Here is a 56876-nt window from a genome sequence, read left to right on the forward strand (position 1 = left end):
CACCACTGCATCGGCTTGCAACTGCCGTGCCCGTGCTTTCAGTTCCTCGGTTGCCTGCTCGCGGGCGAGGCGTAGTGCGCCCTCCAGCGTCTGTGAGCGGCCGCCGAAGAAGTCGCGAAAGCGTGCAAAGAAATCGCGCACGAAGTTGATGCCTTGCACCGATTCGGAGCTGACTACGCCAAGGTATTCAGCAATCGGCCGGCCTTCGAGCTGGCTGGTGGTGGATATGATCATCGCAGGCTCCGGTGGCGTGACAAAAGAGCCCGAGTCTAACAAAGCATCGGCCCTTCGGGTTTACCCGGGAGAGGGCCGAACGGCTCTACACAACCATTATTGAGCGCTCGCAGCCCGTAACCGCTGGCCAAGCTTGGGTCCGAACACATTGACCAGCAGCCCGAGCATCACCAACAGCGCCCCCCACCCCTGCACTGCCGTCAGCCGCTCACCCAGCAACCAGGCGGAAGAGCTCAAGCCAATCACCGGCACCAGCAACGAAAACGGCGCGACCTTACCCGCCGGGTGCCGCGACAGCAGCGTGCTCCACAAGCTGTAGCCGAGCATGGTGGCTACGAACGCCAGGTAGATCAGCGCCAGCACCGAGCTCCAGCTGATATTGGCCAGCGCATGGCCGATACGCTCGGGCCCTTCCAGCCACCAAGACAGGGCCAAAAACGGCAGCGGCGGGATCAGCCCGCCCCAGATCACCAGCGCCACCAGGTCGACCGAGCCAAACCGCCGTGTGATGATATTGCCCATGCCCCACATTGCGCCTGCGCACAAGGTCAGCAGTAGCGCCACCATCGGCACGTGGCCACTGTCCTCGCTGCCGATCAGCGCCAGCCCGCTGGCTGCAACCAGCAAACCCAGCAGGCTCGCCAGGCGCAAGCGCTCACCCAGAAACAGCGCAGCGAACCCGAGGGTGAAGAAAGCCTGGGATTGCAACACCAGTGACGCCAGGCCTGGCGGCATGCCGCTATACATGGCCTGGAACAGGAAGGCGAACTGCCCCAGGGAAATCGTGGCGCCATAGGCGATCAGCCAGCGCCACGGCAGTTTCGGCCGCTTGACCAGCAAGATCGCCGGGAACGCAACCAGCAAGAAGCGCAACGCCCCCAACAGCATCGGCGGCAGGCCATCGAGGCCCACCTTGATGACCACGAAATTGACTCCCCAGGCGACGATCACCACCAGGGCAATCAGCAGGTCCTTGAGCGGCATTGCAGCTTCCTTCTTCAGGCGTTCTAGACATATTTCGTTACAGCATAAAGCCATTTGCACATGCTGGACCGGCACAGTTAGGCTTCGGCCTTGCGCAACAGTACAGATATTCTGGAACGGGCTCGGGCGTTCACCCTGACTCAACCTCCCTGTAACGTTGCACAGCGCGACCAACTCATACCTTGGGGCGCCCGGTGACCCAATAGTCAAGCGCCACTTTTCGTTTCAATCAGGCCACACCATGACCGATATCGCAGGGCAACTCGACCCTCCCCTGTTACCCGTCGACCAGCCTCGGGTGGTGGTCTTCGTTGCCTACCCCGCCATGGGCCTGCTCGACCTCAGCGGCGCGCAGACCGTGTTCTGGGCAGCCACCAAGGCCATGGCCGAGCGCGGCCTGCCCGGCTACCGCCTGCATACTGCCAGCCTCGACGGTGGCCTGCAGCCAACCGCCGAAGGCCTGGTGGTGGCCACCGAGCGCCTGGATGATGCCATGGCCCAGGCCGTCGACACGTTGATCGTACCCGGCGCGCCGGACATCATCCGCAGCCTTCCCGAGCACGGTCCGCTGGTGGCCTGGCTGCGCCGCGCCAGCCAGCACGCCAGGCGCACGGCATCGGTCTGCAGCGGCACGTTCCTGCTGGCCAGTGCCGGCCTGCTCGACGGCCGTCGTGCTGCCACCCACTGGGCCATGTGCGAGGTGTTGCGCCGCGACTTCCCGGCCGTGCAGGTCGACCACGAATCGATCTTCGTTCAGCAAGGTACCCTGTGGACCTCGGCGGGTGTGAGTGCAGGGATCGACCTGGCACTGGCGCTGGTCGAGCTGGACTGCGGCCGCGACGTCGCGATGCAGGTGGCTCGCGAACTGGTGGTGTTTCTCAAGCGCCCGGGCGGCCAGGCGCAGTTCAGCGAACTGCTCAAGCTGCAAGGCCAGGACTGCGCGGAGTTCGAAGCCCTGCACCTGTGGCTCAATGAGAACCTGGGCGACCCACGCTTGAGCGTGGAGTGCCTGGCCGAACAGGCGCACATGAGCCTGCGCAATTTCACCCGGGTGTACAAACTGAAGACCGGCCGCACACCGGCCAAGGCGATCGAGGTGTTCCGCCTGGAGGCGGCCCGGCGCCAGCTGGAAAACACCGACAGCCACATCGAGCAGGTCGCCCGCCTGTGCGGCTTCGGTAGCGAAGAACGCATGCGCCTTGCCTTCCAGCGCCACCTGGCCGTCACCCCGCGCGACTACCGTGCGCGCTTCGCCCGCAGCGTGCCGCTGGCCGAAATTCAGGGTTCTTTGGCCTAGGGCCCGCGCTTCGTCGCCCGTAGCATCGTTGATCGCAAACAAGGGCTACCTTGTTCTATCCGGACCTTCCAGGAGCACAACGATGAAAAACATCCTGATCATTGGCGCAGGTTTCGCCGGCCTGTGGAGCGCCCTGAGCGCTGTCCGCCAACTGGACCTGCATGGCCGTACGGATATCGAGGTGACGCTGCTCGCGCCTCAGCCCGAATTGCATGTGCGCCCACGGTTCTACGAGCCCGACGTACACACCATGGCTGCACCGTTGCAGGCGTTGTTCGAGGCGGTGAGCGTGCGTTTCGTGCAGGGCACGGCGTTCCACATCGACGAAGCCGGCAAGCGTGTGAGCTACCGCACCCAAAGCGGCACCGAGTGCAGCCTGCCCTACGACCGCCTGATCATGGCCTGCGGCAGCGTTCTCAACCGCCCGGACATGGTCGGCATCGAACATGTCTTCGATGTCGACAAGATCGACAGTGCCGCACGCCTTGAGGCCCACCTCAAGTCCTTGGCCAACCTGCCCGACACCCCTGCACGCAATACCGTGGTAGTGGCGGGCGGCGGCTTCACCGGCATCGAGACCGCGACCGAGCTGCCATCGCGCTTGCGCAATATCCTTGGCGAGCAGGCACGGCTGCGCGTGGTGGTGGTCGACCGCGGCGTGAAAATCGGTGCAGCTTTGGGCGACGGCATTCGCCCCTCTATCGAGCAGGCCTGCGAGTCACTGGGTATCGAATGGATCTGCGCGGCCAGCGTGGCCTCGGTCGACCCCGAAGGCGTACTGCTTGACAACGGCCAGCGCATCGAGGCCGGTACAGTGATCTGGACCGTGGGCTTCAAGGCCAACCCGTTGACCGAGCAGATCAGCGGCGAACGCGACCGCCAAGGCCGCCTGCACGTGGATGGCAACCTCAAGGTCAAGGGCAATGATGCGGTGTATGCCGCCGGTGACGTGGCCTACGCAGCCTGCGATGAGGCGGGCAACTACGCGGTGATGTCCTGCCAGCATGCCATCCCGCTCGGGCGTTACGCGGGCAACAACGCTGTGGCCGAACTCATTGGCGTGGCGCCCATGCCCTACAGCCAGCCCAAGTATGTGACCTGCCTCGACCTGGGTGCCTGGGGCGCGGTATACACCGAAGGCTGGGAACGCACGGTTTCCCCGCCCACGGACAAGGCCGAAGCGAAGGTGCTGAAGTCGCAGATCAACTCGATCTGGATTTATCCGCCGGCGGCCACGGACCGTCAGGCAGCATTGGCGGCGGCTGACCCGACCATACCAGTGGCCTGACCCAGCATCCATGGCCCACGCTTGGCAGCGCGGCAACACCTGCGCCGCGCAAGCAGTTCAATCCCGCTCGAAGAAGCTCGGGCCCTTTTCCTTCAGCAGCGCTACCAGCGCCCCGGCTGCCGGCGACAGGTAGCCGTCGGTGCGCACGGACACCGCCACGGTCCGGCGCATGGTGGTTTGCTGCAGAGGCACCTCGCGCAACCACGTCATCCCCAACCCGTGTTCCAGCGTTTCCCGTGCGACAAAGCTGAGCAGTCGCGTTCGGGCGATCAGCCGTGGCAACAGTGAAATCGCGTTGGTTTCCACCTGCACTTGCGGCGCCGGCAACTGGTGGCTGATGAATACATTGTCGATCCAGCGCCGCGCTGTAACGGTCGGCCCTGCCAGCACCCAGCGGTACTGGCAGAGGTCCTTTAGCTCGATGGGCCCGCAGAACACCGGATGCTCGGCGCTGGCCACCACGATCGCCTCATCTTCAAGGATGGCATGCGTGGTGAACTGCGGGTCATCGGCAAGCTGCGGCGAAATGATCACATCCAGGCGCCCCGCCCGTAGCGACTCCTTGAGTACATCGTCCTGCGCGATAGACAGCTTCAGGGTTACCTCAGGCGCCCGTTCGAGCAAGGCGGCGGTCAGGTGGGGCAGCAAGTGGTCGGCCATGCTCGCCGCGCAGCCCAGGCGAATGTTACCCACCAGCCCATTGGCAAAATCGCGCACCTCACGCTCGGTTTCGGCGATGTTCAGTTGCAGTTGCCTGCCCCGTGCCAGCAACAGCTTGCCGACATCGGTGAGTTTGATGCGGCGGCCGTCGCGCTGAAACAACCGGGTGCCCAGCGACTCTTCAAGCCGTTGAATGCTCTTGGTCAGTGCCGGCTGGCTGCGGTTGAGCTTTTCTGCGGCTCGGCCCAGATGGCCGAGTTCGGCGATGGTTTCGAAGTAGGTGAGATCGCGCAGGTCCATGATTCATGAATTTCAGTTATGGATTCATCAAAAGTAGAAAATAGACTTGATCGATTACGCAGTCGATAATTTTCTGCGCTGGCGTTGCCAGCCCGCGTTGTCGCTACGCAAGGAGTATCCCCGTTGCAGACTGCCCTCCCAGGCTCTTCCAGAACCCCCACCCTGTGGTTAGCCCTGCTGACCTGCGCCGGTGCCTGCGGCCAGCTGCTGCATGCCATGGCCGTACCGGCCGGCTTGTTCCTCGGCCCCATGCTGGTAGCCATTGCGTTTGGCGTATCCGGAGCACGCTTGAGCATGCACCGCCAGGTGTTCCGCTTCGGCCAAGGCTGTGTTGGCCTGCTGGTCGCACACTCGGTGACCTGGGCTGTGCTGGTCTGCATGGCGCACTCCTGGCACATGATGCTGGTGGCCACCTTCATCACCGTTGCCCTGAGCGCTCTGGTCGGGCTCGGTACCGTGCGTTTCGGTGGCATACCTGGCAGCACGGCTGCGTGGGGAACCGCGCCCGGTGCGGCCTCGGCCATGGTATCGATGGCCGAAGAAAACGGCGCCGACGCCCGGGTGGTGGCGACCATGCAATATGTGCGGGTGGTGTGCGTGGTGATGATCGGTGCGCTGGTCAGCCACCTGCTGGGTGCTACGCCGGGCAACGGCGCCGCGGCCAGTTCACCGGCGGTGATGCAAAGCCTGAACCTGTTCGACACGGTACTCAGCGTTGGCGTAGTGCTGTTCGGTATGCTGGTGGGTAGCCGCATGCCGGCCGGCGCCCTGCTGATGCCGCTGTTGCTCGGCGGTGCGCTGCAACTGGGCGGCGTGCTGACGATCACACTGCCCGCACCGCTGCTGGCCTTCGCCTATGGCGCCATCGGTTGCTACATAGGCCTGCGCTTTGACCGGCAGACCGTGCGCTATGTGTGGAAGCGCTTGCCGACGATGATTGCCGGCGCCATGGCCTTGATCATCCTGTGTGCCGCCTGTGCCTGGGTACTGGCAATGGCCATGGATACCGACTTTCTGTCGATGTACCTGGCCACCAGCCCCGGGGGGCTGGATGCCATGGCGATCATCGCGGTCGAGACGCATGCCGACGTCGGGTTGGTGCTGGCGATGCAGACCTTGCGCTTGTTTGGCGTGATTCTTACCGGGGCCTTCTGTGCTCGGCAGATCATTCGAATGACACAGGCATGACCTGATCGCGCCTTGCGCTGACGGTCAGCCGCGCAACGCCGCCTCGATTGCGGCCACATCGATCTTGCCCATGTCCAGCATCGCCTCGAACGCCCGCTTTGCCGCCGCCCGGTCCGGGTTGCCGATGGCTTCGATCAGGATCCTTGGGCAGATCTGCCAGGATATTCCCCACTTGTCCTTGCACCAGCCGCAGACGCTTTCTTGTCCGCCATTGCTGACGATGGCGTGCCACAGTCGGTCGGTCTCGGCCTGGTCCTCAGTGCTGACCTGAAACGAAAATGCCTCGCAGTGGCTGAACGCCTTGCCGCCATTGAGCCCCACGCAAGGGATGCCCATGACGGTGAATTCGACCGTGATCACATCACCCGCCTTGCCTGAGGGGTAATCACTCGGTGCCTGATGCACCGCGATTACCTTGCTGTCGGGGAAAGTGCTGGCGTAGAAGTTCGCAGCGTCTTGCGCGTCGTGGTCGAACCACAGGCAAATCGTGTTCTTGGCAGTCATGGCAAGGCTCCAGGGATAGGCCGGGACCTTTCAGTCTAGCCCCTGGGCACGGCACGGCGATGGGCGGGGCGCACGCTTGATCGGAGTGCGTCAAGCGCAGTGATTGCCGATGCCTGGCCAAATCAGAAAATCCCTACACGCAGCGGAGAATTATCGAGTCTTCGCACGCTTCACTTATCCATCCGGCAAGCACGATCATCTCCAAAGCGGCCTATAACCGACTTTTTTCAGGGAGATTCAGGTTTGTCGGACTTCCAAGCAAAGCTGCAGCACCTTACCGCTGAACAGGTCGAGGCGCTGTACAGCGAATACATCAGCGGTGAAAAGATTGCACACCTGCTCGAGCGCTACGCCATTGACGTGGCACCCAGCAGCCTGATCAAGGCGTTCCCGCCCCTGCCCTGCGCCGACCTGTGTTGCCCCTACTGCAAAACCAGCCTGTATGAACGGCGTAAAAGCCGCACAGCTTCGAGCTGCCACGAAAACATGGCCTTCTGCAAAACCTGCGAGCATCGCCATTACTTCCCCGGGCGTACCCAGTGGCGCCGCGATTGCGCGTGCCAACCGTGCCTGGCGGCGCGCCAACAGGCCAGGCTGGAGCTGCAAGCACAACAGCGCCAACGCATAAGGGAGCACTGGTCACTGGCCAGACGCCGGCCGATACCTCTGCGCAGCCTTTCGATAACCCGCAAGCTGCAACTGCTGGCCCTGCTCGAGGTGCGAATGGACAAACAGCTTGACCGCCTGCTCCCGGCAGAGCATCCCACTGGCGATGAATGTCTCAGCCCGTCCAAGACCATGGATGCAAACCTGCTGCAGGCTTTGCAAGAAGACCTGATCCTGCTGGTCGACCCTGATTCGCCGCCGGTATGTTTCAGCAATGACCCAACGCCCAAGGCATGGCGTGACAAAGTGTACTGGGTGGTCAATGTAAGCCTGCACGGGCACCAACGTGCCCGCCTGACGCCGCTGCATCGCGCGCTGCTTGAGCTGCTGGGCGCAGGCCCCCGGCCCGAGTGGCGCGAAGAGCTCAGCGAGGCAATCACAACCTTGGCGATTGAAGAGGTGTTTGCCTGCATTGCTTCGCGCTGCGCTGCGCATGGCCTGCCGTTCGAAGCTAGCGCAAAGGCCGAGCGGGTTGTCGCGCAACTGCTCGGTATGCTGCCAGTAGCGTCTGCCTGGTCGCTTGTCGACGGCGCGGTGCACGGCGCGCTTGCCTACAGGGCGCGCAGCCATGTCACGCCGCTTCATGCCAGCAGCACCATTCCCGCCAACATTCTGGCGGCGGCTGAACGGGCCGTGAGGGAGCAGTGGCAGTTCAGCCCGTGCAGCTACGCCAGCAACGCAGTGCTCAACCACTACAGCCGTGTGCTGTTCGATGTACTCCTGCGACAGGCGGATCACGGCCTGCGGCGCAGGATTGCCGAGTACATCGAGCAGCTTCCCTGTCGTGGCGCATAACGGCAGTCACTTCAGGGTTTTTTCCAGGCCCTTGACGATCCCGCGAACAGGCCGCTTCCGACACGCGAAGCAGCCTGTTCGCCGAGGCGCTCTAGCCCGCCCTTTGCAACATCCTGCAGACAATTCCTACCCCCAGCAGTGAACCTGCTTGCAAAAATGCGGTCTTTCGCTGACGGTCAATCCACCGACCGGTTCGCCGGCCCAGCCAACGTTCCAGCGTCACCGGGCCTATTTTTCCTGATGCAGCGAAGACCCAACATGCCTGAATCCCGCCCAGCCTCCCTCGCCCTCCCTGCCCTGCGCGGCACCCTGATCGCCGCTCTGGTGGCTCTCGCCGCCCCCGTGCATGCCCAAGAGCCGGCCAGCGATGCGCGCTGGGTCAGTGACAGCCTGAGCACCTATGTACGCAGCGGCCCTACCGACGGCCATCGCATCGTCGGCACACTCAAATCCGGACAGAAGCTGACCCTCATCGGCAGTCAGGGCAACTACAGCCAGGTGCGCGGGCAGAACGGTGACCTGGTGTGGATCCTCTCCAGCGACCTGCAATCGGTCCCGGGCCAGGGTGAGCGCTTGCCTGAACTTGACGCACAGGTAGCGCAGTTGTCCGGGCAGCTGAAAACCATCGACGACAGCTGGAAGAACCGCGTGCAGGGCATGCAGGAAACCCTCGACTCGCGCAAAAAGCTGGTCGACGAACTGCAAGCACGCAACCAGGCATTGAACGAACAGCTTGATCAGACCCAGTCGAACCTGCGCGACGCTCAGGCGCGCCTGGGCGATGAGAACAAACAAGTAATGATGCGTTACATGGTCTACGGCGGCAGCATTGCCGGCGCGGGCCTGCTGGCGGGGCTGATCCTGCCGGCGCTGACCCGTGGTCGCAAGAAGAACGACCGCTGGTTCTGAGGCTTGTCCGGCCAGGCAACGGGTTGCCAGTACCGGCCTGATCGCCGGCGAGCCGGCTCCATAAGCCCCAGAACGAGGTTCCTGAGCGGCGGGCTTGCCCGCGCCATTTACTGCCGCAACCGCTCCAGCGCCTGCAGTACGAACATCGTCGCCCGTTCGGTCTCGCCTTCCCGGCAGGCAATCCCCAGTTGCCGCCACAAGCCAGGGCGCAGCGGCCGGCGCGCAATGCGCCGGTCCAGTTCGGCCATCTCGCCTTCCTGGGGCAGCAAGGTAGCGCCATAACCGGCACCCACCAGGCTCTTGATCGCGTCGTTGTAGTTCAACTCGATCCGCGGCTCAGGATACAACCCGGCGGCAGCGAACCACTCTGCGGTCACCCGCGACAGTTGGGTGCTGCTGTCATTGAGAATCAGCGCTCGCTGCCCCAGCCAGGCCGGTGTAACCCTGGCCGGCGGCTGCCAGTCGGCCGGCACGTAGGCCAGGATCGGGTCGCGCCGCCAGGCGGTGACCTTGATGCCCTTGCCCGCCACCTGCGGCAAAGCCACCAGGCCGATATCCAGGGCGCCTTCGCGCAGCCGCAGCAGGGAAGCCTGGGAGGTCAGCACCTGCACCTGCACATCGATGCCTGGATGTGCCACCCGCAAGTGCTCCAATGCCTGGGGCAACAGGTGGGCAATGGCGCCGGTCGAGGCGCCCAGGCGCACCCGACCGGTCAGGCCTTCGACCTGGCGCCGCACTTCATCCAAGGCAAGGTCGGCATCGGCCAACAGCCGGCGGGCACGTACCAGCAGGGTTTCGCCGATGGCGGTGGGGCGCACCTGGTTGCGGTTGCGGGTCAACAGCGGCGCACCGACCCTCGCCTCGAGCTCGGCCACGTGCAGGCTGATGGTAGGCGGCGCCAGGTTGAGCTGGCGCGCAGCCTCGGCGAATGACCCCAGGTCGGTAATGACCACAAGGGTGCGGAGGCGATCGAGGCTGATTTCACGCATGGGGGTGGGCCGGTTCAGGGTACATTTCGTTCAGAAAATATGAACGTCTGCATCATGATATTCAAATTTTATTTACCAAGACGACAGGCGAGCATAGGCCATCTTCCTTTTGAACGGACCCGACCATGCGCACCCCTATTGTCTTCATCGACGGCGACCAAGGCACCACCGGCCTGCAGATCCATGCCCGCCTGCAAGGGCGCACCGATTTGCAACTGCTGACCCTGCCCGAGGCCGAACGCAAGGACCCGCAACGGCGCAGCGACGCTATCAACAGCGCTGACATCGCCCTGCTCTGCCTGCCCGACGCCGCCGCGCGCGAGGCCGTGGCGGCCATCCGCAACCCGGCGGTGCGGGTGATCGATGCGAGCTCCGCGCATCGCACCACCCCCGGCTGGGTCTACGGCCTGCCTGAACTGGACCCGCGGCAGGCCGAGCGCATTGCTTTGGCCAAGCGGGTCAGCAACCCCGGCTGCTACCCCACTGGCGCCATCGCCCTGCTGCGCCCGCTGGTGCAGGCTGGCCTGTTGCCCGCCGACTACCCGCTGAGCATCCATGCCATCTCCGGCTATTCCGGCGGTGGCCGTGCGGCGGTCGAGCGCCATGAGCAGCCCGGGGCGCAGCGGGCGCCCACCCTGCAGATGTACGGCCTGGAGCTGGCGCACAAGCATGTACCGGAAATCCAGCTGCATGCCGGCCTGGCAGCCCGGCCGATGTTCCTGCCTGGTTATGCGGCCTATCGTCAGGGCATCGTCCTGAGCATCCCGCTGCAATTGCGCCTGCTGCCAGGCCAGATCCGCGCCGAGCAATTGCAGGCATGCCTTGAACGGCACTACCAGGGCGCACGCCACGTGATGGTGTCCCCACTGCACCAGCAGGGGGCGGCCTCGCCGCTGGATCCTGAGGCATTGAACGACAGCAACGACCTGCGCCTGGCCCTGTACGCCAACCCCGAACACGGCCAGGTACTGCTCACGGCAGTATTCGACAACCTGGGCAAGGGCGCTTCGGGCGCGGCGGTGCAAAACCTCGAGCTGATGGTCGCAGCACCGCAGGCACACGGCTGACAGGTAAAAAGGGGTAGACTGTGCGCCCCGCATCAACCGGTGCGGGGCGATACAACAGCCGCCGGAGCCCGTCCACCGATGTTCATTCTGAGCCGCCTCGACAGCGTGCCGCCCGAATCCTTCCAGAACCAGATCCGTGAACTGGTGATCCACCATGTCGGCGAACTGAGCAGCGTCGCCATTCGTGCCGACAACCCGTTGTACCCTCTGTACCAATACGGCGTCGGCATGGAGGTGCATCAGTACCTGCAGGCCATGGACGGTACTCGCGGCCTTGCCGTGGAGCTGACCCTGGCACTGGACGCCGAAGCGCCGGACCAGATGCTCGGTTTCGCCCTTACATTACCGGCCCAGGACAATGCGCAGGCCTGTGCACTGGCCTTTCTCGCCGTGGTGCCCGGGCATCGCCGTCAAGGTATCGGCCGCGCCTTGCTGGCCGATGTGCAGGCACGCTTTGCCAGCGTCGAACTGAACGCCTTTGCCAACCAGGTGCCATGGTTCGAAGCGAGGGGCATGCAGGTGGTGGCCGCCAGTGGGCCGCAAGTGTTGATGAGCAGCACCGGCCAAGCCAGCGGCGCGCTGATCGGCCGCCTGGATATCGCGCCGATTTACCAGGCCACTGAAGTGCACCAGATTCATACCTACCTGCTCAATCAGCAGGGTGAAGATGCGATGATCGAAGCCGAGCAGCAGCGCGATGAGTGGCTGGATGAGCTGACGGAGCAGGCCCGCGCCTGTGTGAGGCAACGCAAGACGGTGCATTGACCGTGGGGGCCTGATCGCGGGCGCCCCCGCGATCAGGCCTGAACAAGCACTTGAGCTAGACCTGACTCACCGGAATATCTCCCCCACCCTTGCCATCGCGCCGCTCCCCAATCCAGTCACTGACCTGCTGGCCGAACTGCGCCGGTGCCTTGCGCCCGAAGCGCCGTGCCAGGTCGAGGATAGTCTGCTGCGCCAGGGCCTCTTCCATCCGCTTTTGCGCCCCCAGCATTACTGCATGGATCGCACAGGTGCCCTCGGTGGCCCAACCGGGCGGTGAGCCTTCGAACAGCGTGCAACGCTCGCGGATCTCGCGGCAGTCGAAGATCTTCTTCGGCCCGTCAATGGCATTGACGATGTCCAGCACGGTGATCTCGTCCGACGGCCGGGCCAGTCGAAAGCCCCCCCGCACGCCTTCGGTCGCTGCCACCAGTTTGGCCCGGGCCAATTTGGTGAATACCTTGGCCAGGTATTCCTGCGGCACCCCCTGCAACTGCGCCAGGTCGCGAACACTCGACTCGCGGGTGTCACCGCGCTCGTCCACCAGGTACAGCAGGCAATGGATGCCGTATTCAACGCCAGCACTGTAGAGCGACATATAAATCTCCGACCAAACTTGTCGCCAATATTACGCTTACCGGCGTGCAATGGCAAAGCCATGAAATGCCATTGGTCGCTAGTCGTGCTCCCTGAGAATACCTATCCAACCCTTTATTCATAAGTCTTTCAGCGCTCAGGGCGACTTCTCGGCCAAGGCTCGGCTGGGAAAAAGAGTTGCACGATAGAACTACGATCAATACAGTCGTAGTTGTTTCGCACAGACACACACCCGTCGAAGCCCCCCTTACCCACGGAGCATCCTCATGAAATCTAACGTTTTGATCATCGGTGCCGGCTTTGCCGGTGTATGGAGCGCTTTGAGCGCCGCCCGCCTGCTCGACCAGGCCCGGCGCGACGACCTGAGCATCAGCGTGCTGGCGCCCCAGCCTGAACTGCGTATCCGGCCACGCTTCTACGAAGCCGACGTGCATGGCATGAAGGCGCCAGTGGGTGAGCTGTTCGAAGCCGTGGGCGTGCAGTTCCTCGCAGGCCATGTGCAGACCATCGACGCCCAAGGACGCAGCGTGAGCTACACCGACGCAAGCGGCCTGCCCCAGCAGATCGCCTATGACCGCCTGATCCTGGCAGCCGGCAGCCAGGTGGCACGCCCGGCGATAGCAGGGGTGGCCGAACACACCTTTGACGTCGACCAGATGGAGTCGGCCGTGCGTCTCGAGCAGCACCTGGCGGGCCTGGCCGCCCTGCCCGCCTCACCGGCACGCAACACCGTGGTGGTTTGCGGCGGTGGTTTCACGGGCATCGAGACCGCTACTGAAATGCCTGCCCGCCTGCGTGCCGAACTCGGTGACGCTGCGGTGCGCGTGCTGGTGGTCGATCGAGGTGCCCAGGTTGGCGCCGCGCTGGGTAAGGGCATCACGCCGTCGATTGTCGCGGCTTGCGAACAGGCGGGCGTCGAGTGGTTGGCCGGCACCTCGGTGGTTGCCGTCGATGCCGGTGGCGTCACCTTGGACAACGGCGAGTATATCGCCAGCAAGACCATAATCTGGACCGTGGGCGTCAAGGCAAGCCCGCTGACCACCCAGGTAGCGGGCGAGCGCGACACCTTCGGCCGTCTGAAAGTAGACGACCACCTCAAGGTGGTTGGCCAGGCACACATCTACGCCACGGGTGACACCGCCTGGGCAGCCGTCGACGAACTGGGCAACCATGCGCTGATGACCTGCCAGCACGCCATCCCCATGGGCCGCTACGCAGGCAACAATGCCATGGCCGACCTGCTCGGCGAACAGCCGGTGGTGTATCGCCAACCCAAGTACGTCACCTGCCTGGACTTGGGCGGCTGGGGCGCGGCGTTCAGTGAAGGCTGGGAGCGCGAACTTAAATTGCAGGGCCAGGAAGGCAAGGCCCTCAAGCGCCAGATCAACAGCGTATGGATCTACCCGCCAGCCGCTGACCGTGCCTTGGCCCTGGCGGCCGCCGACCCATTGATTCCGATCGTTTGACGTAACTTCCTGACAGATCCGTCAATAAATGACGGATTTGTCAGCAGATGACGCTGCATTGAATGTCTGGTCAATAATGATGGCAATATGGCACTATTCTGAAAAACAATAATCAGAGGTGAGGCACATAACTATATTGCAGCACATTGAGCGCTTGGCATCGCCCCGGTGAACCGGGTGTGTGCCCATTTGCTTGATTGCGCACCACCGTCAAGGAACATTCCATGCAGTTACGGAATATGAAGATCGGCATTCGCGCTGCCAGCGTATTTGCCCTGTTGGGCGCCCTGGTTTTGGTCATGGGCCTTATCGCACTCTATGAAACCCGGCAGATGGACAAGGCCACGGACGAAATCCGGGTCACCTGGATGCCCGCCGTGGTCGCCCTCGGTGACATCAGTACCAACCTCGGCCGCGCCCGCGCCATCACCCTGCGCGCCGCGCTGGATGACAGCCCCACCGAGCGCATGCGCAACATCGAGTTGTTCAAAGGCATCAATGAACAACTCAACAACGGCCTGAAGGACTATGAAGCCACCATCATCGCCGCCGATGACCGTGCCCTGTTCAACACATTGATCGCCGCCCATCGACAGTACTTCGGCCTGCAGTCACAGGTACTCAAAGACATTGCCGCCGGCCGCATGGCCGAGGCCAAGCAGCAGATCAGCGGCCCGCTCACCCAGTACGCCGATACCATGATGAAAGCCCTGTCGGCCTTGATCACCTACAACAGCAAGGGGGCCGAACAAGCCTCGCAGCGCAGCAGTGACGTGGCCGACGAAGCCTTCGCAGCCATTATCGGCTCACTGCTGGTGATCATGATCGCCCTGGTGGCCATTGCCACCGTGCTTACCCGCAGCATCGTCGTGCCATTGGCAGATGCCGTGGCCGTGGCCGAACGTGTCGCCACCGGCGACCTGACCCAGGACATCACGGTTACCGGCCGCGATGAGCCGGCTTTGCTGCTGCGTGCCCTGAGCCGCATGCAGGCAAGCCTGCGCGATACCATTCGCAAAATTGCGGCCTCATCCGACCAGCTGGCCTCGGCTTCGGAAGAGCTGCACACGGTTACCGAAGATACCAGCCGTGGCCTGCACCAGCAGAGCGCGGAGATCGACCAGGCGGCCACGGCCGTCAACCAGATGACCGCCGCCGTAGAAGAAGTGGCGAACAACGCGGTGAGCACCGCCGATGCGTCCCAGGGCGCCGACCGCACCACACGCGATGGCCGCGAGCAAGTCAACCAGGCGCTGGCCTCGATCCAGCACCTGGTCGATGACGTTACCGGCACCTCTGCCGAAATCGAGCAGTTGGCCAGCAATGCCAACGAGATCAGCCGCGTGCTCGATGTGATTGGCGCGATTGCCGGCCAGACCAACCTGCTGGCCCTCAACGCCGCCATCGAAGCCGCACGTGCTGGTGAAGCGGGCCGCGGTTTTGCCGTGGTCGCCGATGAAGTGCGTGCCCTTGCCCACCGCACCCAACAGTCCACGGCAGAGATCGAACAGATGATTGCCGGGATTCAGAACGGTACCGAGCGGGCAGTGACGGCCATGCACAGCAGCCAGGGGCGTGCCACCGGTACGCTGGAAGTGGCACAGGGTGCCGGGCAGGCGCTGGAAGTGATTGCCGAGGCGATCGCTTCGATCAACCAGCGCAACCTGGTGATCGCCAGTGCATCGGAAGAACAGGCACAAGTGGCGCGGGAGGTGGACCGCAACCTGGTCAACATCCGCGACCTGGCGATGCAGACCTCGGCGGGCGCCAACCAGACCAGTGCGGCGGCGCAGGATTTGTCGCGCCTGGCGGTTGATTTGAACGGCATGGTCGCGCAGTTCAAAGTCTGATCTGAAACTGCTGGGGCCGCTTTGCGGCCCTTTCGCGACACAAGGCCGCTCCTACGCAAATGTTTGAGCTTTTGTGTCGCGAAAGGGCTGCAACGCAGCCCCCGGGCAACTACCCCTTGGCGCTGACAGCCCGCACAACCTTCTCGGCCTTGCCCCGCGTAGCCAGGCAGTAATACAACGGCACCGTCACGATCAAGCCGAACAGCCAGGACAAGTCCGCGCCCTCGACAATGTTCGAATAGGGCCCTACATAAAGCGACGTGTTGGCAAACGGCAACTGCACCAGAATCCCGCACGCATAGGCAATGATCGCGTGGGGGTTGAAGCGCCCGTAAATTCCGCCGTCAGCGCGGAAGATCGAAGCAATGTCGTATTCACCCTTCTTGATCAGGTAAAAGTCGATCAGGTTGATCGAAGCCCACGGCACCAGCACCAGCAACAGCGCCAGGATCAACCCGATGAAGTGGCCGATGAAGTCCGCCGAGGCATTCAGCGCAACCATCCCGCACGCCACCAGGATCACTGCAGCCAGCATTACCCGCACCTTGATGCTGGGCGTCCATTGGGCGAAGAAGGTCTGGATGGCGGTGACGATCGACAGCACCGCACCGTACAGGTTGAGGGCGTTGTGGCTGATGATGTTCAGCAGGAACAGCACCATCAGGATCGGGCCCAGCCAGCCGGTGGCCTGCTTGACCGCATCCATCGCGTCGGTGCCTTGGGGCACGCACAGCACCGCCACCGCACCAAAGCTGAAGCACAGGATGGTGCCCAGGGTGGCGCCGAAGTACGTGGCCCAGAACGGCTTGGCAATACCGACTTCCTTGGGCAGGTAACGCGAGTAGTCGGAGGTGTACGGCGAGAAACTGATCTGCCAGATGGTCCCCAGCGACACGGTGGCGATGAAGCCCGACAGGTTGAACGCGCCTCGGCTGAAGAAGTCGACGGGCAGTTCCTGGGTAAACATCATGATGAAACCGGCCAGCAATGCCGACCCCATCACCCAGGTGCCAATGCGGTTCAGGCTATGAATGAAGCGGTAGCCGATAACACCGATCGCCGTCGCGCTCAGGGCCCCGATGACGATCGCCGTGGGCATCGGCACGCTTGGGGCAATGCCGTGGATCGACTTGCCTGCCAGCACGATGTTGGAAATGAAGAAACCAACATAGATCAACGCCGTGAAGAACACGATCAGCAGGGCACCGTACCGGCCGAACTGGCCGCGGCTCTGCACCATCTGTGGGATGCCCAGTTGCGGTCCCTGTGCAGAGGCCAGGGCGATGACCACGCCCCCGATCAGGTGGCCCAGCACGATGGCGATCAGGCCCCACAGCAGGTTCAGGTTAAATACCTGGACCACCATGGCGCCGGTGACGATAGGCAGTGGCGCGATGTTGGTACTGAACCAGAGGGTGAACAGGTCGCGCGCCTTCCCATGGCGCTCGGCAGGTGGAACGTAATCGACCGTGTGATTCTCGACAAACTGGTGTTGCGATGACGGTTGGGACATGGTTTTCAGCTCGAAAGGTCGTTTTTATCTTTGTAAGGAAACCGCGTCTAGGCGGCCTCTCAGCTGCGGACCATATTATGGTATTCCAAGCTTTTGACAACACTGATTCGGTTTTAAAAACCCTTACTGATCCGGTTCAGCAGCCGAGGCCACGCCCTGATTATTTCAGCAAAGCCCCATTTCATGCGGCCTTGAGCCATTCATCATGTTTTTTACAGCACTAAAAATTCCGCTTGCAAAACGAGTATTACGGTATACCATCAGACACATCAACGATAAAAAGCGGCCCACCGCTACCCCCTTCGAGGTACACGCCATGATCGACGCAACCGTTTACAAGAACGTCTTGGGCTCCTTCCCCTCAGGCGTCACCGTCATCACCACCCTGGACGACGACGGCTCGATCGTCGGCCTTACCGCCAGCGCCTTTTCTTCCCTGTCGATGGACCCGCCGCTGGTGCTGTTCTGCCCCAACTACAGTTCCGATTCCTACCCTGTGCTGATCAAGAACAAGCGCTTTGCCATTCACCTGCTCTCCGGTGAACAGCAGGCTGAAGCCTACGCCTTCGCCAAAAAGGGCAAGGACAAGGCCGCCGGCATCGAGTGGACCCTGAGTGAACTGGGCAACCCGGTGCTGGCGGGGGCCACTGCGGTGATCGAATGCGAGTTGTGGCGGGAATATGAAGGTGGCGACCACGCGATAATGGTCGGCAAGGTGCACAACCTGATCGTTCCCGAGCAGGCCCCACGGCCGATGGTCTACTGCCGCGGCAAAATGGCCAGCCTGCCCGCCTTCGCCTGAGACGCCTAACGTTATTACTGACGCCTGGCACGCCAGGCGAGACTTTCAAGCTGCGAGGAATGCCCCATGAAATTTTCGTTGTTCGTACACATGGAACGTTGGGATGAACAGGTCAGCCACCGCCAGCTGTTCGAAGACCTCACCGAACTGACCCTGATGGCCGAAAACGGCGGTTTCAGCACCGTGTGGATCGGCGAACACCACGCCATGGAATACACCATTTCGCCAAGCCCGATGCCGCTGCTGGCCTACCTGGCGGCACGCACCGAGAAGATCCGCCTGGGCGCCGGCACCATCATTGCACCGTTCTGGAACCCGATCCGCGTGGCCGGCGAGTGCGCCCTGCTCGACGTGATCAGCAACGGCCGCATGGAAGTGGGCCTGGCCCGGGGCGCCTACCAGTTCGAGTTCGACCGCATGGCCAATGGCATGCCGGCCACCGACGGCGGCAAGGCCCTGCGCGAAATGGTCCCGGCGGTACGCAAGCTGTGGGAAGGCGACTACGCCCATGAAGGCGAAGTCTACAATTTCCCCACCTCCACCAGTGTGCCCAAGCCGGTGCAGCATGGCATGCCGCCGATGTGGATCGCTGCGCGCGACCCGGACTCACACAACTTTGCGGTGAAAAACGGTTGCAACGTGATGGTCACCCCGTTGATGAAGGGTGATGAAGAAGTACTGGACCTGAAAAACAAGTTCCAGGCTGCGCTGGACAACAACCCCGAGGTGCCGCGCCCGCAACTGATGGTGCTGCGCCACACCCACGTGCACAGCCCGTCGGAGCCCGATGGCTGGAAAGTCGGCGCCCAGGCCATTTCGCGCTTCTACCGCACCTTCGATGCCTGGTTTGGCAACAAGACGGTCCCGGTCAACGGCTTCCTGGAGCCAAGCCCCGAATCGAAGTTCGCCGAGGTGCCGGCCTTCGCGCTGGAGAACATCCGCAAGAACACCATGATCGGCACCCCGGAAGAAATCATCGCGCGCATCAAGTACTACCAGGAACTGGGCGTAGACGAGTTCAGCTTCTGGTGCGACAACAGCCTGCCCCACGCCGAGAAGAAGAAGTCGCTCGAGCTGTTCATCAAGGAAGTGGTGCCGGCGTTCGCCTGAATTCCCATTGCCTGAAAGCGTTGCGGGATCAGCCCGCTCCCGGGGGCCGTCATGGCCCTCGCGAGCGGGCGTTTTTTTAGCTGCAAGCTGCAAGCAAGGGCGTACGTGCTCGTCCGCGTGCTTGTGGCTTGGAGCTTGCCGCTTGTGGCTCGAGGCCTGCTCACGCCGCCTTTCGTCTCCTCATCAGAGAAATTTCCAGCGGCCTCTTGCACAACAAATATTATGGTATACCATCAGACAACAAGAGCTGATAACCCTCACCAGGAGCCCCTCATGAGTTTCGAAATCCGCAAGATCGTCACCTACTCCGAAGAGACCCGTATCGAAGGCGGCAAAGCCACCGACAAGCCGGTGACCATGGTCGGCCTGGCCGTGGTGATCAAGAACCCATGGGCCGGCCGCGGCTTCGTTGAAGACCTCAAGCCGGAAATCCGCGCCAATTGCTCCGAGCTGGGTGCGCTGATGGTCGAGCGCCTGACCGCTGCCATCGGTGGTGCCGACAAGATCGAAGCCTACGGTAAAGCTGCCGTGGTCGGCGCTGATGGCGAGATCGAGCACGCTTCGGCGGTGATCCACACCCTGCGCTTCGGCAACCATTACCGCGAAGCCGTACAAGCCAAGAGCTACCTGAGCTTCACCAACAAGCGTGGCGGCCCGGGCACCTCGATCCAGATCCCGATGATGCAAAAGGACGACGAAGGCCTGCGCTCGCACTACATCACCCTGGAAATGCAGATCGAAGACGCCCCGCGTGCCGACGAAATCGTCGTGGTACTGGGCGCTGCCGACGGCGGCCGCCTGCACCCGCGCATCGGCAACCGTTACATCGACCTGGAAGAACTGGCTGCCGAAAAAGCCAACGCTCAATAACAACAACCAAGACGGGCCGGGGCGTGGCGTGCTTACCCGCCGCGCCCGACCTTCAAGGAGCGCCCTCCATGATTCAGCCTGTCGCTGAACGTACACCGGCCGGGACCAGTTACCTGGCCCAAGGCCAGGGCCAACCCGTGGTGCTGATCCACGGCGTGGGCCTGAACAAGGAAATGTGGGGCGGGCAGTTCGTGGGCCTGGCCAACGACTACCGCGTCATTGCCTACGACATGCTCGGCCATGGCCAGAGCGCACTGCCTGCCGCCGACACCGGCCTGGAAGGCTACGCCGCCCAGCTGGCAGAACTGCTCGACCACCTGCAGATCGCCCAGGCGACCGTGATCGGCTTCTCCATGGGTGGCCTGGTCGCACGCGCCTTCGCCCTGAACTACCCGCAGCGTTTGTCTGCGCTGGTGGTACTCAACAGCGTGTTCAATCGCAGCCCGGAACAGAGCGCCGGCGTCATCGCACGCGCGGCCCAGGCTGCCCAGCAAGGCCCCGACGCCAACGTCGACGCCGCGCTCGACCGCTGGTTCAGCCGGGAATACAAGGCAGCCAACCCGGCGCAGGTCGCCGCGATTCGCCAGGTACTGGCGAGCAACGACCCGCAGGGTTACCACACCACTTACTCGCTGTTCGCCACCCAGGACATGTACCGCGCTGGTGACCTGGGCAGCATTCAGGTGCCGACACTGATCGCCACCGGCGAACTCGACTCGGGCTCCACCCCGGCCATGACCCGCCAGCTCGCTGCCAGCATTCCTGGCGCGCAAAGTGTGGTCCTCGCCGAGCAACGGCATATGATGCCGGTGGAGGCACCCCGTGAAGTCAACAAGATGCTTCTGGATTTCCTCAGCCAAGCCCGCACCCTCACCGAATCCGCCAAGGGGATTGTTGCATGACCCTCGTTCGTTTCCAGATGTGCATCGACGGCCAATGGCTCGATGCCCAGAGCGGCAAGACCTTCGACAGCCTCAACCCGGCCACCGCCCAGGCCTGGGCGCAACTGCCCGACGCTGATGAAGCCGATGTGGAGCTGGCCGTCCAGGCCGCCCAGCGTGCGTTCGACAGCAAAGCCTGGCGCAGCATCACCGCCACTGCGCGGGGCAAACTGCTGCGCAAGCTGGGTGACCTGATTGCCGAGAACAAAGAACATTTGGCTCAGCTGGAAAGCCGTGACAACGGTAAGCTGATCCGCGAAACCCGTGGCCAGGTCGGTTACCTGCCGGAGTTCTTCCATTACACCGCGGGCCTGGCAGACAAACTCGAAGGCGGCACCCTGCCGCTGGACAAGCCGGACCTGTTCGCCTACACCGTGCACGAACCAATCGGCGTGGTGGCCGGGATCATCCCGTGGAACAGCCCGCTGTACCTCACCGCGATCAAGCTGGCGCCAGCCCTGGCCGCCGGCAACACCATCGTGCTCAAGCCTTCCGAGCATGCCTCGGCGACCATCCTCGAGCTGGCCCGCCTGGCCCTGGAAGCTGGCTTCCCGCCGGGCGTGGTCAACGTGGTCACCGGCTACGGCCCAAGCACCGGCGCTGCGCTGACCCGCCACCCGCTGGTGCGCAAGATCGCCTTCACCGGCGGCGCCGCCACCGCTCGCCACGTGGTGCGCAGCAGTGCCGAAAACTTCGCCAAACTGTCGCTGGAGCTGGGCGGCAAGTCGCCGAACATCATTTTCGCCGACGCCGACCTGGACAGTGCCATCAACGGCGCTGTGGCCGGCATCTATGCCGCCTCCGGGCAAAGCTGCGTGGCAGGTTCACGTTTGCTGGTACAGGACGAGATCTTCGACGCGTTCGTTGCCCGCCTGATCGAGCGGGCCAAGCGCATCCGCATCGGCAACCCCCAGGACGAAGCCAGCGAAATGGGCCCGATGGCCACCGCCCAGCAGTTGGCCGTGGTCGAAGGCCTGGTTGCTGCGGCCAAGGCTGAAGGCGCCAAGTTGCACATGGGTGGCAAGCGTGCCGAAGTCGAGGGCGAAGGCTGGTACTACGAGCCGACGCTGTTCGAGTGCGACAGCAACTCGATGACCATCATGCAGGAAGAAGTGTTCGGCCCGGTCGCTGCGGTCATCCGCTTCAAGACCGAGGAACAGGCCCTGGCCATTGCCAACGACTCGCAGTTCGGCCTCGCTGCCGGCATCTGGACCCGCGACCTGGGCCGTGCCCACCGCCTGGCCCGTGACGTGCGTTCGGGGATCATCTGGGTCAACACATACCGCGCAGTGTCGGCCATGGCACCGATCGGCGGCTTCAAGAACAGCGGCTACGGCCGTGAAAGCGGCATCGATTCGGTGCTGGCCTATACCGAGCTGAAGACCGTGTGGATCAACCTGTCCACCGCGCCGATGCCCGACCCGTTTGTGATGCGCTAAGAGGTAATACACGATGATCGAACCAGGCATCTACAAAGACGTGATGGGCTCCTTCCCGTCCGGGGTTACGGTGGTCACCACCCTGGACGCCGACGGCGCCATTGTCGGCATCACCGCCAGCGCGTTCAGTGCGCTGTCGATAGACCCGGCGCTGGTGTTGTTCTGCCCCAACTACGCCTCTGATACTTACCCGATCCTGCGGGACAGCAAGCAGTTCGCGATCCACCTGCTGTCCGCCGAGCAGACCGCCGAGGCCTATGCCTTCGCTGGCAAAGGCAAGGACAAGGCCAAGGGCATCGAGTGGCACCTCAGCGAGCTGGGCAACCCGCTGCTGGCCAAGGCCACGGCGATCATCGAGTGCGAGTTGTGGCGCGAATACGACGGCGGTGATCACGCGATCATCGTCGGCGCGGTGAAAAACCTGGTGCTGCCCGCTGACCCGGTGACCCCGATGGTCTATCACAGAGGCAAACTGGGCGCCCTGCCGCCGCTGGGCTGATGCCCTTGGGGCTGCTGCGCAGCCCGATCGCCGGCAAGCCGGCTCCCACAGGGTCTCCACTGTGATGAAAGCCTGTGCTGTACCTGTGGGAGCCGGCTTGCCGGCGATTGGGCTGCGCAGCAGCCCCGATACTTCTTTTTCAGGGGCCGCGCGACCCTCTCACCCTTGGTTGCGGCCCCTCTTTTGATTCGGAGCTAGGCAATGAGCAACGAAAAGTACGAAAAAGGCCTGCAGATCCGTACGCAGGTGCTGGGCGAGGACTACGTCAACCGCTCGATCCAGAACGCCGACGACTTCACCAAGCCTTTGCAGGAGCTTGTCACCGAGTACTGCTGGGGCCATGTCTGGGGCCGCGATGGCTTGTCGCTCAAAGAGCGCAGCATGATAAACTTGGCCATGATTTCCGCGCTCAACCGGCCCCACGAGCTCAAGCTGCATATTCGCGGCGCCTTGCGTAATGGCCTGAGCCGTGAACAGATTCGCGAGATCCTGCTCCAGGTCGGCATTTATTGCGGCGTGCCCGCGGCGGTGGACAGTTTCCGCCTGGCCCGCGAGGCGTTCGCCGAAGCCGATGCGGAGTCAACCCGTTAACAACGGGCTGTTCGAACCACTGCAGGGAGCACCTCGGTTCGGGGTGTTCCGCGATGTTGGCGAAACAGCCTCATAAAGAGCGCACCTGATGAAACGCCAGCCACTCGACGACAGCTTCAAGGTCAACCGCAACCCCGTAACACTGCGTGAAATCGTGCTCGACAAACTGCGCGGCGCGATCATGAATTTCCACCTGCTCCCGGGCGATCGCCTGGTCGAGCGCGACCTCTGCGACCGCCTCGGCGTCAGCCGTACCTCGGTGCGTGAAGCCCTGCGTCACCTGGAGTCCGAAGGCCTGGTGGAATTCGCCGATGCCAAGGGCCCACGCGTGGCCATCATCACCCTGGAAGACGCCCGCGATATCTACGAGCTGCGCTGTGTACTCGAAGGCCTGATCGTGCAGCTGTTCACCCTCAATGCCAAAGCCAAGGACATCCGGGCCCTGGAGCGGGCGCTGGAGGTCAACCGCGAGGCACTCGAGGAAGGCGAGTTGCAACAGGTGCTGGACTCGGTGCAAGGCTTTTACGAAGTGCTGCTCGAAGGCTCCGGCAACCAGGTCGCAGCGCAACAGCTGCGCCAGCTGCAGGCCCGCATCAGCTACCTGCGCGCCACCTCGGTGTCGCAGCAAAACCGCCGTGGCGCCAGCAACCTTGAAATGGAAAAAATCGTCGACGCCATCAAGAGTGGCGACCCGCTGGTCGCCCACCAGGCCTCGGTCGATCATGTGCGGGCCGCCGCCAAGGTGGCGCTGGACTACCTGCGCCAGAAGCAGGACGACAACACCAAGGTGCGCGACATGGTCGAGCCTTTGGCCCTCAAGGAACCCCGTATAGAACCCCGCATAGGCCGCTGACCATGCCCAACGCCCCGCGCTACTGCCCGCACTGCACCACAGAACTGGCCCGGGGCGTTCCCGACGGCGACACCCACGAGCGCCTGCACTGTACCGGGTGCGGCTATGTCCACTACATCAACCCGAAGATCATCGCCGGCTGCATCATCGAGCGCGATGGCAAGTACCTGCTGTGCCAGCGGGCGATCCCGCCCCGCCCAGGCACCTGGACATTGCCGGCCGGGTTCATGGAGGCCGGCGAAACCACCGAGCAGGCAGCGCTGCGTGAGGTGTGGGAGGAAAGCGGTGTGCGTGCCGAAATCGTCTCGCCCTACTCGATCTTCAGCGTGCCGAAAATCAGCGAGGTGTACATCATCTTTCGCGCCATCGCTACCGAGGAAACCGGGCAGTACGGGCCCGAGACGCTGACCTACACGTTCTTCGAACCCGACCAGATCCCTTGGGAAGAGATCTACTACCCGGCGATACGGCAGATTCTCGAGCGTTACATCCTCGAGCGGCAGGCTGGGGTGTACGGGATCTACATGGGCAATGACGACACCGGCAAGGTGCACTTCATTCGTTGAGCCTGCTGCGGCCTCATCACCGGTGCAGGCTGCATAAAGCCCTCGCCAATCCGCTATTCTCGGTGCACCCTTATCATCCCCGGCAGAAGGATGGGCAGAGCACACATGGCTAAATGGCTGGACGGCGGCGGGCTGATGGCCGAACGCATTCGCAATCACGACTGGAGCACCACCTCCCTGGGCCCGATCGAGACCTGGCCTGACGTACTCAAGACCACCGTGGCCCTGTGCCTGGCCTCGCGCTTTCCTCAGGCAATTCTCTGGGGGCAAGACCTGCTCACCCTGCACAACGACGCATTCCTGCCAATTCTTGGCAAAAAACCGCAAGCGTTGGGCAAGCCGTTTCGCGAAGTATGGCAGGAAGCCTGGGCCGACATCGAGGCCATGGCCGAACGCGCCTTGGGCGGTGAAGCCGTCTATATCGAGGACTTCCCGCTGACCATCGACCGCAACGGTGGCCCGGAGTGCGCTTACTTCACCTTTTGCTACAGCCCTATCCGCGACCAGAACGGCGAAGTGGTGGGCATGCTCGACACAGTCACCGAAACGACCGCCAGCGTGGTCACCAACCAGCGGCTGGCGTTTCTGGACGACCTGGGCCGGGCGGTGGCCAATGCCACCGACTCGGACCGGGTAATGACCATCACCACCGGCATGCTGGTCGAGCACCTGCAGCTGTCCAGCTGTGCGTACGCCGTGATGGATGCAGACCAAGATGGCTTCACCATCTGCGGCGACTCTGTAGCACCCGGCTCGCCACGGTTGGTGGGCCACTACCGCCTGGGCGACTTTGGCCGCCTGGCGGTCAGCCGGCTGCACAATGGCCTGCCGCTGGTTATAACCGACAACCTGAGCGAACTGCCCAGTGAGGAAGCCGCCACCTTTCAGGCCATTGGCATTACCGCAACCATCTGCATGCCATTGATCAAGGCAGGCAGACTCACCGCGCTGATGGCCATCCACGACAAGGCGCCACGGCGGTGGTCGCCTTACGAGCAGGCGCTGATCGGAGAAGTGACGGAACGTTGCTGGGCGCATATTCAGCGGGTCCAGGCCCATGCCGAAGTGCGCGAGGCGCTGGCCGCACTGGAATCGCTCAACGCCAGCCTGGAACACCGGGTCGAAGAACGCACCGCTCAGCTGTTGCACACCGAAGCGGTCCTGCGCCAGGCACAGAAGCTCGAAGCCATCGGCCAACTGACCGGTGGCGTGGCCCATGACTTCAACAATCTGCTGACGATCATTCGCTCGTCACTGCACTTCCTGCAGCGGCCGAACCTCGACGAAAGCCGTCGCGAACGCTATCTCAAGACCATGACCGACACGGTCGACCGCGGCGCCAAGCTGACCGGCCAGCTGCTGGCCTTCGCCCGTCGTCAGGCATTGAGCCCACAAGTACTCGACGCCGGATCGCGCCTGCAGGCCATGGCCGACATGCTTGATGCCGCTACGGGCGCGCGGGTCCAGGTAAAACTGGAGTTGCCATCGACGCCATGCCACATCCGCGCCGACCTCAGCCAACTGGAAACCGCAGTGATCAACCTGATGCTCAACGGCCGTGATGCCATGGCTGGCGAAGGCACCTTGCACCTGCGCCTGCTGCCCAACCAAAGCATGTCTGGCCTGCGCGATCATCAAGAGCACCCAGGGCCGTTTGCCGCCATCTCGGTGGTGGACAGCGGTGTCGGCATCGCCGCCGAGTTGCTCGACCGTATCTTCGACCCGTTCTTCACCACCAAGGCGCCCGGCGAAGGCACAGGGCTTGGACTGTCGCAGGTGTTCGGCTTCGCCAAGCAATCAGGGGGCGATGTAGAGGTAGCCAGCATCCAGGGCCAAGGGACCACCTTTACGCTGTACCTACCACAAGTGGAACAGCCTGCCGAGCAGGCCAATGCGGCCGCAGAGGCCAGCCAACCGCTGGTGAGTGGCGCGCGGCGAAGAATATTGGTGGTGGAGGACGACCCGGACCTGGGCACTTTCACCGCACAGATCCTCGAAGACCACGGCTACCGGATCAGCTGGGTGAACTCTGCGGAAGAGGCCTTGAGGGAATTGGACGGCGCGGCGGAAGATTTCGATGCGGTATTTTCCGATGTGATGATGCCCGGCATGGGCGGCTTGGCCCTGGCCCGCGAGCTACGCCGCCAGCGCCCGCAATTGCCTGTGATCCTCACCTCCGGCTACAGCGACGCGATTGCCGAAGGCGGCCATGAGGGGTTCACATTCCTGGCAAAGCCCTATTCGGCAGAGCAGGTATGCCTGCTGCTTGGGAAGGTGCTGGGGCCCTGATGGCTGTCAAGGCTTGCCGGTAAGCAAGCGCGCCACACTCTGCGCCAGTTCTGCGCGCCGGTACGGCTTGCGCAACACCTCGAAGCCCTTGAGTTCGCGCGGTGTCAGGTTGGCGTAGCCGGTAATGATCAGCACTGGCAGGTCAGCCTGACGCTCGCGCATCCGTTGAGCGAACCGCACCCCGGTCATATCAGCCATGACATGATCGGTCACCAGAACATCCGGCCACCAGCCCTTCTCCACCAGCTGCAACGCTGCAGCGGCACTGGCGGCTTCGGTCACCTGATAACCCAGTTCACGCAACTGCAGCGCTGTGGCATGGCGCACGATCTCCTCGTCGTCCACCAGCAGCACCCGAAGTGCACCGTCGGCAAGCGGCACCTCGGCCATTTCACTGTCACGACACACCGCAGCCACATCGCTGCTCGGCAGCCATAACGTGGCAACGGTACCCTCCCCTTGCTGCGAGCGTATCTGGAAGCCGCCACCAGACTGTACGGCCAGCCCCTGGACCATCGGCAGGCCAAGACCAGTGCCCTTTCCCACGCCTTTGGTGGAATAGAACGGTTCGACGCAGCGGCGCAACTGATCTTCGTCCATGCCACTGCCACTGTCGCGAACCTGCAGCCACACCAGCGTCCCTTCAGTGAGGCCCGCAGGCCTTGGGGGCCCGTCGGCCTCAAGCCCTGCGCAGATCCTCAAGGTGCCACCGTCGCCCATGGCGTCGCGGGCGTTGACCGCAAGGTTGAGCAGCGCCAGTTCCAGTTGATGGGGGTCTACGAGGACTGCAGGCAGGGCTGGGTCAATCTGTACCTGCACGGCAACTGTCGGCCCCAGTGATCGGGCCAGCAGCTCGTGCATGTCCTCTACCAGAGCGGCCAACGACACGGCCTGCGGCTTGAGCGTTTGTCGGCGGGCAAAGCTGAGCAACCGCCCGACCAGATTGCGCGCACGCTCGGCAGCCTGCAGCCCCCCGTCGATCAGGCGCGGGGCACGTTCGGCGTGCGGCTGCCGGCGCAGCAACTCAAAAGAGGCGATGATAGGCGTGAGCATGTTGTTCAAGTCATGGGCAATACCGCCAGTCAACTGCCCGATCATTTCCAGCTTGTGCGCTTCGTGCAACTGCAGCATCGCCGCCTCACGCTGGGCGAGTGCCGCCGTGACGCGCTCCTCCAGGCTGTCGTTGAGCAGGTGCAGGGCGCGTTCTGCGCGGGCATGGGTAATGGCCGCCCAGCCTTGCTTGGCGGTTTCCGCCACCAACTGGCATTCCTCTTCAAGGCACTGGCGCGGGCTATGAAAGTGCACGCCAAGCATGGCCTCCAGGCGACCGCCACGCAGCACCGGTACATGCAGCGTGGAACATAGGCCGCTCAGGGGTGACGTTGCGCTGTCATGCGCTTGCTGCACCACCTGCCCTGCCGCCAACTGCTCATGCAGCGATGCGCCGTAAGTCGCATAGTGGTGTTGGCCGACGAGCGATGGCACGCCCTCAGCCCAATCGTGCGCGACCTTGAAACCTGCGCCATCGCCCTGATCTTCGCCAAAACAGACTTGCGCCGCCCCCAGGTGCTCGGCCAGGCGGCTCACCACATAGGCTTCGATGCGGTCTGCTTCGCCCAGCCCGGGCAACGTGCGGCCCAACTCCAGCAAGAACGCCTGGTTCTGCTGGAGGCGCACCCGCTCGGTGGTCTCGGTGACCAGGCACAACACGCCGCCGACAGTACCATCGGCCTCACGCACCGCGGAATAAGACACATCGAAGTACACCGTCTCGCCCAATCCGTGGCGTTCTATATAAAAGGGGCGATCCTTAGCCGCGAAGGTCTGGCCAGTCTCACGCACACCGCGCAGCAACGGCTCGAGGTCATGCCACAGTTCGCGCCAGTACTCCTTGCCTGGACGCCCCAGTGCGTGGGGATGCTTGCTGCCAATGGTCGGCGCATAGGCGTCATTGTAAAGCGCAGCAAAGGCCTCACCCCAGAACAGCACGAACTGCGCCTGGGCCGGCAGTAATGTGGCCATCACCGCCTGCAAGTGGGGCGACCATGCTTCAGGCGGGCCGAGCGGCGAGTCGCTCCAGTCCATCGTCTGCAGCAGTGTGCCGATGGCACCGCCATTGAGCAGGAAGTGTGGTAGCGGATTGGGGGTTTCGTGTCGTTGAAGCGGTTTCATGTCTGGGAAGTCCCGGGCATATTGCCATCCATCTGATGATAAGAGATGTGCAATAAACAGTTCGTTCCCAGGGATTCGCCGTTAATTACTCCCCCTCTGCCTGATTCAGAACTGGATGCTGTCGATGTAACTTAATGCACTTCAATCGGGCAGCTCGCACCAACACCGCACACCCGTTTGAACGCATACCTGCTCAAACCGGCCAAACCCGGGCCTCCCAGCCCGGTGGCCCGCTCCTTGCTACCACTCGCCCCTTAACCTTTTGTCAGCCTTAGGTTTTTTAAGGTTTATGGGCACATATTTACTAATTTCTCCTTCCCCCCGCACCCCGCATCATCGCTCCAACAAGAACGCGTCGCCCTTCGCCGGCACGCACCCGGGCAGCACCCGATGCCCAACCTTGCCTTGGAGTCAGTCATGACCAGTGCAGCCAATTCGGCACCCCTCATAGAAAAACACACGATCGGCTACGTGCCCCCGCAAGACCGCCATGGAAAGGTAAGGGATCTGTTCACGCTGTGGTTCGGCGGCAACATCGCGCCGCTGCCCATCGTCACCGGCGCGCTCGGCGTGCAGCTGTTTCACCTGAACCTGCTGTGGGGCATCGTCGCCATTCTGGTTGGCCACCTGGTCGGCGGAGTGCTGATGGCGCTGCACTCGGCCCAGGGCCCGCAAATGGGCATCCCGCAGATGATCCAGAGCCGCGCCCAGTTCGGCTCGCTCGGGGCACTCCTCGTGGTGGTGATCGCCGGCGTGATGTACATCGGCTTTTTCGCCTCCAACATCGTCCTGGCCGGCAAATCGCTGCATGGCGTGGTAGACAGCGTGCCGGTACCGGTAGGTATCGTCATCGGCGCGCTGGGCTCGGGGATCATCGGCATCATCGGCTATCGCTTCATCCACGTGCTCAACCGCATCGGCACCTGGGTACTGGGCATCGGCATCGTGATCGGTTTCGGCTACATCTTCACCCACGTGCAGAGCGACGATTTCCTCACCCGCGGGGGCTTCAACCTGGCCGGCTGGCTGGCCACCGTGTCGCTGGCGGCGCTGTGGCAGATCGCCTTTGCTCCCTACGTGTCGGACTATTCGCGTTACCTGCCGGCTGACGTGAAGGTGTCTTCCACCTTCTGGACCACCTACCTGGGGTCGGCGCTGGGCTCGAGCCTGTCGTTCATCTTTGGCGCCGTGGCGGTGCTGGCGATCCCCGCCGGCATGGACACCATGGACGCGGTCAAACTCGCCACCGGCACCCTCGGCCCGATCATGCTGGTGCTTTTCCTGCTCAGCGTGATCAGCCACAACGCCCTCAACCTCTATGGCGCAGTGCTGTCGATCATCACCCTGATCCAGACCTTCGCCTACCGCTGGATCCCCACAGCCAAGAGCCGTGCGGTACTGTCGCTGATCGTGCTGGCGGCCTGCTGCGTGGTGGCGGTGTTCGCCTCGGCGGACTTCATCGGCCACTTCGTCGACATGGTGCTGGTGTTGCTGGTGGTGCTGGTGCCGTGGACCGCGATCAACCTGATCGACTTCTACGTGATTCACAAGGGCGACTACGACATCCAGTCGATCTTCAAGGTCGATGGCGGTATCTACGGGCGCTACAACCCGCAGGCGCTGACCGCCTATGCAGTGGGTATCGTGGTGCAGATTCCGTTCATGAACACGCCGCTGTACGTGGGGCCGATCTCCGAGCACATCAACGGTGCCGACCTGTCCTGGCTGGTGGGCCTGCTGATCACTTCGCCGCTGTACTGGTGGCTGGCGAGCCGCGACAGTGCCTATCGCCGTCGCCAGACCAGTGCCAAGCTCGCGGCCGCAAGCTGATCAGGCAGATGCGCCAGGGCCTGGCGCAATGACAATCGCCTGGAAACGGGCGGTTGTGACAGCTCAGGGCGCCGCCAGCCACTGCCCGGTGATGCTGTCGTAGCTTCCGTTGGCTACGCTCAGGTGCAACCACTGATCGACGTAGGCCTTCCAGGCCACATCATCACGGGGCAGCAGGAAGGCCTTTTCGCTGTACTGCATGGCGCGTTCCGGGTTGACCGCACACAGCCCGGGTTTGAGCTTCTGCTGATAACGCGCTTCGCTGGCGTCGGTAATCATTACATCGGCCTTGCCAGACAGCAGCTCGTCAAAAATCGTCACGTTATCGTGCAGACGTATGCGCGCCTGGCCAAGATGCGCGCGTGCGAACGCCTCGTTGGTGCCGCCGGCGGGTTCGATCACCCTGACCTGGGGCTGGTTGATTTGCGCCACCGTCTGATAAAGCCGCACATCGGCGCAGCGTACCAGCGGGATCTTGCCGTCGACGCCCAGTGACTCACTGAAAAATGCCTTCCTCTGCCGTTCCAGTGACACTGAAATGCCGCCGACCGCAATGTCACAGCGTTGGCTCAGAAAGTCCGGCATCAGGGTTTTCCAGGTAGTGGGCACCCAATGGATGTTCACCTCGAGGCTCTTGGCCAGTGACTGAGCCATGGCAATGTCGATACCTTCATAGCTGCCGTCCGCGCGCAGGGACGAATAGGGCTTGTAGTCTCCAGTCGTACAGACCCTGAGCGTACCGCGCTGAAGGACCTCATCGAGGCGCGAAGCGGTGGGCGCGGCAATTGCGTTACCGGCCATGGCTGCCAATAGGCAGAAGGTCAAAGGAGCTTTCATGCGGTCGGGTCCTTGTGAGCATGGTCGCTGCCGCCATTGGTCTGGGCAGAGCGAGGGTTGGGAACGTCAATGGAAATTAGGGCCACCAGCCCTCTACTTTCCTGCTGCTGCTCCAGTAACCATATTCTGAATTCGATAACTCCACAGCCAGCTCGATAACATCTGAAGCACTTGCTTCTAGCGGATTATGCGAAAAATCCTATTAAAAATACATTTTTTAAGGGGAGCCTGCGCATTACATTGAACGAGAGTCAATGGATGTCCGCTCGCTTGGCTTGCTCAACCATCAGCACCCACCAAGCTGCGCTCGAAAGTAACCTCTCCGGCTCGCTGCTGAACAAAGCCACTGTTTGGGCAGAGCCTGTTGCTTACAGTATCTCGGCGGGTACTCTGGCTAGCGCCATTGAAAAATTCGCCGCTGCCAGTGACGTTGTTATCAGCTTCAGTGGTGAGGCGGTCACCGAAGGAAGGGCCGACTCGGCAGAGCCAGCCCTTTTCGTTACTTTAGAAGTTAAAGGTGTAACGCATGATCAATCGATTTTCATTAGCGCTATCCGCATAGGTCGATCGGTTCGTAGAGTTACGCCATTGGAACGAAACGCCCTTTGCAGGCCCACTCTGGATGACATAAGAGATGTCAGTGACCCGCTCCCATTCTTTGCCCTCGTCCCCGTTTAGACGCAGAGAAGCGGCTTGGCGGCTTGTCAGCAGAGTAGGATCAACATCATCCCCTTTCATGTACCTGGTGGTAAACAGCAAGCCAGGCACACCCAAAGCAGCGAAGTCAAAGTCATACCTCGCGAACCAGACGCGCTCGTTGGGGGCAGTGAATGTGCTGACCAGCGATTCGCCGAATAGGTAGCTATCTGTGCCGTTTACAAACGCAAATGGCGTGTCGCCCCAAGCCTTCTGGTAACCGCCACCGATGGTGTGCCCTTTAATGCTGTAGGCGAAATAGCTACTCAGCGTTCGGTTGTCCACCTCACCTAATTTTTTGGAGCCGGTTTCGCTAGCATCGAACAGGCGAACATCCGCGATCACATTGCCTTCCGAAACCGGCTGGATAACTTTAATCCCCGCGAAGTAGGATTTGTAGAGGTCTTCAAGCTCGGCGGCGTGCAAGCTGAATGTCATGTCCTTTGCTGGCTTGAAGTCCAATGCCATGTAGTTATAGTGATCAGCCTCAACCGGAGCATAGCCAGTAGCTGTGAGGGATTCGAAATCGGTGGAATTACGCTGCTTCACGGCGTTTACCCTGATAGCCGTTACCGTCAATTTATCGATATCGTTGACGGTCAAAGACCCCCCGCGAAAAACCTGAGGCAGTAGGCGACTATTATTGCTCCAGAGGAGAGGCATTAGAGGATTCACCCCTCCTACCCTCAACTCAGTCTTGCCTACCCTCGCTTTAGCGGTAGCCACAAATTTTCCGTACTCGTCTTCCACATTCCTGCCGGAATCGTAGGCAAGCAGCCCAGACCCCGTTCTGTCAGGGCTAGAGTCAAGCTTAACCCCCAACAAGCCCATGGCATCGATACCGAAACCCACCGGCCCTTCTGTGAAGCCAGACTGCAGGTTCAGAATAAAGCCTTGTGCCCACTCATCGCGCTTGGACTGCGCAGCTCCATCATTGCGAAAATCGCGATTGTAATAGAAATTTCGAAGCTCGAAATTGCCTTTGAAGTCGTCCACGAACGCGGCAGAAGCATAAGGCGCGACTAACAGTACTACCGAACAAACCAACGATTTTTGAGAAAAAACAGACATCACAGGCACCTTGTTATTGTTTTGTGCTTGAGCATGGATCATCGATAAACGACCCAAACAATTCCAACCCTACATAGAGTTATACCCGCCGACAGCTTGCTCATTAGAAGCCAATAGAGCAATTTCATCTCGGCTTCCAGCTATCCCCGGGAGAGTAACCCTTAAAACAATATCGTCTGCAGTTATTAGTAGATCCTCAGGAACCAGCCCGCAAGGACACTTGAATCGCACAAATCACACCTGACAAAGCTCGATCATGGCGAGTCCCGAGGATCGAATCTAGCCTACCTCCAGTACCGATATTTGTCCTTTCTGCTCAGGCCTAGCCCGCACATCCTTCCATGATGTAAAGGTGTGCTACTGAAGCGTCAAACCGGAGCTGAATGATGGATTGGTATTCTTCTGAGTAGTAAAAGTCTCGAGCCTTTTTCAAAGTTGAAAACTCAAGTAGAATCACCCTGGGCACTAAACGCTTGCCCTCGATGACTTCAGGAGAGTTAGTCGATATGAGGAAGTTGGCTTCCCAGCTTTCTAGGATCGGACGCACCTTCTCCATATACTCATGGTAAAAGACTTCATGGTCGTGAACGGTGAGCTCCGCAAAAAGGTAGCCCTTAGCACCCATACTAAAAACCTCGGGTATTTAGCAATCATAATTAAAAGTTTCTAAGCGGGGCAGTCCCTACCTATTTCGCCCCGCTTTGAACTCCTTATACCTAGACGCCTTCAGCAGCACCCTTTGGCAGGTGGGCCGGCGGGTCGCAAGCTACAGTGCCCATCTTGGCCGGCACAGACATTTCAAAAAGCTCCAAATCAGGCGAAATCGCTGTCTCGTTGTGCTTGAGCCCTGGTGGAATGAACAGTGACTCACCTGTGTTCACCCGGATGGTACGCCCGTCTTCGAACTGTAGATCGATCCATCCGCGCAGCGCATAGACAAAATGCACATCGCAGATGTGATAGTGCCAACCAGTCTCCTCCATCACATCCGTCGCACAAGTAACCTGAGCACGCGCCAATCCTCCAGTAGCATCAGTCAGCCCCAAGTCTCGGTATTTGAAAAAATGCCGACGTCCTGCGACAAATGGTGCATTCTCGGGAGTAGCGTGGGTAAGCTTCTGCAGCAGCTCGGCAACCTCATCAGGAATTCCTACCTGAGGAATTGAACTCGGATCAATATTGCTCATTACTTTCTCCTCACCTTTGACAGCCAGGGCTAACGCCCAATCATTTAAAAGATCCCCTGAACTAGAGCACTCACACCAGACCAAAACCGTAATAGAGAGCGATCACAAAAAACACAGCCAGCGTTTTGATAATTGTTATGCCGAAAATTTCGTGATACGACTGCTTGTGGGTCAATCCGGTAACAGCCAGCAAGGTGATAACCGCGCCATTATGGGGTAATGTGTCCATACCACCACTGGCCATAGATACTATTCGATGCATAACTTCTAAGGGTATAGCGGCGGCATTTGCAGCATTGGTTAACTGATCGCCCATCGCCGCGAGGGCGATACTTAAGCCTCCAGACGCAGAGCCAGTAATCCCAGCTAGTGTGCTTACAGAAACTGCGGCTTTGATCAACGGATCAGTGAGGTATTGCAAAGCACCACTCACAGCAACGAAGCCAGGCAAAATAGCAATGACACTGCCAAAGCCATATTCGGAGGCTGTGTTCAGTGCCGCCAAGGAAGCGCCAGATACCGCCTGCTTTGTGCTTGCGGCGAAGCGAGTGCTGACCTGTCTGAAAGCAACGATGCAGACGAACAAAATTCCACAGAGCAAAGCTCCCGCTACCGCCCAGATGGCCGCAACACTCGAAGTTTTCCCGGCTATCGTGCCTGTAGCGCCAGGGAACAGGCTGCTCTCCACTGTGAATGACGACTCAAACCAATGCGGTATGTAGGTGGACAACAGATAGTTGGTAACACCCACGATCAGCAGCGCGATGATGGCCAATGCAGGGCTTGGAAGGGATGCCAACTGAGTCCGTTCAGGCTCATTTATGTGTCCCTCGCCATAACCTTCACCTGTCTTCGTAACCGACTTGCGACGATACTCAAGGTAAAGGAGACCTATAGTGACAACGAACAGTGATCCGCATATACCTAGGATCGGTGCCGCCCACGAGGTTGTATTGAAGAATGTGGTTGGGATGATGTTTTGGATCTGTGGAGTACCTGGCATCGCATCCATGGTGAATGAGAATGAGCCAAGCGCAAGCGCTCCTGGCAGCAGCCGCTTAGGAATATTATTCTGCTTGTATAGCTCCGCTGCAAATGGGTATACGGCAAAAACGACCACGAAGACAGAAACACCTCCATAGGTCATCAAGCCGCATACAGCGACAATCACCAAATTCGCCTTTGACTTACCAAAATGACGAATAGCGGAGGAAACGATGGCCTCCGAGAAGCCGGAAATTTCGACTACCTTCCCGAAAACAGCACCCAGCAAGAAAATAGGGAGATACAACTTAACAAACGTAGCAACCTTCTCCACAAATACACCGGAGAAGACTGGCGCCACAGAAGATGGGTCAACCAGAAATACTGCTCCCATTGCTGCAACAGGAGCTACGAGTATTACACTGTAGCCTCGGTAGGCCATAACCATTAAGAACACTAAGGCAGCCAGTGCTATAAAAACGGACATTCAGTACCTCACTGCATTATTTTTATTGTACGGGTCACACTAGGCTTAAACGCCTAGGGGGATGCTCATCCCCCTAGCGTGCAGGGACTACCCCAGCTTGCCGGTTTTGGCAACACCGCTTGCGAGATAACCACCATCAACAGGAAGCAGAACACCGTTAATATAAGCTGCTGCATCAGATGCAAGGTACAAGACTGCTGAGGTCATTTCTTCCAGCATTCCAAGTCGTCCAGCTGGAATCATTGAGCTGTAAGCCTGGATGGTTTCAGGTGTATAGCTTTCCTGAGTGAGAGGCGTAAGCACCGGCCCGGGAGCAATGGCATTGCTGGAAATGCCGTGCGGCCCCAGCTCCATTGCGAGTTGACGGGTAAGGCCAGCCATGGCTGCCTTGGACGTCCCGTAAGCCGTTCGGCCAATACCTGCTCGCTCAGCACCTATCGACGCGATGTTGATGATTCTGCCGCAGCCGAGTGCGACCATGCTTTTTGCCGCTCGTTGTGCGCAAAGAAATGCCCCAGTGACGTTTACTGCCAAAACCTTTACGAACAGGTCAGCGGGGTAGTCAATGAAGCTGTGAAGACCTAATATGCCAGCACTGTTGACAAGAATATTCGTGCTTTCTCCGTACCAAGATTCCGCTAAGAAAAATGCTTTCTCTACAGATTCTGGATTAGATACATCAACGGAGATTGCCTTTGCTTGGTAGCCGCTATTACGAATAGCAGAAGCTACCTTTTCAGCGTTTTCCAGATTTACATCAGCAACTGCGATCTTAGCGCCTGCAGCAGCGAGCGCTACAGCCACAGACTCACCAATGCCAGACCCGGCGCCGGTAACAAACGCAGTTTTATTTTCAAAACCCATGACAGTCTCCTCAAATTACTCTTCAATTTACAGCCACGGGTGAGCTTTGCCCGTGCGAACATAAAACAACTACACCATGCATTCCGAATGCTACACCCTAACCAGAGATACCTTGTCCACGCAGCAAAACGTGCGCTTGCTGGCTCGGCTCTGACTGCGCAACAGCTTTGTCACCTACAAAATCACTCTTTCGCAAGAACAACAACGCGGCGACTGAAGCAATACCTGTGGATACGTAGAAGTACCATGGGGACGAAAGATCGCCTGTCGACTGAATCAACCACGTAGAGATCAAGGGCGCGCTTCCGCCGAACATTGCTACCGGTAGGTTGTAAGCGATAGCTATACCGGTTGAGCGTACCTTTGTCGGCAGTAACTCACTCATTGTGGCATAGGTCGATGAGGCATAAAGCCCGAACAAAATCGCTACGGCCATTAGTGGTACAAGGAAGGTGAGCGGGGTCGCACCTTTAGCAGAATGGAACAGCCAATACATTGCCAAGGTTGCAAGAACAGCCACAACCAAGAGAAAGCCTTTCCGACCATAGCGATCAGTAAACATACCGCCTAGAGGCATCACAGCAGCCGAAGTGATACTAGCGCTGAAAACGTAAAGAAGCGTCACCCCACTACTGAAACCCAGAATTTTCGACATATACGTCGAGGCAAACGTGAGTACCAAGTAAAAAATCGAACTGTGAAGGGAGATAATGAAGAAAACCAACGCGATCGAGCGCTTCCACTGCCACACATCCCGCAGCGGTGCTTTGGACGTTCCACCAGAGTGAAGTAGAGCCAGGAATTCAGGGCTGTCTTCCAGCTTTAGCCGAATATACATCGATACCAAACCCATAGGGCCGGCAAGCAGGAATGGGATCCGCCATCCCCCGTTCTGCATCGACTCCGCACCAACGAGGTAGGTCATGCCGTTGGCTACGACTCCGCCCAACACCAAGCCCAATACAGCAGTTACCATCAACCAGGAAGTTGAGAACCCCCTACGGCCAGGCCCAGCGTATTCGGAGATGAAGCTCGTAATCGTGCCGATTTCTCCACCCGCTGAAAAACCTTGAATGCAGCGAATCAGTATTAGCAAGATGGGTGCAGCGATACCCACTGATTCGTAGGTTGGAGCAAGACCGATCAGGAAGGTGGATCCGGACATCATTACCAAGACCGTGATCAAGGTACGCCGCCGTCCGATTTTGTCCGCGAGCGGCCCGAAAAAGAGACCGCCCAGTGGCCGAATGAAAAAGCTCAATGCGAAGGCTGCGAAGCTGCTCAGCAAGCTTGTTGTTGGATCATCTGATACGAAGAAAGCTTGGCCGATGTAAACAGCCAGGAAGCCATAGACACCGTAGTCATACCACTCGATGAGGTGCCCCGAGGTAGCACCGATGAAAGCACGCCTACGTTGTCGAACTACACCTTCAGATCCATCACTCATCGTTGTATCCTCTTTTATTTTTATTCATGGACTACACACGTAAATTATTTTCTGAGAGGCCTGCTATCGGCCGGCGGCCTCTTGCAGCCTTAACTTCCTTCTCCTCTGAAATGGGGCGGCGTCCTCTCGGCCGACCTGATTCATGCAGATAACCGACGATGGCACCGGTCATTTTTCAAGTCCGAGAGCTGGCTTTAGACTGCATCACCCACCAGGACACCGCTATTCGTGCAACTACGTACACGTACGAGTAGCGCCATGCGTGTTACGATGTGGGTTCGCCCTAAGCGTTTAGAAGGCCCCCGATGAGTGATCACTTACTTCAGCCACAAGATCTTGAACGGATTGGTTTTCAAGTCTCTCCGGCCCCACAGGTGATCACATCGAATCGCCGCATCCTGGAGGTGAACCAGGCTTTCGGCAGCCTTTTTGGCTTTGAGCGGATGGAACTCATCGGAGAGCTCCTGCTCAAGCTCTATCCTTCGCAGACCGATTTCCGCGATATAGGGGAGCGGAGCTTGAACTGGCTGAGGCACGCGAAGAACGGCGCTTACTCAGATGAGCGCTTCATGCAACACCGCAACGGGGAAGTGTTCTGGGCCCGGGCAAGCGGTTTCACGTTGACACCGGAGGATCCATTCCAACTGATGGTCTGGCACTTCGAGCGGGTTGATCGTGCTATCCGCACGGCTGTAAACCTCACGCCCCGAGAGCGTGAGATTTCGGTAGACATTGTGAACGGGCTTACGTGCAAAGAGATTGGCCGCAGACTGAATATCTCTCATCGCACTGTAGAGGTTCACCGTGCTCGCCTGATGAAAAAGCTCAAGGCCAAGAACAGCGCGGAACTTGTCTCCAAAATTATCGTACTGGACTGACACTGCAAATTTCCAAAACTGTTATTTGCATCAAGGAAAAGCTGTATTACAGTAAGCCGCAAGGGAAACGTCAGATGAAACTCGGATTTGCAATAATTACCTGAGCGGCAGCATGCATCTCCGCTTGCAATAAGCCTAGCTTTCTTACTTCACCAATGGTATAGCCGGGACTGGAAAATTGGACAGCAATTTTCCCGCCAAGCTTGAGAACAGTTATGCGCAGTATCAAAGCCTGAAAGGAAATGGTTTAAGTGTAATGGCACGCCGAAAACAGGCAGATCACGGCGAGATGCTGTACAAGGGAGATGGCTACATGACCGCTTGGTTCAGGTATTTACTAACCCAAGACAGTGAAGCAGCGCGAGCTTTTGTATAGCGCTACAATTCTTCTTGCAGGAAAGCCAGGCAAGCCTGGCTTGAGATACCTATCAAACGCGTTCTAGCGCAAGCGCCAAGCCTTGGCCTACTCCAACGCACATTGTCGCCAAGCCACGCCGTCCACCCTGTTTTTCTAAGGCATGCACCGCCGTCATCACCAGGCGAGCACCACTCATGCCAAGTGGATGACCAAGGGCGATGGCGCCGCCATTAGGATTTAGCTGCTTGGCATCATCTGCGATGTCCAACGCCCTGGCCACGGCAAGACTTTGACTGGCAAAGGCCTCGTTGAGCTCAATGACATCAAAGTCGCTGATTTCAAGATTGATTCTGGCAAGCAACTTCTGAACAGCTGGCACTGGCCCAATACCCATCACCCGTGGAGCGACCCCTGCGCTAGCCATACCCAGTACACGTGCGCGAGCGATGAGGCCATGGCGCTCGACCGCAGCAGCGCTTGCGAGGAACATGGCGGCTGCACCATCGTTGACTCCCGACGCATTGCCTGCGGTAACAGTGTTGCCAGGGCCGTTAACCGGCTTTAACGCTGATAATGTTTGGATGGTGGTCTCTGGACGCGGATGTTCGTCCTGGTCAACAATCCGCTCGCCCTTCCGGTGACGGACTACTACAGGGACGATTTCTTCAGAGAAGAACCCACTGCGATGAGCCTCCGCCGCGCGTGCCTGACTACGGCTAGAAAATGCATCCTGTTCTTCACGGGAAACGCCATATTGCGCAGCGACGTTGTCAGCTGTCTGCGGCATGCTATCGACGCCATAATGCTCGGCCATCGCAGGGTTGACGAAGCGCCAACCAATCGTTGTGTCCTCAATACTCATGGCACGAGAAAAAGCTGTCTCAGCCTTCCCCATCACGAATGGAGCTCTGGACATCGACTCGACGCCACCCGCAATAGCCAGCTCCATCTCGCCGCAAGCAATAGCTCGGTATGCAGTGCCAACAGCATCAAGTCCTGAAGCACACAGCCGGTTCAGCGTCACCCCGGCCACACTCTCAGGCAGCCCGGCCAGGAGCGCCGCCATGCGCGCAACATTGCGATTGTCCTCGCCGGCTTGATTTGCACAACCCAAGAACACTTCCTCGATAGCGTTCAGATCTACTCCAGGGTTGCGCTCAATCAAGGCTTTGAGAGGAACAGCTGCCAAGTCATCCGCTCGCACTCCCGCTAAGGCCCCACCAAAACGCCCGATTGGGGTACGAACGGCATCGCATATGAAAACATCATGCATGTGGATGGTTCCTGTTCAAGTCTCGAATCGAATCAGTTGGCTTTGGTGACTGGCCTACCAGCTTCAGCCGGAGTACCCAACACGATTGTTGCGGCGCCTGTGAGCATCAGAACGCCATAAGCAGCCTGCGACGCGGCCATGCTGCCAGTGAGGTCAATCAATGCACCTACAATGGCTGGCATAAATACGTTACCAACACCTGCCAAAGTGGTTACCAAGGCGATGCTGCCTGCTGCTGCCTTGCCAGTAAGCAGGCTGCCGGGGAGTGTCCAGAACGGGCCGGTCGCGCCAAGAACGGATGCTGTGGCGATTACCAGAAGAATTACCGAGGCTGTGGTATTGGGTTGGAGAATGGCCAGCGTCAACCAACCAATCGCCGAGACACTCAAGCAAATCGCTACATGCCAGCGGCGCTCCATCACTTTGTCCGAATGCTTACCTACCAAATACTGAGTGATCATGCCGACCATGAAGGGAAGCGCAGACAGCAGACCGACATGGAACAGATCAGTTACGCCAGTCTTGCGAATGATTGTTGGCACCCAGAATGCAGCGGCAACCGCGCCACTGAAAACCGCCAACGCGGTGAACGCCAGTACATAGACACGCTTGTCTTTGAACGCCCCCCAGAGTGAATGGTGTTCATTGGCGTTGCTGGTGTCATCTGCAGCCAACTCATCAAGAATGACTTTGCGCTCTTGATCAGAAAGCCACTTGGCTTCTTTGGGCGAGTTATCGAGCAACAGGTAGGTGACGACACCCATGACGCAGGCAGGCAGGCCGGCTACCAGAAACAGGATCTGCCAACCCTTGAGGCCGAACAAACCATCCAGATGCTGCATGATGCCGCCCGCCAATGGGCCACCGATCATTCCCGAGATAGGGATTGCAGCCATGAACATTGCAGTGACACTGGCTCGGCGGTTGCGCGGAACCCAAAGTGTCAGGAACAACAACACACCGGGGAAGAAGCCTGCCTCAGCCACACCCAGCGCGAAGCGCAGAATGTAGAACAGCATCTCGTTTTGCATCATTGAGAACGCCGCGCAGGCGATTCCCCACATGATCATGATGCGGAGTACCGTCTTGCGGAAACCGATGCGCTGGAGCATCAGGTTGCTCGGAATTTCAAAAAGGATGTATCCGACGAAGAAGATTCCGGCACCAATGCCGAACACCATCTCGCCGAAACCAAGGTCAGTCATGAAGCCGAGCTTGGCGAAGCCGATGACATTCCGGTCAATCAGTGCCAAGACGTAGCAGATCATGAGCAGTGGCAGGATCTTCCATTTCACTCGTGCGAACGTCCGCTGAGCGAACTGTTCGTCGGTGAACGCCTGGACGGCATCTGCACTATTGCGCGCTGTGATCATTGTGGGTTGCCCTGTTGTTGTTATCAGTTTTGCCATCACATGAGCGTGCCAGCTCAGTGTACGGCTATCAGCCAAGCCTTGGGCGCTTGCTGTGTTGCATGAGACCCCCGCAACGCCTAAAAGTCAATAGGTCATTCCTATAGCCTATTGACTTTTTGGTCGTCCTCGCCGGTAATTGTCGAGAGCTGACTCAACGTCAGCTGACAGAAACGCCCCCACATAGGACAGGTAACAATGACAACAAACCTGAACCGGCAGCTGCTGACGCTGACCACGCTCACCTTGGCCGCATCCTCAGGCGTACAAGCCGCGTTTCTCGAGGACAGCAAAACCTCGATCGACTCAAAAACGTTCTACTTTCAAAATGATTACCGCGATGGAACCGGGCAAAACCGCGTAGAAGAAGCCGCACAGGGTCTGACCTTTCGGTTCCAGTCTGGATATACGGATGGAGATATTGGCCTGGGGCTGGATGCTGCCCTGATGGCGGGGTTCAAGCTCGACTCAAGTCCTGAGCGAAGCGGCTCCGGACTGCTGCCGCGTAACGCCGAAAGCCGCCCTGGAGGCCCCAGCTATGCTCGAGAGTCCCAAGACGAGTACAGCAAACTCGCGCTGACAGCGAAGCTCAGGCTCTACAGAGATACTGAAGTGCTGTTCGGCACTATCAACCCCAACCTGGGAGTGCTGCAACCAAGCACCACGCGGCTGTTCCCTCAAGATTTTCAGGGTACCCAAGTAACAAATACCTCGATATCTGGCCTGACGCTCAGAGCCGGTAAGCTTGATCGAGCTCGTCATCGCGACTCGACCGATTACCAGGGAATCGGTATTGCCTACGCAAATGGACAGTACCCACGCACCGATGACGGTGACTTCAAATATGCAGCTGCAGACTACGCAGTCAGCAAGGATGTGGTGCTCAGCTACAACATCGGAGAGCTGCAGGACGTTTATCGCCAACACTTCATCGGAATCAAAGGCAAATTGCCGGCAGGGCCAGGACGCATTGTCAGTGACATAAGGTTGTTTGCCTCTGAAGAAGCTGGCTCCGGCGACGCAGGGTCTATCGACAACTGGATCTACAGTGGGCTGTTTGGGTACGAGTGGAATGGCCACACGCTGCAAGCCGGGTATCAGAAGGTAGATGGCAAGGGCGCATACCCTCAGCTCGAAAGTACCGCGACCTATCTGCATACAGAAATGATGATCACCAATTTCGCAAAGCAGAACCAAGCTTCGTGGCTAGCTCGATATGACTACAACTTTGCTGCCGCAGGCATCCCAGGGCTGATGCTAACCGTGCGTTATGTGAAGAGCGATGACGCAGAAGTGGTGGGTTTCCAGCAAGAAGGTCGCGAGCGTGAGCTCGATACCGATATTGGATATGTGGTGCAAAGCGGAACATTCAGAGACCTCGGCGTGCGTTGGCGCCATGGCGTGATGCGTAGCAATTACCAGCGAAACAGCGACCAGGATCGGCTGATCGTCGACTACAGCTTCAAGTTCTAAGCACTCGGCACTCGGCCCCCTCCCCCATCCTGACCACCTAGTGTCGGGATGGGAGCGCTCGTGCCCCGTTACCATACGAAGGTGTAACAATGAAACTGTCGAAATCAGTCGCATCACTAAGCTCTATCTGGGCCATTGCGCTCATACCAATTGCCTGGTCGCAGGATAATCTCCAACACCGTTCAATCCAGAATGCAGACGCCACGATCGCTTACTCAGTACAAGGCGAAGGCCCGCTGGTCATGATCCTGGCATCCACCGGACGGGGCAGCGCCGAATTTGCTCCATTAGCCAAGCAACTGGTGAGACGGGGTTATCGAGTCGTTTTGCCTGAACCTAGGGGTATCGCAGGCAGTAGTGGGCCGATGAAAAACGTGACTTTTCACGACTTTGGCAATGACTTTGCCAAAGTCATTGCCGCCGAGGGAGGCCCTGCAATTGTTGCAGGGCATGCGTACGGACAATGGATAGCTAAAACCGTCGCGAGCGACCACCCAGGGGATGTTCGCGGGATCGTGCTGCTCGCTGGTGGCGCTCGTCAGTGGCCGAGTGAGCTTTCAGAGGCAGTTACCCGGATAAATTCTGAGGAAACATCCCGTGATGAAAAGCTCGCTGCTTTGCGCTTGGCGTTCTTCGCCGAAGGCAATGATCCCGGCCACTGGCTTACCGGCTGGCATCCAGAAGTCACTTGGAGCCAGCGTGAAGCGCGAGCCAACACACCTAAAGAAAGCTATTGGGCGGGAGGTAGCGCCCCGATTCTGGACTTACAGGCTGGCTCGGATCCGTTTCGTCCCGAGAGCTCCCGCATGGAAACCAAAGATGAGTTTGGAGATCGTGTGACCGTCAAGGTCATTCCAAATGCGAGCCATGCGTTACCGGCAGAGAAGCCCTTGGAAACAGCCGATGCTATTGCTGATTGGGCTGATGGGTTACCTAAGTAGCGTTGATAAAAAAGGGAGATCATTGCTGATCTCCCTTTTTTACGCAGTGCAATCAGCGCCCGACAAATACCGGCGCTCGCTTCTCCACTACTGCCCGTGTAGCTTCACGAGCATCCTCGGTCGCCATCAGGCGTGTACTGTAGCTCTGCTCTACCTGGTATCCATCTTCCACTTGCATGAACTCGATCTCGTTCAGTGAAGCCTTGCCCATACGCAGGCCCAGTGGACTCTTGCTTGCGATCAATCGAGCCAGTTCCAGCGCACGCGACAACAATTCCTCATGAGGTAGAACTTCCTCTACCAGGCCAATGCGCAGTGCCTCAGCCGCATCAATTGGCAGTCCAGTGAAGAACATTTTGCGTAGGTTACCCTGACCGATCAAACGCCCGAGGTGCGCGCCGCCGCCACAGCGCCCAACGTTGATCTCCGGCATGCTGAACTTGGCTCGTTCCGATGCCAGGCGGATATCACATACGGCAGCAAGTACCGTTCCTGCTCCCAGCGCTGGGCCATTCACTGCAGCAATCACCGGCACCGCGCACTGCCGCACAGCAGCAAAGCATTGCCGGACTACAGCGGCACGAGCAGGATCCTCATCAACGGTGGCAGCAAGGAACTCATGCAAATCCAGGCCAGCACAAAATGCACGATCGCCGGCAGCAGTAAAGATCACGCAGTTGACTGACGGATCGTCACCCAGCTGGGTGAACAGTTCCCCGATGGCTTGGTAGTGGGCCAGGGTGATTGCATTCACCGGCGCGCGATCCAAAGTGACTACGGCAACGCCATCGTTGATCTCAAGCTTCAAGTCTTGCATCACTCTCTTCCCTCAATATCGAAACCGAAAAGATGGGCAGGGTTATCTACCAGAATCTGACGAATGATTGCTTCATCTCCTACCCAATTCATGAAGACATCCAGCAACTGTCCAACATCCGGCGATGCATCAGCCATGCGAACAAATGGCCAATCAGATCCCCACAGCAGTCTGTCGGGACGTTTGCTCACCAAGGCCCGATGAAACGGCTCTAGCTCGGCATATACAGGGGACTGCCGAGACACACGACACAGCGACAGCTTTGTCCAAACTTGTCCACTTTCGAGCAGGCCCAGGAAGCGCTGGAAAGCGGCCCCATCGACCCCAGTCGTTACGTCAAATTGCCCCATGTGATCGAACACGATCGGCATATCGAGATCTTTGACTGATTCGTAGACATCTGGACAGTCCTGAGCCTTGGCCCAGATATGTGCGTGCCAGCCGCGTTCGCGCATGCGTGGAGCCAGTTGGCGCAGAGTATCTACGCCAATGCTGCCTGCGTAGCGCTTCCCACTACTGGGGTCGAGCATCTCGATGAAGCGCAATCCGCGCACCCCAGCACGATGCAGAACATCCAGGGAGGCATCACTGATACCTGAATCAGCTACAGCGATGCCTCGCGCACGGCCACGCAGCGCATCAAGTGCATTAACCAAGGCGCGAGTATCGGTTCCGTAAGGCGCCGGCTGAACAAGGACGCCCCTGTCCAACCCGACGCTGTCCAGCATCTGTCGATAGACCGACGGCGTCGCCAACGGGATCGCATAGGTCGCCGCACCAGTTGGAAAGCGTTCGAGAGGGCCAAAAACATGACTGTGAACGTCACACGCACCAGCGGGCACTACTCGAGATGTACGGGCCGGCATGCGCGGCTCAATCGTATCCATCAGCACTCCCCCGTCGCGGGCTGCGCGCAATCCTGGAATCTGGCCGGCGCAGGCTCTGTCAGACTGGGCAATCCGCAGTGGGTATCGGTTGGCACATCCAAGGGGGCTTTGACGCCATCAGGTAGCGGAATGCGGTGGACGTTCAGGGTCATGGCTACCAGCGTGTAGTAGCCAATCACCGATGACAACTCGACCACCCCAACCGTCCCCCAGCGCTCATGTATGCGCTCGTACACATCTTCCTGCACATCGCCGTGAAGCTGCATCTGTCGAGCGAATGTATAGATGTCCCAAGCCTCCGAGTCTTCGAAGACTGGAGCATCACCCGCAGCGATTGCTTCAATGATCGGACGCTCCAAACCGGCAGTGGCAGCATCACCGGCGTGGATATGCCATTCCAGCTGCCCGTTCCAGCGGCGGGCAGTCACCAAGATAGCCAGCTCACTGAGGCGCTTCGGGAGAACAGTGTCGTAACGCAACACTTCACCCAAGCGCTGCCAGCGGTCAGCCAAAACTGGGTTATGCATAGCTGCCCGCAAAGGCCCTACGAGTCGCCCGCGAGGGCCACGTACAACGGCTTCATAAACCTCAGCCTGCGCCTCAGACATGGTGCGAGCATCAAACAACGGAATTCTGGCCATGACTCACTCCTGCGAGACGGCGGATGGGACATCTATCTTGATTCCCAGCTCACTCAACACCTCAACCGTGTGCTCGCCCAACAATGGCGGAGCACGGTTGAAATCCAAGGTGGAGTTGCGCATGCGAATCGGACTGACCACTTGAGGTACGACACCTGCCAGTGGGTGGGGAAGTTCCCGTAGCATTTCTCGTGATTTGACCTGTTCGTCAGCGAAAACCATCGGCACAGTATTGATGGGGCCACACGGCACCTTTGCCGCTTCCAAAGCGAGCAGCCACTCCTGCAGTGGACGCTCAGCAAGCCGTTTAGAAATGATGCGGAGCAGCGAAGGCAAATTGTCGACCCGAGCCTGGTTGGTAGCGTACAGCGGGTCATCGGCCAACGTTGGTTCTGAAATGACTTCGCAGAACCGACGGAATTGACCGTCGTTACCTACCGCCAGAACGATATGGCCATCAGCGCACTTGAAAACATCTTGTGGTTGGATGTTCGGATGGCGATTGCCTGCACGCTGCGGCGTCTTACCCGATACCAGGTGATTCATGGCCTGGTTGGCCAGTACAGCTGTTTGCACATCCAACATGGCCAAGTCGATGTACTCACCTTCACCTGTGCGATCGCGGTGAGCGAGTGCGGCCAGAACCGATACGGTGGCATACATGCCGGTCATGATATCGACAATCGGAATACCGACTTTTTGCGGGCCGCCGCCAGGAAGATCATCTCGCTCCCCTGTCACGCTCATCAAACCGCCCATGGCCTGAATCATGAAATCGTATGCGGCATTGTCACGCTTCGGGCCTGTTTGACCGAAACCGGTGATGGAGCAGTAAATGATATCGGGTTTGACGGCCTTGAGGTCTTCATAACCAAGGCCGTAACGGCTTAACGTACCTACCTTGAAATTCTCCAATACGATGTCCGAAGCTGCGGCAAGCTGCCTCACGACTTCTTGTCCAGCCGGGTCAGCCAAATCGACGGTGACGGAGCGTTTACCACGGTTGACCGAAAGGTAGTAACCCGCCTCTTTCGTCGCTTTGCCTTCTTTGTCTGTCAAGAAAGGAGGCCCCCAGGTACGGGTATCATCACCGACGTCGGGACGCTCGACTTTGATTACATCTGCGCCAAGGTCAGCCAAAACCTGCCCTGACCAAGGGCCTGCCATGATTCGGCTCAGATCGAGTACACGGATATGTGAAAGTGGGCCTGCCATGTTATGGACTCCAGAGTTAGGGCGCGCTGGGCGCGTTGTCGTCACGAATCATGGTCGCAATGACGGAGGGTCGAGATTGATAGCGCTGATACCACTGCGCGAGGGCTGGGTGGTCGGAGCGCCAATCAATGAAGGCCCATCGAAAATCGAGTTGGCCAAGAGCACATCCGATAGAGATATGGCCAAGCCCGAATGGCGCGGCCTCAAGCTCTGCTGCCTGGGCTTCCAACGCAGCTAGCACCGCAATGCATTTCAGGTTGAACGCATTGAGGAAGGGATCGTCTGTACAGTCGTATGACAAGCCACGGTCGATATACCAATTGCGCCACAACAACAGCGCATCGATAAAACCGTCGCCCAACGCTTGCCAGGTCATAGCTTGTATATACCGAGCGCGATCTGCGGGTATTAACTTGGCTCCGCCGTGAAGCTCGTCCAGAAAATCACAGATGACACGAGAGTCGTACAGCTTTCGGCCATCCTCCAGAACCAATGTCGGGATCTTGTTCAGGGGGTTGTCGTGCATGACCTGCTCGTTGAGCTGACTCATACCGACCACATTCCGCACGCAGGTGACGCGGTCGAGAAGACCCGTTTCGTGAAGTACGATCATCACCTTACGTACGAACGGAGAGCGAGGTGACCAGTGAAGAGTCATAACCTGGCTTGCGCTGCTTGAAGAGGGGGCAAAGGTCACTTTTGATCCTATGTGCTATCTTTATGACCTTTTCAGTATAGACTCATCTGAAAAGAGCTTACCATCCCTAATTCATCGATTTTTTTCAGGGTTGAAGAGGTGCAGTCAAACGACTGGATTCGCGCGCCTCAAAGCGTTGCTGCCAGTGGGCCAGGAGAAGGTATTTGTCGCGCCACACCAGGTCGTCAAACCGAACTGCAAGGTAGCCCAGGGCGCATCCGATTGCGATATGTCCGATACCGTAACGAGCAGCGTCCAGCTGTTCGACCTCCTTCTCCAGCATCTGCAAAGTTGACGAGAGCTTAAGTGCGGAGGCTTTCAGAAAGTCCTGTTGTTGCTGAGAGTCAGGTCGGTCACGCTCATGTCGCCAAAGGATCAGCGTGTCACACAAACCGTCCCCCAACGCCTGCCAGCGCAGCGCCTGCCAGCGCGCATCGGACGGGTATGGGTAAAGCCGTGGGCCATGCCCCAGGGTATCCAGGTATTCACAGATCACTACCGAGTCAAACAAAGCCATCCCATCGCTCAGCTCCAACGTTGGAATGCGCAACAACGGGTTGATCGTCGTCAGTGAGTCATTGGGTGTGTGCCGCGAGACCTTGGTGCGCACGCAGCGCACCTCGTCCTGCAACTGATGCTCATGGATCACGCACATAACCTTTCGTACAAATGGCGAAAGTGGCGACCAATGAAGCGTCATCACGGTGGTCATACGCTTACCTTGACGTCGAGTCTGACCACGTCACCCCGATAGACACCATCCCCAACAAAGACCAGTCGCCCCTGATCATCTATGGCAGACCGGTAGCAGTAGGCGACAGGCGCATTGAGTGGGATCTCAAGGGCTTCTGCAGTGGCCAAATCAGCAGTGCCAATAGTGATGGTCTGATGCACTTCCTTGAGCGTTAGGCCGGGCAGATCTTTGAGGATCCGCAAGGTGGTATGCGTTTCGAGCAGTTTCGCCGGGATCTTGCGCACCAGTCGCGAATCGATGAAAGCGTTCCCAATGTAGTACGGCTTGCCGTCTCGCAGATGACGGCGTCTCCAGCACCTGTATTCCGGCGCCATTTCACCGATTTTGTGCTGCACATTAACGGGCTGAGCCTTGACGTCGAAGGACAGCACCTCAGTCGTAACCCCTTCGGGAGAGAGCAAAAGCCCCGACCAGTCAGTGGGGACTTCACACCACATTTGCTCTTGTGGCTGCTGGATAACAAAGGTTCCTTTCGCACGGAAGCGACGTATCAGCTTGTCCTCTTCGAGGATGTCCAATGCCTGCCTTACCGTAGCGCGTGCGACGCTACATTCCGCTGCAAGGTCATCGACGGTGGGAATCTGATCTCCCACCGGCCACAAACCTTGCTCGATTCTACGCCGGAATAATGTGGCCAGCTGGATGTAACGAGCAACCCCACTTCGGCTGAAATCAATGCCTGACTTGCCAGCCAATGCATCCATGTCTTTCATCAATTCGTCTCACCTGTGAGCCCCTCAGGGCATGCGTCAATCGCGTCAGGGCAGTATCGCATAAACCATAGAGTTACATTATTAGCCTTTTCAACCTAAGCCCCTATAATTCCATAGGTCATCCTATTGACCTTTATGGCGCCATGTCCGTACAGTGACGCAACACTCACACTGTCAAACGGATATCAGTCATGAGCACCGCACTGAGTACATCAGCCAGCATTGGCATCATAGGGGCAGGCACTATGGGTGCGGGCATCGTCGCGGTGGCGTTACGAGCGGGACATCCAGTTTACCTGCACGATACTCGCCAACAAGCGTTAACCAAGGGGGCCGAGACGGTGACATCATCGCTTGATCGCTGGGTCAAACGTGGGCACCTAACTGCTGATCAACGCGACGCATGCCTAGGACGCCTGACCCTTGCAACCAGCTTGACCGAGCTTGCTTCATGTTCGTTAGTGGTTGAAGCCATTGTTGAAAACCTTGAAATCAAGCAAGAGCTTTTCCGAGCGCTTGAGGGAATCGTTGGAGAGGGTGCGATCCTGGCCAGCAACACCTCATCAATCTCGATCACAGCGATCGCGGCTACGTTGCAAAAGCCGGAGCGGATGATCGGCATGCATTTCTTCAACCCAGCAACAGTGCTACCGCTGGTAGAGGTGGTTAAAGGCGAAGCCACATGTGCCACAGTGGTAGCCCAGATCAGCGAGCTCGCAGTGAAATGGGGCAAAAGCCCTGTTGAGTGCAAATCAACTCCAGGCTTTATCGTTAACCGCGTCGCCCGCCCGTTCTACGCTGAAGCCCTCCTCGCCTTGCAGGACAATGTCGCTTCCATTGGTGTCATTGATGCCGCTTTGCGCGATGCGGGTGGTTTTCGCATGGGGCCGTTGGAACTGATGGATCTTATTGGTCACGACACCAATTTCGCAGTGACCCAAAGCATCTACGATGCCTTCTTCCAAGACCCTCGCTACCGCCCTTCACTTATCCAGAAAGCACTGGTAGACGCGGGATGGCTCGGTCGGAAAAGTGGACGGGGATTCTACCGATACGACGAATCGACCAGCCAGAATGAGATCGTATTCGAACCTACCTGCTCTTCGCCAAACCTGGTGCAGCAATTTGGCGATTTCCCTGGTGCTCAAATTTTGGGGCGCCTGGCTGAGAGGCATGGTTGCCGCATCGAAACACACAATGGTGAAGGCTATCTAATCGTCGATGGCGTCCAGATACGACCTTGCCTCGGATTGACCGCAACCGAAATAGCCCTCAGCCAAAACCTGGATCAAGTCGTATTGTTCGACGCCTCCACCGGTCACGAAGCTGCATCCCTCGTCGTTCTCAGCAAAGCAGAAACATGTGAGCGAGCTTCCTTGGATAGCGCGATTGGCTTTTTCCAAGCGCTAGGTAAGCAGGTTGTAGTGATTGACGACGCTGCGGGGATGCTCGTCACTCGAACACTTTGCATGCTTGCGAACGAGGCTGCGGAAGCCGTTAGTCATGGCATTGCCTCTTCGCAGGATGTCGACCTCGCCATGCTCAAAGGCGTCAACTACCCAGTCGGCCCACTGTGCTGGGCGGACGGTTTTGGCAATCAGAATGTGGTCACAGTTTTAGACAACTTGGCACGCGCTTACCCAGATGGACGTTATCGCGCCAGTGCACTACTCCGCCGCAAGGCGCAGACAAACACTTTCTGGAAACAACTCTGAATTGAGGCCCCACATGACTTCCTCAAACCCAGTTCGACAGCAAATTCACGAGGATGGCTACGCCATCATCACCCTAGACCGACCAGTGCGTCGAAATGCTCTGAACCTGGAAATCAAACAACTACTAGCACAAGCTGTAGAGACACTCGCAGCCGACTCTCGCGTTCATGCTTTGGTAATAACGGGAGCCGGGGGGTATTTTGTTGCCGGGACAGATATCGCCGAGATGCGAGACATGACCCCGACTCAACACATTGAACTGAAAACTGGGCGACTATTCGAAGTCGTGGACTACTGCAAAAAGCCTGTTATAGCGGCGATCGAGGGGTATGCGCTTGGTGGCGGATGCGAGCTCGCTTTAGCATGCGATATCATTATCGCCTCGAGAACAGCGCGCCTGGGTCAGCCAGAGATTAACGTAGGCATCATGCCGGGAGCAGGTGGCACACAGCGATTGCTCCGGACAATTGGTAAATACCGTACAGCGTTGCTTACCCTCACAGGTGATCCACTGACTGCCGAGCAGGCGTTCAGTGCCGGAATGATTTCAGAATTGTGTGAAGAAGGGGCTGCGCTAGAACGGGCATGTTCTATCGCTGCCCGAATAGCACTTCAACCTCCGCTTGCAGTGCTCGCTATTAAGGAATTACTCGCAACAGGTGAGGATGCACCACTCCATAGCATGTTAAAGCGGGAGCGGAGTGCATTCGTGCAATTATTCGACAGCAACGACCAAAAGGAAGGAATGGCTGCATTCATGGAAAAGCGGAAACCGGTATATCAAGGACGCTGACTTGATCACTTCGATCTCTTCCTTGCTCCTGGAAATGATAGGTAAAGTGCATCTTTTTACGACTACCTCCCTCGCTGCGTTGAGCAAGCAGGCTGCTGCAGGAATGAATGAGGGTAGCCTCACCTGGTACGAAATTCCTCGAAACCAAGGCCTGCTCAACGCCATCATTACGCGCGCCCCAAGAGAACTGTTCAATCAGAACTGTGATCTGCTAACCATCAATGTCTTCCTCGCTGACCACAAAGCAGACACCCTCACCCGCGTGGTGAATACAGTTGAGACTTTCGCAGCAGCGAACAACAGCGAAACCCTTCAGTTCATGTCCGCAGCAGGTAATGCCGGGATTGAGGCCGCAACCAACATCGTCGTGAAGAAGGCAAATGTGCAGATATTGATGATCAAACCTGCGCAATGGTGAGACGCTATCGCGCGCCTATTACCATGCCTTGTTGTCGACTGGAAAGGTCGTGATCCTGACCGGCGTCACGCTGGGAATTGCGGTGGCTACCTGGGCATTCTCGCCCATCAAATTTCAAGCGGACATGGGCATACTGCTGGCCTTCATGTTCATCTGGAACATGCTGGGCGCTCTTATCCTGACTCCAGCTCTGGCAAGGCTATTCCTAACAAATCACCACCTTGGTGCTCATTCAAAAACTGGACAGGTGCTGCTTTGATCACCACCGACCCGTGTCACAGCGGGTCGGTATCTCAAGACCGCCCAACGGACAGCTGAGTTGCTCGGCTACCGATAGAATCAACCGGCAGCGATAGAGAATGGAACTACTTTATTTACCGCTTGCTTCTGATTCAGGTATCGGGTGCAGCTTACCCGCAGGAAGGATGCAAAATTCACTACCTCTCCGCGATAATCCATGACTTCCTCGTACAGCTTTGCGATGAGCTGGTTGGTGCTAACACCATCCGTTTCAGCAATCTCAGTCAGGATGTCCCAGAACTGGTTTTCCAGACGCAAGGTGGTGACTACGCCCCGAATACGCAAGGAGCGCGAGCGCGACTCATAGAGAATCGGGTCTGCCTTCACATACAGCTCACACATAACGCCTCCGCTGGATCTACCTGGTTAAGTCGCAATCGAGGGAATAGGCCCAAGCCTGAAGGTACCTCCCCAAAGCAGCACGCGGGTAATAAACCGCTATTACACGCGCCCATTTTGCTGCCGGGGGGGCTACGTAATAGCCACTTATTACCCGCCAGATTTTCATGCTGCCATCCTGAGTGCATAACAACACCACAGGAAAGCCTGATCATGCCGAAATTCCTCCATACCATGATCCGCGTAGGTGACCTGGATGCCTCCATGCGTTTCTACGGACAAGCATTCGACCTGCAGGAATCCCATCGCCTCGAGTTCGACGACTTTTCCCTCGTCTACCTACGCGATCAGCAGAGCGGCACCGAAATAGAACTGACCTGGAACAAGGGCCAGGACGGCTACACCCACGGTAGCGGATATGGCCATGTGGCCTTCGCAGTAGATGACCTCGATCAGCATCACACTCGGTTGAACGAAATGGGACTTTCCCCTGCCCCCATCAAGGAATTCAAGCGCGGTGAAGAGATGCTCGCTCGCTTCTTTTTCATTCAAGACCCTGATGGCTACAAGATCGAAGTGTTGCAGCGCGCCGGCCACTATCAATAGCCCAATCTCGAGCATCTGACGTTCAGATGTAGTCGATCAATACCGTCGGAAAAAAACGCGCCCCCCCTCTCACGCAGCACCCGTGATGTCAGGCTCCTAATAAGAACAAAAAGGAGAACCGCATGAACGATCTACAAGCCAGCCGCCGTGGCTTCCTCAAAGGCAGCGGCGGAATTCTTTTGGGTACACTGCTTTTCACGTCCGGCCCCATAGCTCTCCTTGCTCCCAGTACAACCTGGGCGCTCGAAATGAAAATGCTGAACAACACTGTGGCCGCGCGACTAATCGTTATGGTACGCCGCATCTATCCTCACGATCGGATGGAAGATGCTGTGTACGCTTTCGCGATCAAGGCGCTGGACGACCGCGCCATGACTGACCCCTCCATTCTTCCCCTGCTTGAGCAAGGCCTGAGCGAGCTAGACAAATCAGCAGGTGGCGCCTGGCTGGATCTGGATGAGGGGCGCCAATTGGCCGCGCTTGAGTCCATCCAGAACACCCCTTTTTTCACTTTGGTCAGATCAGTGTCGGTCAATGCCCTTTATAGCAACGAACTCGCCTACCAGCACTTTGGCTACGAGGGAGCCTCCTTCCCCAAAGGTGGCTACTTGATGCGTGGCTTCAACGATCTGAAATGGCTGCCTGCAGCCCCTACCGAAGCCAGCCCCCCCGCGTTTTCCTGAGGATCCGCACATGACTACATTCAGCTTTGACGACGACTCGGTAGTGGTGATCATCGGTTCTGGCGCGGGTGGCGGGACTCTGGCCAATGAGTTGTGTCAGAAGGGAATCCCGGTCGTTTTACTAGAAGCCGGCCAGCGGCAATCCTCAGCAACCTTCATCAATGACGAATGGCCTTCGTTCGAGCAATTGTCCTGGAGCGATACACGGACGACTTCGGGTTCATGGCAAATCGCCAAGGACTTTCCAAACCTTCCAGCTTGGATCTGCAAGACCGTGGGCGGAACGACTACCCACTGGGCAGGTGCCAGCCTGCGATTCCAAGAACACGAATTTCGAGCGCGCCAAACCTATGGTGACATCAAAGACGCGAACCTGCTCGACTGGCCATTGACGCTCGCAGAGCTAGAACCCTTCTATGCAAGGGCAGAAGACAAGATGGGCGTGACGCGCACCAACGAGATTCCAGGCCTGCCGGGGAACAACAATTTTCAGGTGATGTATAACGGTGCTCGCAAGCTTGGCTACAAGAAATGCAGTACCGGCCACATGGCGATCAACAGCCGCGCCCGCGCAGGACGTGCTCAATGCATGCAACTCGGCTTCTGCTTCCAAGGCTGCAAAATGGGGGCAAAATGGTCAACGCTCTACACCGAAATTCCGGCGGCCGAGGCCACTGGCAAGCTTGAGCTTCGCACACAGGCTCACGCGGTGAAAATCGAACATGATGCCAAGGGTCGCGCGACTGGTGTGGTCTACGCAGATGCGCAAGGGCGACTGCAACGCCAAAAAGCGCGCCTTGTAGCAGTAGCAGGTAACGCCATCGAAACTCCTCGCTTGCTGCTCAATTCGACCAGCACATTGTTCCCTCATGGCCTTGGCAACGGTTCCGGAATGGTCGGCAAACATTACATGCGCCACACCACCGGTTCAGTATTCGCGGAATTCAAAGATCCGGTGCATTTCTACCGGGGCACCATCATGGCCGGGCTTATAGGTGACGAGGTGCACTTCAATCCCGACAGAGGTTTTGTCGGTGGCTACGAAATGGAAACCATCTCGCTCGGCCCCTCCTTCATGGCAGCGTTCTTCAACCCTGGTGCCTGGGGGCGCGACTTTACCCGAGTTATGGACAACTACACGCATCTGGCTGGCATGTGGCTGGTCGGTGAGGACATGCCCCGGGAAAGCAATCGCATCACCCTAAGCGATACCGTCAAAGACCGTTTCGGCATTCCAGTAGCAAACGTGCACTACGACGACCACCCCAACGATATCGCAATGCGAGAGCACGCCTATCGGCAAGGTAGCGCCGTATATGAAGCTGTCGGCGCACTGAAGACTCACCGCGTCCCCCCCTACCC

54 protein-coding genes and 1 pseudogene (2 of these 55 running past the window's edge) are annotated in these 56876 nt (G+C 59.0%); 30 read left to right on the forward strand and 25 right to left on the reverse strand.

What is annotated here, in order from left to right:
* Positions 1 to 234, reverse strand: the 5' portion of a protein-coding gene (locus IWW33_RS26160) for a YbjQ family protein (protein WP_012314237.1). The gene continues 87 nt to the left of window position 1, outside the view; only the first 234 of its 321 coding nucleotides appear in the window; the start codon lies at positions 232 to 234; the stop codon falls past the left edge of the window.
* Between the two features lie 96 nt (positions 235 to 330).
* Positions 331 to 1218, reverse strand: a complete 888-nt coding sequence (locus IWW33_RS26165) for an O-acetylserine/cysteine exporter (RefSeq protein ID WP_012314236.1) — start codon at positions 1216 to 1218, stop codon at positions 331 to 333.
* Positions 1219 to 1459: 241 nt separating this feature from the next.
* Between IWW33_RS26165 and IWW33_RS26170 the strand changes: the two genes are divergently transcribed.
* Positions 1460 to 2515, forward strand: coding sequence for a DJ-1/PfpI family protein (locus tag IWW33_RS26170; protein WP_119688927.1), 1056 nt, complete (start codon positions 1460 to 1462; stop codon positions 2513 to 2515).
* An 82-nt stretch (positions 2516 to 2597) separates the two neighbouring features.
* On the forward strand, positions 2598 to 3803 hold the full coding sequence (locus IWW33_RS26175) for an NAD(P)/FAD-dependent oxidoreductase (protein ID WP_161872965.1): 1206 nt from the start codon (positions 2598 to 2600) through the stop codon (positions 3801 to 3803).
* A gap of 57 nt (positions 3804 to 3860) precedes the next feature.
* Here IWW33_RS26175 and IWW33_RS26180 read toward each other — a convergent pair whose 3' ends face one another.
* Positions 3861 to 4763, reverse strand: coding sequence for a LysR family transcriptional regulator (locus IWW33_RS26180; RefSeq protein WP_115275047.1), 903 nt, complete (start codon positions 4761 to 4763; stop codon positions 3861 to 3863).
* A gap of 123 nt (positions 4764 to 4886) precedes the next feature.
* On the opposite strand from IWW33_RS26180, the gene IWW33_RS26185 reads away from it, so the two are divergent.
* Positions 4887 to 5951: an AbrB family transcriptional regulator gene (locus IWW33_RS26185; RefSeq protein WP_174141485.1), complete on the forward strand. Its 1065-nt coding sequence runs from the start codon at positions 4887 to 4889 to the stop codon at positions 5949 to 5951.
* Positions 5952 to 5975: 24 nt separating this feature from the next.
* Here IWW33_RS26185 and IWW33_RS26190 read toward each other — a convergent pair whose 3' ends face one another.
* On the reverse strand, positions 5976 to 6455 hold the full coding sequence (locus tag IWW33_RS26190) for a VOC family protein (protein ID WP_046785456.1): 480 nt from the start codon (positions 6453 to 6455) through the stop codon (positions 5976 to 5978).
* A 243-nt stretch (positions 6456 to 6698) separates the two neighbouring features.
* On the opposite strand from IWW33_RS26190, the gene IWW33_RS26195 reads away from it, so the two are divergent.
* Positions 6699 to 7916: a hypothetical protein gene (locus IWW33_RS26195; RefSeq protein ID WP_174141484.1), complete on the forward strand. Its 1218-nt coding sequence runs from the start codon at positions 6699 to 6701 to the stop codon at positions 7914 to 7916.
* 258 nt (positions 7917 to 8174) lie between these two features.
* Positions 8175 to 8825, forward strand: a complete 651-nt coding sequence (locus IWW33_RS26200; protein WP_115275050.1) for a TIGR04211 family SH3 domain-containing protein — start codon at positions 8175 to 8177, stop codon at positions 8823 to 8825.
* 107 nt (positions 8826 to 8932) lie between these two features.
* Here IWW33_RS26200 and IWW33_RS26205 read toward each other — a convergent pair whose 3' ends face one another.
* Positions 8933 to 9814, reverse strand: coding sequence for a LysR family transcriptional regulator (locus IWW33_RS26205; protein WP_119688923.1), 882 nt, complete (start codon positions 9812 to 9814; stop codon positions 8933 to 8935).
* 125 nt (positions 9815 to 9939) lie between these two features.
* Between IWW33_RS26205 and argC the strand changes: the two genes are divergently transcribed.
* Both argC and IWW33_RS26215 read left to right on the forward strand, forming a co-directional pair.
* The gene (argC, locus tag IWW33_RS26210; protein WP_115275051.1) at positions 9940 to 10881 is read left to right on the forward strand and encodes an N-acetyl-gamma-glutamyl-phosphate reductase; all 942 of its coding nucleotides are present in this window, start codon (positions 9940 to 9942) and stop codon (positions 10879 to 10881) included.
* A gap of 78 nt (positions 10882 to 10959) precedes the next feature.
* Entirely contained in the window at positions 10960 to 11646 is a 687-nt protein-coding gene (locus IWW33_RS26215; protein ID WP_115275052.1) for a GNAT family N-acetyltransferase, read from the forward strand.
* 55 nt (positions 11647 to 11701) lie between these two features.
* Here the strand turns inward: IWW33_RS26215 and IWW33_RS26220 are convergent, their stop codons facing one another.
* The gene (locus IWW33_RS26220) at positions 11702 to 12241 is read right to left on the reverse strand and encodes an Rrf2 family transcriptional regulator (RefSeq protein WP_046785462.1); all 540 of its coding nucleotides are present in this window, start codon (positions 12239 to 12241) and stop codon (positions 11702 to 11704) included.
* Between the two features lie 265 nt (positions 12242 to 12506).
* Between IWW33_RS26220 and IWW33_RS26225 the strand changes: the two genes are divergently transcribed.
* Together IWW33_RS26225 and IWW33_RS26230 are read left to right on the forward strand one after the other, a co-directional pair.
* Positions 12507 to 13706, forward strand: a complete 1200-nt coding sequence (locus IWW33_RS26225; RefSeq protein ID WP_174141482.1) for an NAD(P)/FAD-dependent oxidoreductase — start codon at positions 12507 to 12509, stop codon at positions 13704 to 13706.
* Positions 13707 to 13930: 224 nt separating this feature from the next.
* A complete protein-coding gene (locus tag IWW33_RS26230; RefSeq protein WP_174141481.1) occupies positions 13931 to 15556 on the forward strand; it encodes a methyl-accepting chemotaxis protein in 1626 nt (541 codons plus the stop codon).
* 109 nt (positions 15557 to 15665) lie between these two features.
* Here IWW33_RS26230 and IWW33_RS26235 read toward each other — a convergent pair whose 3' ends face one another.
* The gene (locus tag IWW33_RS26235) at positions 15666 to 17069 is read right to left on the reverse strand and encodes a cytosine permease (protein ID WP_119688920.1); all 1404 of its coding nucleotides are present in this window, start codon (positions 17067 to 17069) and stop codon (positions 15666 to 15668) included.
* A 316-nt stretch (positions 17070 to 17385) separates the two neighbouring features.
* Here IWW33_RS26235 and IWW33_RS26240 point away from each other — a divergent pair, with 316 nt between their 5' ends.
* The 10 genes from IWW33_RS26240 to IWW33_RS26285 all read left to right on the forward strand — a co-directional run bounded on the left by IWW33_RS26240 (position 17386) and on the right by IWW33_RS26285 (position 27029).
* Positions 17386 to 17871 (forward strand): flavin reductase family protein, encoded by a 486-nt coding sequence (locus IWW33_RS26240; RefSeq protein WP_012314149.1) that lies wholly within the window; start codon positions 17386 to 17388, stop codon positions 17869 to 17871.
* A gap of 66 nt (positions 17872 to 17937) precedes the next feature.
* Positions 17938 to 18981, forward strand: coding sequence for an LLM class flavin-dependent oxidoreductase (locus IWW33_RS26245; protein WP_125923019.1), 1044 nt, complete (start codon positions 17938 to 17940; stop codon positions 18979 to 18981).
* 273 nt (positions 18982 to 19254) lie between these two features.
* On the forward strand, positions 19255 to 19851 hold the full coding sequence (locus tag IWW33_RS26250) for an amino acid synthesis family protein (RefSeq protein WP_003256068.1): 597 nt from the start codon (positions 19255 to 19257) through the stop codon (positions 19849 to 19851).
* Between the two features lie 68 nt (positions 19852 to 19919).
* On the forward strand, positions 19920 to 20753 hold the full coding sequence (locus IWW33_RS26255; protein WP_046785467.1) for an alpha/beta fold hydrolase: 834 nt from the start codon (positions 19920 to 19922) through the stop codon (positions 20751 to 20753).
* Positions 20750 to 22231, forward strand: a complete 1482-nt coding sequence (locus IWW33_RS26260) for an aldehyde dehydrogenase (RefSeq protein WP_115275057.1) — start codon at positions 20750 to 20752, stop codon at positions 22229 to 22231. The genes IWW33_RS26255 and IWW33_RS26260 overlap by 4 nt, the downstream gene beginning before the upstream one ends.
* Positions 22232 to 22244: 13 nt before the next feature.
* Positions 22245 to 22730: a flavin reductase family protein gene (locus tag IWW33_RS26265; RefSeq protein WP_039605333.1), complete on the forward strand. Its 486-nt coding sequence runs from the start codon at positions 22245 to 22247 to the stop codon at positions 22728 to 22730.
* A gap of 201 nt (positions 22731 to 22931) precedes the next feature.
* A complete protein-coding gene (locus IWW33_RS26270) occupies positions 22932 to 23321 on the forward strand; it encodes a carboxymuconolactone decarboxylase family protein (protein ID WP_012314144.1) in 390 nt (129 codons plus the stop codon).
* 88 nt (positions 23322 to 23409) lie between these two features.
* A complete protein-coding gene (locus IWW33_RS26275) occupies positions 23410 to 24174 on the forward strand; it encodes a GntR family transcriptional regulator (protein WP_012314143.1) in 765 nt (254 codons plus the stop codon).
* Between the two features lie 2 nt (positions 24175 to 24176).
* Positions 24177 to 24740 carry an NUDIX hydrolase gene (locus IWW33_RS26280; protein WP_046785469.1) on the forward strand — a complete coding sequence of 188 codons (564 nt, stop codon included), beginning with the start codon at positions 24177 to 24179 and terminating at the stop codon, positions 24738 to 24740.
* A gap of 105 nt (positions 24741 to 24845) precedes the next feature.
* Complete coding sequence (locus IWW33_RS26285; RefSeq protein ID WP_174141480.1) at positions 24846 to 27029, forward strand: response regulator; 2184 nt, start codon at positions 24846 to 24848, stop codon at positions 27027 to 27029.
* Positions 27030 to 27035: 6 nt separating this feature from the next.
* Here IWW33_RS26285 and IWW33_RS26290 read toward each other — a convergent pair whose 3' ends face one another.
* Complete coding sequence (locus tag IWW33_RS26290) at positions 27036 to 29201, reverse strand: response regulator (RefSeq protein ID WP_174141479.1); 2166 nt, start codon at positions 29199 to 29201, stop codon at positions 27036 to 27038.
* 417 nt (positions 29202 to 29618) lie between these two features.
* On the opposite strand from IWW33_RS26290, the gene IWW33_RS26295 reads away from it, so the two are divergent.
* Entirely contained in the window at positions 29619 to 31031 is a 1413-nt protein-coding gene (locus IWW33_RS26295; RefSeq protein WP_119688918.1) for a cytosine permease, read from the forward strand.
* Positions 31032 to 31094: 63 nt separating this feature from the next.
* Here the strand turns inward: IWW33_RS26295 and IWW33_RS26300 are convergent, their stop codons facing one another.
* The 7 genes from IWW33_RS26300 to IWW33_RS26330 form a co-directional block, all read right to left on the reverse strand.
* Positions 31095 to 31868, reverse strand: coding sequence for a transporter substrate-binding domain-containing protein (locus IWW33_RS26300; RefSeq protein WP_119688917.1), 774 nt, complete (start codon positions 31866 to 31868; stop codon positions 31095 to 31097).
* Positions 31869 to 32372: 504 nt separating this feature from the next.
* Positions 32373 to 33635 carry an OprD family porin gene (locus IWW33_RS26305; protein WP_231386204.1) on the reverse strand — a complete coding sequence of 421 codons (1263 nt, stop codon included), beginning with the start codon at positions 33633 to 33635 and terminating at the stop codon, positions 32373 to 32375.
* A gap of 322 nt (positions 33636 to 33957) precedes the next feature.
* On the reverse strand, positions 33958 to 34260 hold the full coding sequence (locus tag IWW33_RS26310) for a DUF1330 domain-containing protein (RefSeq protein WP_119688915.1): 303 nt from the start codon (positions 34258 to 34260) through the stop codon (positions 33958 to 33960).
* Between the two features lie 91 nt (positions 34261 to 34351).
* A complete protein-coding gene (locus IWW33_RS26315; protein WP_119688914.1) occupies positions 34352 to 34822 on the reverse strand; it encodes a cupin domain-containing protein in 471 nt (156 codons plus the stop codon).
* Positions 34823 to 34892: 70 nt separating this feature from the next.
* The gene (locus IWW33_RS26320) at positions 34893 to 36293 is read right to left on the reverse strand and encodes a GntP family permease (RefSeq protein ID WP_119688913.1); all 1401 of its coding nucleotides are present in this window, start codon (positions 36291 to 36293) and stop codon (positions 34893 to 34895) included.
* A gap of 87 nt (positions 36294 to 36380) precedes the next feature.
* Complete coding sequence (locus tag IWW33_RS26325; protein ID WP_119688912.1) at positions 36381 to 37157, reverse strand: SDR family NAD(P)-dependent oxidoreductase; 777 nt, start codon at positions 37155 to 37157, stop codon at positions 36381 to 36383.
* A 97-nt stretch (positions 37158 to 37254) separates the two neighbouring features.
* The gene (locus tag IWW33_RS26330) at positions 37255 to 38604 is read right to left on the reverse strand and encodes an MFS transporter (RefSeq protein WP_119688911.1); all 1350 of its coding nucleotides are present in this window, start codon (positions 38602 to 38604) and stop codon (positions 37255 to 37257) included.
* Positions 38605 to 38909: 305 nt separating this feature from the next.
* Here IWW33_RS26330 and IWW33_RS26335 point away from each other — a divergent pair, with 305 nt between their 5' ends.
* Together IWW33_RS26335 and IWW33_RS26340 are read left to right on the forward strand one after the other, a co-directional pair.
* Positions 38910 to 39482, forward strand: coding sequence for a LuxR C-terminal-related transcriptional regulator (locus IWW33_RS26335; RefSeq protein ID WP_119688910.1), 573 nt, complete (start codon positions 38910 to 38912; stop codon positions 39480 to 39482).
* A 178-nt stretch (positions 39483 to 39660) separates the two neighbouring features.
* Positions 39661 to 39858, forward strand: coding sequence for a hypothetical protein (locus tag IWW33_RS26340; RefSeq protein ID WP_147405252.1), 198 nt, complete (start codon positions 39661 to 39663; stop codon positions 39856 to 39858).
* 52 nt (positions 39859 to 39910) lie between these two features.
* Here IWW33_RS26340 and pcaF read toward each other — a convergent pair whose 3' ends face one another.
* Both pcaF and IWW33_RS26350 read right to left on the reverse strand, forming a co-directional pair.
* Positions 39911 to 41113, reverse strand: coding sequence for a 3-oxoadipyl-CoA thiolase (gene pcaF / locus IWW33_RS26345; RefSeq protein ID WP_196914427.1), 1203 nt, complete (start codon positions 41111 to 41113; stop codon positions 39911 to 39913).
* Between the two features lie 32 nt (positions 41114 to 41145).
* The gene (locus tag IWW33_RS26350) at positions 41146 to 42486 is read right to left on the reverse strand and encodes an MFS transporter (protein WP_174141476.1); all 1341 of its coding nucleotides are present in this window, start codon (positions 42484 to 42486) and stop codon (positions 41146 to 41148) included.
* Between the two features lie 234 nt (positions 42487 to 42720).
* Between IWW33_RS26350 and IWW33_RS26355 the strand changes: the two genes are divergently transcribed.
* Positions 42721 to 43995, forward strand: a complete 1275-nt coding sequence (locus IWW33_RS26355) for an OprD family outer membrane porin (protein WP_119688907.1) — start codon at positions 42721 to 42723, stop codon at positions 43993 to 43995.
* Between the two features lie 89 nt (positions 43996 to 44084).
* Positions 44085 to 44936, forward strand: coding sequence for an alpha/beta hydrolase (locus IWW33_RS26360; RefSeq protein ID WP_174141475.1), 852 nt, complete (start codon positions 44085 to 44087; stop codon positions 44934 to 44936).
* Between the two features lie 52 nt (positions 44937 to 44988).
* Here IWW33_RS26360 and IWW33_RS26365 read toward each other — a convergent pair whose 3' ends face one another.
* The 7 genes from IWW33_RS26365 to IWW33_RS26395 all read right to left on the reverse strand — a co-directional run bounded on the left by IWW33_RS26365 (position 44989) and on the right by IWW33_RS26395 (position 50660).
* On the reverse strand, positions 44989 to 45753 hold the full coding sequence (locus tag IWW33_RS26365) for an enoyl-CoA hydratase-related protein (RefSeq protein WP_119688905.1): 765 nt from the start codon (positions 45751 to 45753) through the stop codon (positions 44989 to 44991).
* Positions 45753 to 46640: an amidohydrolase family protein gene (locus IWW33_RS26370; RefSeq protein WP_119688904.1), complete on the reverse strand. Its 888-nt coding sequence runs from the start codon at positions 46638 to 46640 to the stop codon at positions 45753 to 45755. The genes IWW33_RS26365 and IWW33_RS26370 overlap by 1 nt, the downstream gene beginning before the upstream one ends.
* The gene (locus tag IWW33_RS26375) at positions 46640 to 47281 is read right to left on the reverse strand and encodes a carboxymuconolactone decarboxylase family protein (RefSeq protein WP_174141474.1); all 642 of its coding nucleotides are present in this window, start codon (positions 47279 to 47281) and stop codon (positions 46640 to 46642) included. The genes IWW33_RS26370 and IWW33_RS26375 overlap by 1 nt, the downstream gene beginning before the upstream one ends.
* A gap of 3 nt (positions 47282 to 47284) precedes the next feature.
* Positions 47285 to 48496: a CaiB/BaiF CoA-transferase family protein gene (locus IWW33_RS26380; RefSeq protein WP_119688902.1), complete on the reverse strand. Its 1212-nt coding sequence runs from the start codon at positions 48494 to 48496 to the stop codon at positions 47285 to 47287.
* A gap of 16 nt (positions 48497 to 48512) precedes the next feature.
* A complete protein-coding gene (locus tag IWW33_RS26385) occupies positions 48513 to 49154 on the reverse strand; it encodes a glutathione S-transferase family protein (RefSeq protein WP_119688901.1) in 642 nt (213 codons plus the stop codon).
* Between the two features lie 124 nt (positions 49155 to 49278).
* The gene (locus tag IWW33_RS26390; RefSeq protein WP_196914429.1) at positions 49279 to 49905 is read right to left on the reverse strand and encodes a glutathione S-transferase family protein; all 627 of its coding nucleotides are present in this window, start codon (positions 49903 to 49905) and stop codon (positions 49279 to 49281) included.
* Positions 49902 to 50660, reverse strand: coding sequence for a GntR family transcriptional regulator (locus IWW33_RS26395; protein WP_196914430.1), 759 nt, complete (start codon positions 50658 to 50660; stop codon positions 49902 to 49904). The genes IWW33_RS26390 and IWW33_RS26395 overlap by 4 nt, the downstream gene beginning before the upstream one ends.
* A 191-nt stretch (positions 50661 to 50851) precedes the next feature.
* On the opposite strand from IWW33_RS26395, the gene IWW33_RS26400 reads away from it, so the two are divergent.
* The 3 genes and pseudogenes from IWW33_RS26400 to IWW33_RS26410 all read left to right on the forward strand — a co-directional run.
* Positions 50852 to 52375: a 3-hydroxyacyl-CoA dehydrogenase gene (locus IWW33_RS26400; protein ID WP_119688900.1), complete on the forward strand. Its 1524-nt coding sequence runs from the start codon at positions 50852 to 50854 to the stop codon at positions 52373 to 52375.
* Between the two features lie 13 nt (positions 52376 to 52388).
* On the forward strand, positions 52389 to 53168 hold the full coding sequence (locus IWW33_RS26405; protein ID WP_119688899.1) for an enoyl-CoA hydratase-related protein: 780 nt from the start codon (positions 52389 to 52391) through the stop codon (positions 53166 to 53168).
* 58 nt (positions 53169 to 53226) lie between these two features.
* Positions 53227 to 53845, forward strand: a pseudogene (locus tag IWW33_RS26410) (MMPL family transporter); the annotation flags it as partial.
* Positions 53846 to 53925: 80 nt separating this feature from the next.
* Here the strand turns inward: IWW33_RS26410 and IWW33_RS26415 are convergent.
* Positions 53926 to 54228 (reverse strand): ribbon-helix-helix domain-containing protein, encoded by a 303-nt coding sequence (locus IWW33_RS26415; protein WP_119688898.1) that lies wholly within the window; start codon positions 54226 to 54228, stop codon positions 53926 to 53928.
* A gap of 210 nt (positions 54229 to 54438) precedes the next feature.
* Between IWW33_RS26415 and IWW33_RS26420 the strand changes: the two genes are divergently transcribed.
* The 3 genes from IWW33_RS26420 to IWW33_RS26430 form a co-directional block, all read left to right on the forward strand.
* A complete protein-coding gene (locus IWW33_RS26420) occupies positions 54439 to 54831 on the forward strand; it encodes a VOC family protein (protein ID WP_174141473.1) in 393 nt (130 codons plus the stop codon).
* A gap of 122 nt (positions 54832 to 54953) precedes the next feature.
* Positions 54954 to 55514: a tat (twin-arginine translocation) pathway signal sequence gene (locus tag IWW33_RS26425; protein ID WP_119688896.1), complete on the forward strand. Its 561-nt coding sequence runs from the start codon at positions 54954 to 54956 to the stop codon at positions 55512 to 55514.
* A gap of 10 nt (positions 55515 to 55524) precedes the next feature.
* Positions 55525 to 56876, forward strand: the 5' portion of a protein-coding gene (locus tag IWW33_RS26430) for a GMC family oxidoreductase (RefSeq protein WP_119688895.1). The gene runs 217 nt beyond the window's last position; the window shows 1352 of its 1569 coding nt (coding positions 1-1352); its start codon is at positions 55525 to 55527; the stop codon falls past the right edge of the window.

Origin of the sequence: Pseudomonas sp. M2, from assembly GCF_015751845.1 — a bacterium.
GTDB classification, from domain to species: Bacteria; Pseudomonadota; Gammaproteobacteria; order Pseudomonadales; family Pseudomonadaceae; genus Aquipseudomonas; species Aquipseudomonas putida_E.

What these genes read in the sequence shown, in the direction of transcription:
- IWW33_RS26370 (WP_119688904.1), bottom strand. Translation starts at nt 46,640, where the DNA reads ATGGATACGATTGAGCCGCGCATGCCGGCCCGTACATCTCGAGTAGTG.
- IWW33_RS26375 (WP_174141474.1), bottom strand. Translation starts at nt 47,281, where the DNA reads ATGGCCAGAATTCCGTTGTTTGATGCTCGCACCATGTCTGAGGCGCAG.
- IWW33_RS26270 (WP_012314144.1), top strand. Translation starts at nt 22,932, where the DNA reads ATGAGCAACGAAAAGTACGAAAAAGGCCTGCAGATCCGTACGCAGGTG.
- IWW33_RS26360 (WP_174141475.1), top strand. Translation starts at nt 44,085, where the DNA reads ATGAAACTGTCGAAATCAGTCGCATCACTAAGCTCTATCTGGGCCATT.
- IWW33_RS26310 (WP_119688915.1), bottom strand. Translation starts at nt 34,260, where the DNA reads ATGGGTGCTAAGGGCTACCTTTTTGCGGAGCTCACCGTTCACGACCAT.
- IWW33_RS26295 (WP_119688918.1), top strand. Translation starts at nt 29,619, where the DNA reads ATGACCAGTGCAGCCAATTCGGCACCCCTCATAGAAAAACACACGATC.
- IWW33_RS26420 (WP_174141473.1), top strand. Translation starts at nt 54,439, where the DNA reads ATGCCGAAATTCCTCCATACCATGATCCGCGTAGGTGACCTGGATGCC.
- IWW33_RS26215 (WP_115275052.1), top strand. Translation starts at nt 10,960, where the DNA reads ATGTTCATTCTGAGCCGCCTCGACAGCGTGCCGCCCGAATCCTTCCAG.
- IWW33_RS26400 (WP_119688900.1), top strand. Translation starts at nt 50,852, where the DNA reads ATGAGCACCGCACTGAGTACATCAGCCAGCATTGGCATCATAGGGGCA.
- IWW33_RS26320 (WP_119688913.1), bottom strand. Translation starts at nt 36,293, where the DNA reads ATGTCCGTTTTTATAGCACTGGCTGCCTTAGTGTTCTTAATGGTTATG.
- IWW33_RS26385 (WP_119688901.1), bottom strand. Translation starts at nt 49,154, where the DNA reads ATGACTCTTCACTGGTCACCTCGCTCTCCGTTCGTACGTAAGGTGATG.
- IWW33_RS26190 (WP_046785456.1), bottom strand. Translation starts at nt 6,455, where the DNA reads ATGACTGCCAAGAACACGATTTGCCTGTGGTTCGACCACGACGCGCAA.
- IWW33_RS26255 (WP_046785467.1), top strand. Translation starts at nt 19,920, where the DNA reads ATGATTCAGCCTGTCGCTGAACGTACACCGGCCGGGACCAGTTACCTG.
- IWW33_RS26265 (WP_039605333.1), top strand. Translation starts at nt 22,245, where the DNA reads ATGATCGAACCAGGCATCTACAAAGACGTGATGGGCTCCTTCCCGTCC.
- IWW33_RS26305 (WP_231386204.1), bottom strand. Translation starts at nt 33,635, where the DNA reads ATGTCTGTTTTTTCTCAAAAATCGTTGGTTTGTTCGGTAGTACTGTTA.
- IWW33_RS26260 (WP_115275057.1), top strand. Translation starts at nt 20,750, where the DNA reads ATGACCCTCGTTCGTTTCCAGATGTGCATCGACGGCCAATGGCTCGAT.
- IWW33_RS26245 (WP_125923019.1), top strand. Translation starts at nt 17,938, where the DNA reads ATGAAATTTTCGTTGTTCGTACACATGGAACGTTGGGATGAACAGGTC.
- IWW33_RS26180 (WP_115275047.1), bottom strand. Translation starts at nt 4,763, where the DNA reads ATGGACCTGCGCGATCTCACCTACTTCGAAACCATCGCCGAACTCGGC.
- IWW33_RS26425 (WP_119688896.1), top strand. Translation starts at nt 54,954, where the DNA reads ATGAACGATCTACAAGCCAGCCGCCGTGGCTTCCTCAAAGGCAGCGGC.
- IWW33_RS26170 (WP_119688927.1), top strand. Translation starts at nt 1,460, where the DNA reads ATGACCGATATCGCAGGGCAACTCGACCCTCCCCTGTTACCCGTCGAC.
- IWW33_RS26220 (WP_046785462.1), bottom strand. Translation starts at nt 12,241, where the DNA reads ATGTCGCTCTACAGTGCTGGCGTTGAATACGGCATCCATTGCCTGCTG.
- IWW33_RS26300 (WP_119688917.1), bottom strand. Translation starts at nt 31,868, where the DNA reads ATGAAAGCTCCTTTGACCTTCTGCCTATTGGCAGCCATGGCCGGTAAC.
- IWW33_RS26250 (WP_003256068.1), top strand. Translation starts at nt 19,255, where the DNA reads ATGAGTTTCGAAATCCGCAAGATCGTCACCTACTCCGAAGAGACCCGT.
- IWW33_RS26355 (WP_119688907.1), top strand. Translation starts at nt 42,721, where the DNA reads ATGACAACAAACCTGAACCGGCAGCTGCTGACGCTGACCACGCTCACC.
- IWW33_RS26365 (WP_119688905.1), bottom strand. Translation starts at nt 45,753, where the DNA reads ATGCAAGACTTGAAGCTTGAGATCAACGATGGCGTTGCCGTAGTCACT.
- IWW33_RS26380 (WP_119688902.1), bottom strand. Translation starts at nt 48,496, where the DNA reads ATGGCAGGCCCACTTTCACATATCCGTGTACTCGATCTGAGCCGAATC.
- IWW33_RS26330 (WP_119688911.1), bottom strand. Translation starts at nt 38,604, where the DNA reads ATGAGTGATGGATCTGAAGGTGTAGTTCGACAACGTAGGCGTGCTTTC.
- IWW33_RS26175 (WP_161872965.1), top strand. Translation starts at nt 2,598, where the DNA reads ATGAAAAACATCCTGATCATTGGCGCAGGTTTCGCCGGCCTGTGGAGC.
- IWW33_RS26390 (WP_196914429.1), bottom strand. Translation starts at nt 49,905, where the DNA reads ATGACCACCGTGATGACGCTTCATTGGTCGCCACTTTCGCCATTTGTA.
- argC (WP_115275051.1), top strand. Translation starts at nt 9,940, where the DNA reads ATGCGCACCCCTATTGTCTTCATCGACGGCGACCAAGGCACCACCGGC.
- pcaF (WP_196914427.1), bottom strand. Translation starts at nt 41,113, where the DNA reads ATGCATGATGTTTTCATATGCGATGCCGTTCGTACCCCAATCGGGCGT.
- IWW33_RS26335 (WP_119688910.1), top strand. Translation starts at nt 38,910, where the DNA reads ATGAGTGATCACTTACTTCAGCCACAAGATCTTGAACGGATTGGTTTT.
- IWW33_RS26225 (WP_174141482.1), top strand. Translation starts at nt 12,507, where the DNA reads ATGAAATCTAACGTTTTGATCATCGGTGCCGGCTTTGCCGGTGTATGG.
- IWW33_RS26240 (WP_012314149.1), top strand. Translation starts at nt 17,386, where the DNA reads ATGATCGACGCAACCGTTTACAAGAACGTCTTGGGCTCCTTCCCCTCA.
- IWW33_RS26290 (WP_174141479.1), bottom strand. Translation starts at nt 29,201, where the DNA reads ATGAAACCGCTTCAACGACACGAAACCCCCAATCCGCTACCACACTTC.
- IWW33_RS26165 (WP_012314236.1), bottom strand. Translation starts at nt 1,218, where the DNA reads ATGCCGCTCAAGGACCTGCTGATTGCCCTGGTGGTGATCGTCGCCTGG.
- IWW33_RS26395 (WP_196914430.1), bottom strand. Translation starts at nt 50,660, where the DNA reads ATGAAAGACATGGATGCATTGGCTGGCAAGTCAGGCATTGATTTCAGC.
- IWW33_RS26205 (WP_119688923.1), bottom strand. Translation starts at nt 9,814, where the DNA reads ATGCGTGAAATCAGCCTCGATCGCCTCCGCACCCTTGTGGTCATTACC.
- IWW33_RS26200 (WP_115275050.1), top strand. Translation starts at nt 8,175, where the DNA reads ATGCCTGAATCCCGCCCAGCCTCCCTCGCCCTCCCTGCCCTGCGCGGC.
- IWW33_RS26325 (WP_119688912.1), bottom strand. Translation starts at nt 37,157, where the DNA reads ATGGGTTTTGAAAATAAAACTGCGTTTGTTACCGGCGCCGGGTCTGGC.
- IWW33_RS26275 (WP_012314143.1), top strand. Translation starts at nt 23,410, where the DNA reads ATGAAACGCCAGCCACTCGACGACAGCTTCAAGGTCAACCGCAACCCC.
- IWW33_RS26315 (WP_119688914.1), bottom strand. Translation starts at nt 34,822, where the DNA reads ATGAGCAATATTGATCCGAGTTCAATTCCTCAGGTAGGAATTCCTGAT.
- IWW33_RS26405 (WP_119688899.1), top strand. Translation starts at nt 52,389, where the DNA reads ATGACTTCCTCAAACCCAGTTCGACAGCAAATTCACGAGGATGGCTAC.
- IWW33_RS26350 (WP_174141476.1), bottom strand. Translation starts at nt 42,486, where the DNA reads ATGATCACAGCGCGCAATAGTGCAGATGCCGTCCAGGCGTTCACCGAC.
- IWW33_RS26230 (WP_174141481.1), top strand. Translation starts at nt 13,931, where the DNA reads ATGCAGTTACGGAATATGAAGATCGGCATTCGCGCTGCCAGCGTATTT.
- IWW33_RS26415 (WP_119688898.1), bottom strand. Translation starts at nt 54,228, where the DNA reads ATGTGTGAGCTGTATGTGAAGGCAGACCCGATTCTCTATGAGTCGCGC.
- IWW33_RS26285 (WP_174141480.1), top strand. Translation starts at nt 24,846, where the DNA reads ATGGCTAAATGGCTGGACGGCGGCGGGCTGATGGCCGAACGCATTCGC.
- IWW33_RS26235 (WP_119688920.1), bottom strand. Translation starts at nt 17,069, where the DNA reads ATGTCCCAACCGTCATCGCAACACCAGTTTGTCGAGAATCACACGGTC.
- IWW33_RS26280 (WP_046785469.1), top strand. Translation starts at nt 24,177, where the DNA reads ATGCCCAACGCCCCGCGCTACTGCCCGCACTGCACCACAGAACTGGCC.